We start from the raw sequence: 57,671 nt of genomic DNA, 5'->3' as shown, positions 1-57,671 counted from the left end.
GTTTCACTTGATGGCTATCTAGATCACAAATTTTAACAATCATGTTTTTGAGTGACTTTTCATCTGAAGTCTTATAAATGACGAATTTTTACATAAATTTCAGAGCTTTTATTGCACCTTAAAGGTGGTCGATGTATAGCTTTTGGTTATAATTGTGTTTATTGTCATTAGTGTTGAGCATGTGTTGTGTAAGGGCTCAGGAAAACGAATGACAAGTTAAATATGTTGTTTGTAAAAGCACATAAGGATTGTGAATCAGTTGTTGGTTCGGGAAATGTATTTGTTTATGTAGATGGATATAAACATTACTTATGACTATATAAATAATGTTTTTTTGTATCTGAATGACACTATTGTTACTTTTACGCTGATTTTTAATAAGAATAATTAATAGAACAACGCAACATCGGGGTAGTTTTCACCATGAAAAACGTCAACAGATCTATCGACGTAAAATATTTAAGAACATTTTCACACGTTGCTAAGCACAAAAGTTTTACAGCTGCCGCTGAGTCTCTATTTATGACACAGCCCGCGGTATCTCAACATATTAAAAAGATCGAGAGTACAATAGGGGCAAGTATTTTTGATCGAAAAGAAGGGTTTTTACTGACTAAACATGGAAAAGTATTACTGGATTATGCTGACCAAACCATGTCCATGTATGAGAGGTTATTTGAAGATCTAGAGAAAGTGGAGCTAAGAGATCAATTTAACATAGCGATCGACGAGTCATTTTGTTTCGATTTGGTCAATCGAGTCATTAATGAATTTCGAATGTTAAACAATATCGACTTATCCATAAACAGTTTTACTAAGTCTTCTTCATTGGAGTTGTCGCGTTATGACTTAATATTTACTATGGATAGAATTTCACAGGGGAACGGAAAGTCCTATCAATTAAAAACGGTAAACTATGTGATCGCGTATTCTTGTTCCCTTGACCCTTATGAGTGCTATCCACAGAGAGTTGTTTTTTGCAGTTCTTTGTCTAAGTCATATGTTCAAGAGCTATTAAACGACTACAATGTTGAAACATCTCACGTAACAAGTTGGGTTAAAACAAGCTCATGCCAATTGTTAAAAAATGAACTCGATACTAACGGGACGGTTTTGATCTTTCCTGAGTGGTCGGTATGTGATGAAAAGTGTAAGACAATCCCGTTACGTCAGAAAGTAAATATGTATGTCTGGTGTAGTGATGAAATTTCACAAGAACTCGAAACTTTAGGAATAAAAGATAAAATACAGCAACTTTTTCAGATTAGTGATATTTCAGAATCAGGAATAAAGCATAATATTATGTGACTAATTTGATAATGTTGAAATTGTACTGAAAATGAAACAACTTAAAGCAATAGGTATCCCATAAGGGATACCTTTTTTGTAGATATTGAAACGCTTAACCTTACCTACCACATACATCAATATAACTAAAATACCTCCCATAAAACCTATAGAAATCAAGGCTGCGATGACTAGATTCGGTTGAACCCCAACGATCAATGCCGCCAGTAACTTAACATCGCCAGCACCAAGTACTTTTAGGTACCAAAGTAAAACTCCAACAGCGAAGCACACAATAGAGATCGGCAGGGATGAAGCCAAATAACCGTTTGATAAGGCTACAAACAGGTTAACTACCAATGCAACTTTATTTAAGTTGTTTGGTATTTTTCTATGTTTCCAATCAAAAATACATACAAAAAAAAGTATTGAGAGATTTAAGGATATTAAAAATGAGTAATTTATTATTTCTATGTTCATAAGTAAAGGGTATCTATGATTGGTTCTAATATCAATAAAATTGTAATTAATAATTATTATGAAGACATAAAAATAGTTTATCTATCTATTAAATAAGATTCTGTTATGCGATCATAATAACTATTAATTGGATGTATATTTCTTAATCCGGTAACTTTCATTTCGCAATTTCAATAAGACCAATGGTCGATATACTTTTTAGAGGATTACTATGTACTACCAAACTTTAGCAAAACTAGCTGAACTAAAAATGAAGTTCGAAGATGATATTCGCGGTGTTACTGCGGTGGAATATGCAATTATCGCTGTTGTAATGTCAGCTTTAGTACTTGCTGCATTTCAAACAGATGCGCTTAAAAATGCAATTACAGGTGCGTTGAATGCGGTTACAGCCAACTTGACTACTGCAACTACAGGCAATTAAACGGCCACAAATAATATTATATTAAGGGGCTTGGGCCCCTATTTTAGGCTTAATATGAACAGAATTATTATTCTCCTTCTTATCGCTTTCTCTATTTTTTCGACATTGATATATATCAACAGTAATTATATTTCATCGGACAAAGAGCCACAACAAGTCCAGAAAAAAGAAGAACTCAAAGTGAGTATTTTAGTCGCTCAACAAGAGATCAAGCGCTCTCAACCCTTGACTCCCAATTTTTACGAGAAGAAGTTTGTCCATATATCGGATTTAGACGGCTATTACTATACCTTAGAAAAAGACATTGTTGTTCAACCTGGGGCTCTTTTTAAAGAAGACATCAAAGAAGGTACTTATTTAACACAAGAGATGATTTCAAACCCAGGAGACCGAGATTATATGTATCTGTCGCTTAATGATGGCGAATTGCCTTATTTTTATGAAGTAACAGGCATCGGGGTTGTACAAACATCGACCCTTACTCCTGGCGATAAAGTGAGCTTTGTTTCTACTACATCTTCAAAATCAAACCTAGTAGAGAGTGGATATGGAGACATCGGTGACTTGGTCAGCCGAGTCATTATTAGTGGAGCGCGAGTATTACAGGTGATTAAAGGTAGCGAAGATACCGACTCACAAGATGCTGAAGATAAAAAATACAGCTTAGTTATTGCTCTAAATATGCGCAGTGTATTGAAACTCGAAATGGCTCAAAAAATTGGGGATGTAAATATTATTCCTTCAGAAATTGAAAACCGCTATTTATCTATTCGCAGTAGTGACTTATTAGAAACACAGTTTGGTGTCAGAGAACTACGTGGTAAGGACTAACATGAATTTAAACAAACAACATATAGCCTTGCTATTGTCTGCAATTCTCTCTTGCCCATTGCTCGCATCTGAATTAATGAACTTAGATCAAGGTGCGGCGAAGACCATTAATTTAAAGAGACAAATATCGACAGTATTTGTAGCGAACCAAGAGATCGCTGACTACAAAATTATTGATGGAAACAAGGTTGTCGTTTATGGCGTTAGCCAAGGCACTACTTCAGTGATTGTTTATGATCGTGGCGGAAACGAAATTTACAATGCTGAATTGGTGGTTAATCAAAGTCTAAGGCTACTAAAGCAGACGCTAATCGCACGATTCCCTGATGAAAACGTAGTGGTTTCCAATATCGGTGATCAAGTGGTACTCGATGGTATTGTTGGCAGTGAAGAGATTAAACAGAAGATCAACCGCCTTGTCGGTGAAATGCTTAATAAAGAACGTCGTCGTGCCGCTTACGAACTCAAAGATGCAGACGGTGAAGCGCTCGACGAAATAGAGTACACCGCACAATACAACTACGACCAAGTGATTAATAACTTAAAAGTGCTTACCACCGAGCAGATCAACGTAAAACTAACGGTTGCGGAAGTCTCGAGTTCATTTTTAACCGAGTTGGGTGTGACTTATAGTGACAGCGGTGAGCCAGGTACTTTTGTTAATAAGCTGCTCGACTTTACCGCTCAGGATATTGTTGCTGTTATTTCTGCGAGCGGTGATGACAAGATTGGACGCGTGCTGGCAGAGCCCAATCTATCCGTTATTTCTGGCGAACAGGCTAGCTTCCTAGCGGGTGGTGAAATCCCAATCGCGGTGCGAGACGAAGATGGCATTACCATTTCCTATAAAGAGTATGGTGTTAAATTGGCGATGGTGGCAAAGGTCACGGATACAGAGAACATCCGCTTAACCTTGATACCAGAAGTGAGCTCAATTGATGAATCAAATAAGACCACGACCGGGCTTATTTCCGTGCCTTCGTTACGTACTAGAAGAGCCCAAACTACGGTCCATTTGAAAGATGGCCAAAGCTTTGTGCTCGCAGGACTGCTGACTTCAGAAGAGCGTGAATCGTTAACCAAGATTCCAATTTTGGGTGACATCCCAATCTTGGGCGCACTGTTCAGTCACACCTCTACTAACCGCTCTAAAACTGAACTCATTATCGTCGCTACGGTTAATTTAGTCGATCCAGTTGAGCAAGAGCAGGTCAAACTGCCGAGCTTTAGGCGTACCAGCGACCTTGAACGACTCCTGAGAATCGACCTTTCTGAACTTGATGAGCCAGAGCTAGAAAACACAATCAACCAAGGAGGGTTCAACTGATGAAATGGATCGCTATTACTCTACTAGTACTGCTTGCCTCTGCTTGTACGCATGTTGATAGCACGAACACCAGTGTTATTGAGCAACTAGAAGAACGCTTCGAGTTTGATACAACGATCAGCGAAGATTCAATGTCACGCTCTGTGGCTTTTATTCGAGAGCTGAATGCAAGAGAGCCTAAGTCAACGTTCTACGTCAAATACAAGCCAGATGCGAGTGAGTTCGTAGCTAAGTTTCGAGATAGGTTTAAATCGGAGTCGATTGCCAAAGACAGATATAAAGTCGAGCTTGCTGCTGATGACCAGCAGAAAAACATCCTGATCATAGGGCGATACGTTCGCATTAAAAGCAGTGATTGCGGCGTGATGGTGTTTTCGAAACGTGAGGACTACCAATTTGGCTGTAGTGTTGAGCACAACCGTAACATTAGCTTGGTTAACCCAATCAAAAAGGCGAAGTAGCGATGGACTTAGATATTTTATTTCGTAACTCGTCGTCGAAAATGAAATCGTCGGTTCAAGCGACAGACTTGGTTGTTTCTGACGACAGCACGCTAACTGCATCGATCCAAGATCTTTACGCAATCGAAGGCTTTCCCAAACCTATTGAGGTGACCGATATTGATTTAGACGGTGCTTGGAATCAGTCAAACATCAAGCTGAACCATGTTGTATTGGACCTTCGCAGTGCACCAAACGTAATAGAGCAAGTCTCTGAGATTTCGGTTCGACTGGATGTGAACATCTCTTTACTCGTTCTATGTGATGTTGACTCGATAAAGCTGCGTAACCAAGTGCACGCTTTAGGTGCGACGTATGTGCTGTGGGATTCTGAGCTTGATGCGTTACTTGCGGCAATTAAGTCTACGCAAGAGGGTGAAAGCACCGTTAAAAAAACGCGTGTTGCTAAGCGTATTTTAGTACTCGGAACCAAGGGTGGGATTGGCATTTCATATGTGAGTTCAGTCTTGGCTCACTCTTTGGCTGAACAAGCGAATTTAAAAACGCTTTTAGTCGATCATGACTCAGGGGCTTTGAATAGCGACATCTATATCGGTGTGAAAGGCTTAAAAGCTAAACACAACAGTATCGATTTGAATCAAATTGATATCGACAGTGCCATCGCCAAGACCTACGTACACCCGGTGAAAGACAAGCTTGATTATTTGGTGTTAGAGAAGAACGTCGCTTGTCTCTCTGATCACGCGTCGACGCTCTACAACCTTTCTAATCAACTGATTGATCAATATAACTTTATTATCGATTCAGCGCCGTTGTCTTGTTACGAAGAAATGCACGATCAGGAATTGTCAGATAAGTACCATCGCATCTTTATTGTTTGTGAACCGTCGGTGTCTTCATTGCGCTCTTATAACTCTTTGAAGAAAAAGATAGGTAAATCCGAACACCAAATCATTTTCAATTTAAATAGGCCGGCAAAGGACTTTATGGTGACACTCGCTAGCGCTAAAGAGCGGATCAAAGCCAAGGACAGCATTGACTTCATGTATGAGCCGTCGCTCGAGAAGATGGTGGTCCAGCAAGGCATCAATGAGTTGCTTAAATCCAAGTCCTCGTCTGCTGTGCTGAGTATAGTCGCGACATTGACGGGTAAGAAAATTAAACCTAAATCACGCTTTAGTTTGTTTAGAAAATGAATCAATTAAAAGAAATCTACATTCAACTTCGCGATGAGATTTTCGATGCGTTGGATGCGGCGTCACTCGTCGAAATTAGTAATCAAGAGCTTGAAGAGCAGCTTAAAGACTCCGTAAATATCTTGATCGACAAGAAGCAGTTGCAAGTCAGCTCCTTGAAACGGGTCGATTTGGTTAAGGCACTGCTAGATGAGCTTAAAGGCTTGGGACCACTGCAAGCCTTGATCGATAACGATGATATCTCGGATATTATGATCAATGGACCTTCGGATATCTTCATTGAAATCAATGGCAAGGTAGAACAGTCGCCAATTCAATTTGTTAACGAGAAGCAGTTAAACACTATAGCTAAGCGGATCGCCTCTAACGTAGGGCGCCGTATTGATGAATCTAAGCCACTTTGTGACGCACGCTTAATGGATGGTAGCCGTGTCAACATCGTAATACCTCCGCTGGCGATTGATGGTACTTCTATTTCTATTCGTAAGTTCAAAGAGCAGAAAATTAAGCTCGAGAACCTTGCAGAGTTTGGTGCTATGTCTGTTGAGATGGCCAAGCTTTTGTCGATTGCTAGCCACTGTAAATGCAACATATTGATCTCTGGTGGTACAGGTTCAGGTAAAACAACGCTACTCAATGCGTTATCTGGTTTCATCGGTGAAGGCGAACGTATCGTTACCATAGAGGATGCTGCCGAATTGCAGCTTCAAAAGCCGCATATCGTTAGGCTTGAAACTCGACAAGCCAGCGTTGAAGGAACGGGTGAAATTACCGCGCGCGATCTCGTGATCAACGCTCTTCGTATGCGCCCAGACAGAATCATTGTTGGTGAGTGTCGTGGCGGAGAAGCGTTCGAGATGCTTCAAGCGATGAATACCGGTCATGATGGGTCTATGTCGACATTGCACGCCAATACACCACGCGACGCGATTGCTCGTACTGAGAGCATGGTGATGATGGCAACCGCTAGCCTGCCGATATCTGCAATACGCAGAACCATCGTTAGTGCAGTAGACCTGATTGTTCAGGTAAAGCGTCTTCATGATGGCAGCCGTAAGGTGATGTACATTTCGGAAATCATAGGAATGGAAGGGGATAGCGTTGTGATGGAAGATATTTTTCGTTACGAGGCGAGCTCTGATTTTAAAGATGGGAAAATGGTCGGTGAGTTCAGGACCCCCGGTTTATCAACCCGCTCTGTCATTTATGAACGTGCTAAGTTTTTCGGGCTAGAGCAAGCGGTCAGGGAGATCTTCTCATGACATTCATTCTGATTGCGTCATGGAGCGCGTTGCTGATCTACTTCCTTATTCATCGCTCTCGTCAAAACAAAAAGTTGAGTAGCTTGATCGAGATGGAGGCTGAATTCGAAGGGGTAAAAGGCGTTCGAGCTGTTATTGATTCTCAGCAGTTTGAAGAGAGCTACAAAGCCAGGTTCCGGAAAAGCTATAAGAAGATGGTCAAGGTATTTCAGCCTAATATGTCGCTGAAGCTTATTTTGTTTGTCTGTGTTTCTGCGTCAGCGGTGTATGCCATCAATGAGTTCTTCTTAAGACAGGATTACCCTGTTTGCCTGATGATCGCTGAGCCCGTTTTGTTCTTCGTTTTCTATAACAAGCTCAAACAGAGACAGATGGACCGGTTTAAAACTAATTTTCCAGATGCCTTAAATATTCTGAGCGGGGCGATATCTTCTGGGCAAAGTATTATCCATGCATTCGAATATGTTGGTAAGCAGCTTGATAACGAGGTAGGTAAAGAGTTCAAATTTATGGCTGAGCGCCTACTGATAGGTGAGGCCCCTGACGACGTACTTGAACGAAGCAGCAATACATTCCCTTATTTAGAATATTTTTTCTTCGCTTCAACAATCCGAATCAACCTAGCACGAGGTGGTCAGCTGAAAGATGTCATCAACAAAATTAACCGACTCATGTTTGATTCGAGAGCGGTAGAGAAGAAAAAGAATGCGCTGACCTCTGAAGCGCGCGCATCAGCAAAAATTATTGCTTGCTTACCAGTAATATTCCTGATCATTTTAAAGTTCACCAGCCCAGAGAACTACAGCTTCGTGATGTTCGAAGAGGCTGGTCAGCCGATTTTTTATTACGTTCTAGTAAGTGAGCTGCTCGGGTTCTTTTGCATTTGGCTGATATTGCGGGGTGTTAACTAATGGACATGAAAACCCTGGGTATTTGGGGCGTGATATTTGTAGTTTCAATGGTGCTTGCCACGTACTGCTTGCGATTTTGGGACAACACCAGAGCAAATATTGAAACCCGAAGAATTATTGGTTCGACACGCGAAGAAAAGAAGCGAACCGACTTATTTAAATCGATATTATTTCGAATCAGTTTTAATAAAGATGAAACTAAACGCAAGTTAGTAGCGGCGGGTTTTTATAGTGACTTTCTCGCCGATGCTTATTACCTCCTTAAAATCGTTCCTTTTAGTATCTGCTTGATTCTTATTGGCTTTGATTTTTATAGCGGAGAAACCGAAGTACTGTTTTCTTTGTTGTATTTATTGGGCGCGTTATTAGCGTTTGTTATTGCCCCTGATGCTTATGTGTCTACTCGGGGGAAAGCCAATATTAAACACATTAGTTCGAGGCTACCTTTTTTACTCGACTTGATGAATGTGTGTGTTCATACCGGGATGACTATCGAATCGAGCCTGGAATACTTAGCTAAGGAACTTCATTCTATTGATAGCAATCTTGCTCATGTTGTCCGAGTTACGGTGGAACGTTCACGCCTTGTTGGTTTGGAAAAGGCGCTAGAGGAGTTTTACGACCTTGTACCAACCAGTGAATCGCAAAGCTTTGTGATGACCATGGTGCAGAGCTTGCAGTTTGGTTCATCTGTAGGCCCTGTGCTGGCAACGCTAGCGACTGATATCAGAGAATTGAACATGATGGATCTGGAAGAAAGAATTGGGAAGATGGGGGCAAAAATGTCCATCCCTCTGATTGCTTTTATCATGGTTCCTATTGTTGTTCTCATTGCTGCCCCAGGTATTTTAAGGATGTTGATGTGATTAAAAAGTATTTATTTATCACTGTGCTCTTCGCTTTACTTTCTGGTTGTACAACCGTGAATAATCAACTTGAGACCAAAGAACAACTACTCATAGGGGCCGGCGATTCGCAGAAACTTATCGAGTTCTACAAAGCAAACATACAATCTGACCCTATATATAAAGTAAAACTCGTTAACCTGTATTTAGACCTAAAGGATATCAAGTCGGCGGAGCTATATCGCAATACCTATAGCGAGAGCAACCTTGATAACCCGGAATACATACTAACTAATGCTCGAATTTACTATCAGAAAAAGAACTTTGAACGCGCGCTAGAAGAGCTAAATAAATACCGCGACGAAGGAGGTACCGAATATGAGTATCAACTTTTAACCGGAAAAATTTTGGCTCAGCAGAAGCAGTTTGTCAAAGCCATCGAACACTTTGAAGAGAGTCGTAAACAAGGTGCATCTGATAGAGAGGCCGGTAATAACATTGCCGTGGTGAAAATAATGCAGGCTAATTATTTAGGTGCGACGGACATTTTATATGACCTATACCTTTCGAATCCTAATGATCAAAGAGTGAGCTCTAACTTGATTCTTTCTTCAGTTAAATCTCAAAGGCCAGATATCGCGCTCGAGGTTTTGAAACATTCAAATAGTGATGAACAAGCGCGTAAGCAACTTAAAGCGTTAATGATGTCAATATCTAAAAGCGGAGGGAAGAATATCGTGACACAGTCAACAATAGAGATGGAACAACAGCTTATTGGCTCTCAAGTGAATTCAGGTGGCTTTGTTGCCCCAACATCACGTGTGAGCAAGCTTGATGCTACCAAAGACTTTCAAGCGTCTAAACACAATGTCGGTGGTTCTGTACTTGATCCTAGAAAGCTTAAACCAAACGCAAAGCCTATTTATCGCGTACAAGTTTTGGCAACGTACACTGCAATTCCTTCAGACTTTTTGAATTATTTGAAAACAAACTATGGCGCTGTGTATTCCTATACACATGGGCTGTGGAAGCGCTACTGCATAGGTGATTTCAATGACCTAGATGAAGCCAAGGCGTTTCTGAATAGCATTGATATTAAAGGAGCATTTGTTGTTGATTACACCAAGAAAAGGTATGTCCGTTTATGAGATCGTTTAAACGTAAGCAAAAGGGAGCATTAACGGTTGAAGTCGCTATGGGTATTCCAATTTTCCTCGCGATTGTCTTCGGGTGGGTTGAGATCTGTATTTTGACGTTTTCAATGAGTATGACTGACCACGCATTAACAACGGCAGTGATGAGAACCAAAAAAGCGGGTGACTCGAGTAGTAGTCAATCGATTAACTACGGGCAAATGATCAAAGATGAGTTGGACAAAGCCGGTGGAGCGCTATGGAGCAACGTCGTTAAAGAGGGTAGCGTCATCATTCATGTGAACTATTTCCGAGACTACGAAGGTTTTCTGAAATGCACGGACAACTATGCTACTGCAGATAAGTGTCCGGATAAGAAAGATGAACCAGAAGACATGGCACTTGCAGTTTACGCTTTGGAATACACTTACGATCCCATTGTGTCTATTTGGTTCCCAGATATGCCGATAAAGCGCGAAGTTATTACGATCCAAGAGTATGAAAGATGCTCTTTCAAAATTGGTCAGGGGGCAGGTTGTGCAAGTTAAACAAAAAGGATCGTTTGCGGTTGAACTGGCGATGGTGCTTGTCTTTGCTTCTGGCATTTTCTTAGTTGTAGTGAACCACATGCTAGCGATTAACAAGAAAGGCCAATTGGACAGAGCTACATATTCAATGACCACGATTTTCGCAGAGCGGAAGCAGTTATTTAACGCCAAGATGGATATTTGCGCAGGTGATTGCAGGAAAACAGAACATAACGCCTTTGCAATTGCTTCGGCTTCGATGAAGCGGATGATTCCGAACTTTGACAAAACCAAATTCGGAATGCGAATTGATGAGATAAGGCTCGAAGAGGCTGCCGTTTCTGGAGGTAAATTGAACTACCGAAGGGTTCAAAAGACGCTAACCAAAGGAAACATACAAGGTTGTGACTTTCCTGACATGAGCGATATCACCAAAGAAAAAGCGATTGAAATGCTTCCCGTCACTTCCAGAGGGCGCAGATTACCCATGTATCAGGTTTCATTGTGCTACGAAATCCCAACAAACCTGATTGGTATCGCGAACGGTGAGGTTTTCCGTCTTGTGAGTTCTTCTTATTCATTTGCGAGGGTTTAAGGTGCGTTCAATAAAAAGAAATAAGGGAGTCGCGGGTATTTTGTTCGTCGGCCTGTTACCGATGATGGTTATTTTTATGGCGTTTTCGATGCAGATGTCGCAACAGATGCTTGCACATACAAGGTTACTGGAAGCGGCAGAGGTAGCTAGCCTAGCGCTTATCGCAAGCCCTAGAGAGGATGAAGAGAACAACGTTAAGTATGCACGCTACTTAGTGGATCGTTATGTTGTCGATAATACAGATGATGTCGATGTAGCGGTGTATACCAGTATATGTGAGTACAAGGATGGTTGTGTACAAGCAAGTGGTGAGCTCGCACCGTTCAGCGACTTTGTGGTGAGGGCGACGGCCAAATACACGTCTTGGATTGCATACGAAGACGTGAATTTAAAGCCTGAGTTTTCAGTCAGTGGCCGAGCTGTGACGCGCAAATATCTTCCTCAGCCAGTAGACGTTTACTTTATTGGTGACTTCAGTGGTTCTATGGGTAACCCATGGAAGAACGGAAAAATGAAGTTAGATGTCGTGAAAGAAACCATTAAGCGAGTCGTCGATGACATTGAGGAGTTTAATTCGGAGGAAAAAAGCCGAGTTGCTTTGCTCGGGTACAACCCGCTCCATGTTAAACAGTCTGACGAGATAGTAAGACTTAACGCTTATGGCTATCGTGCTTTATGGCGAAAGAAACATGCTTATGACTACGCTCGGAACTCTCCTGCGACAACGGTTAGACGAATGTTTGATGAACCAACCTTGTATAACGAGATTATAGAGCCATCGCATGGAATGAGTCGATACGAAGTAGAGCGACTTTATAAGCGAAACAATGATTTTGATGATTACTTCAAGTTTTACGATATTCCACTGACTGAGGATTATGACAATTTTCGAGCTCAGTTAATGAGTGCTCAGTTGAAAGCTGGTGGAGGTACCTCTTCTTGGAACGGAATCATTGCTGCAGCACAAGAAGCCAATAAGGCGACTAACCTTAACCCTGAACAGGTGTTTATTGTGTTATCCGATGGTAGCGATAGCGACGAAACCTACTTACAGAAATTGGTGGATCGGGGGTTATGTAAAAAGCTGCGCTCAACCATTTCAGCTAAAAGAAATCGTTTCCAGAGTAATGCACCAACTGAAGCTGAGAAAACAAAAGTGACAATGGGTGTTATTGGTATCAACTATCGCGTCCAAGCAAGTGATGGCTTTGGAGACTGCTTCGGCAAGAAAAACATTTATCACGCCAAAGATGGTGAAGATGTGTACAAGTATATTTTGAATTTGATTAATGAAGAAACAGGAAAACTTAAGGATTAACATGAGATACCTAGTGATTATTTCTATGATGCTGCTCTCTCCAGTTGGCTATGCGAATTGCTTGGGCAATGTCGATGAATATATAACATCGACCAAGTTGGTCTCTTCTCATGTTGTGACGACTCAAGTAACGGGTAGATTGTTAGAGCGTGATGAAATACCGCAGAATGAGCTACTCAATAAAGAGAGTGAGGTGATCCAAATCGCGGCTCAAGACGATGTGTGTTTCTATGACAAAGCGACACAATCTCTAGTACTTAATTATCCAATCAACGTGTATAAGTTGGATGAAAGTCATAAACAAGTACTGGAACAATACCTAAGCTTAGTCGACGATAAATCAAAGATTTTTATTGAAGGCCATGCTGACAGTCTTGGTAGTGAAAGCTACAACAAAGCGCTTTCATCACGTCGTGCGGGGCAAGTGACTAGCTATTTAAAGGAAGATCTTCGCCAAGGAACTCGCATCGTTGAATATGCGTATGGCGAAAGCGCACCCATTTGTAAGGTTGCGGACAACAAGGCAACAGGTTGCAATCGACGAGTTGTCATCACCGTTAAGTCATAATGGGCTTTGTTTTCATTGTCTGTGTTTTTATTCTGTGGGCTGCAGCCTTGAGTGGTGTATAACGAAACTCAAATAAAACAAAAGGGAGCCAATGTTGGCTCCCTTTTTAGTCTTATTATATCTGTGAATCACTACACCGCTAAGCAACTAAACCATAGGTTCTGGTTGATCTTGAATTGACTCTGAGGGAGTAAGATATTCGCACAGCTCTTCGTATGGGATAGGGCGTGAGAAGTAGTAGCCTTGCATCAAATCACAGCCGCAAGCTTTGAGGATAGCAAAGTGTTCGCTTGATTCCACACCTTCCGCTAACACCACCATTCCGAAGTTCTTACCGATAGCAATGATGTTTTGCACCATGGTTAGCGACTGCTGGTCTACTGCAATATTCTCAATGAAGCTTTTATCGATTTTAAGCTCGTCGATAGGCAGTGCTTTCAACATACTCAATGATGAATAGCCAGTACCGAAATCATCTAAAGAGATCTTAATGTGGTTCTGTTTGAGGCCTTCGAAAATTGGTTTCACTAACGTGACATCTTCAATGAACAAGCTTTCAGTGATTTCTAGTGTCAAACAGCTTGGTGAGAACTGGTATTTCTCAAGCGTGGCTAACAGGTGTTCAGAGAACGATTTATGAGAGAACTGGCGCACCGAGATGTTGATCGATAACCCGATCTCTTGCTCGGTCGTTCTATGCAAATGAGCGATTTGCATGATACTTGACTCGATTATAAACGTGCCGAGTTTATGCATTAAGCCAGTGCTCTCCGCGACGGGGATAAACACATCGGGTGGAACAAAACCTAACTCGTCATCAACCCAGCGCACAAGAGCCTCAACACCGTCAATACTCTCATCTGTCCGTACTAAAGGTTGGAAAGCCATGAATAGTGTTTGCTTCTCGATAGCAATACGCAGCCTTTGTTCGACTTTCATCTTGTAGAGGTGAGCGTCTTGCATTGCTGTAGTGAAAATGCTGTATGAGTTTTGCTGCTGTTTGGCTTTGTACATTGAGATGTCCGCAGAGCGAAGCAGGCTATCAAGGTCTTTACCATGCTCAGGGAAACGTGCAATTCCGATGCTACAGCCTAATAGGAATTGAGAGTTTTGCACTTCATAGGGTTGAGATAGCACCTCAATGATACGCTCTGCGAGTCGTTTAATTTCAGACTCACTGGTTATTGGAGTTAAAAACAGAAACTCGTCGCTCGATTCACGCACCAAGAGGCTCAATCGAGAGCGGAATCGCATTAAACGCAGCGCTATTTGTTTAAGAACCTTGTCACCAAAATCATGCCCGTGCGTATCGTTGACGCATTTAAAGTTATCGATATCGATGAACAGCAGTGAGAATTGCTCTGACTCACTTGCCACCCATTTATCGATGTTCTTACGCATGTATAAACGGTTTGGCAGTGTAGTGAGAGGGTCGTGGTTCGCTTGGTAGATAAGTTGACTACGAGTGCGCTGCTCATTCTTGGCAATAGACTTAACCAAAATGTAGAAACCACACTGGATCAAAATAAAAATAATGAAAAGAATGCCAAACTCTTCGATAAACACGGTATCGACGTGTGCAAGGTCGGTGCGACCAACGACCCAAAGTTTGTAATCGGGTAGGTATTTAGCACTGAGTAGAGAGTGATACTTATCATCACTGACAAAAAATGAGTAGGTCTCTTTTCCCGTTTTCGCTTCTTGCACAGTAGCGCTGACTTGCTCTGAAAAGTTAGTGCTCACGCGCTGTAGCAGGTCACTGCCTACTGGTTTTAAGTAAGCATCAAGAGACTCGATGTCACTAGAGAAAAATTGACGGTACTTATCTTGTCTTAACAAGGTCAGTGTATTGTAACTTCCAGCATGTGCGTTGTTTTCAAATACTATAGTGCTGTCTAAGCGCAACCCTGCAGTCATTACGGCATCAATGGTTTTACCATCCACTGAAATCGATTTTCTTAACGGGATGACTAGGCTATCTAGGGACTTTTGAAAATAGGTACGCCCTAGAACCATCTTGTCACTTGAAAGCGCTTCTAGAAAGGAGTCTCGAGTTTGTGGAAGCTCAAGTAAGTTGTCTTGGTCTGCCAGTTTGAGGTTTGAGCTAACAGATAAGTAATCGCCCTGTGTGTTAAGCAAGCCAAATGCAGCAATCGCTGGATGAGTCTCAAGCAATTTATCCAATATTGGACGAATTTGAATAGCGGCAGTACGAGTGAAGTCAGACTGTTGAGCCAGTTGGTGTCCAACGACTTCTAAGAGTGCCTCTTGGCTTGTGAGTAGTGAACTGACCGAGCTCGAAAACAGCTCGACTTGAATATGCTGCTGCTCAATGAAGTCTTCTCTATTGGCTTGCCATTTTGTTACACCTAGCACAGTGAAAAGTATCAAGGTGAGCAGTACGACTAGAGCGTACAGCGACCAGATATTTTTCTTAAATAGAGCCATGGAATGCCTTTTTGGGTTACGACTTTGAACAGAGTGCACGAGACAAACTATTGAGCGCCAATATGATGTATTAAGCTTGTAAGACACATCGATAATGACTAATGATTAAATAGTGTAACGACTAGGTATCGGGATTCTTGAGTAAAAAATTAACATTTATATCAACAATAATGGTTAGTGTTTGATTAATAGAATTTTATTGTTGGCTCATTGCTGAGAGTTTAGCCGAGAGCCGTTACGATATAATAACAAAGTGCTTACCCATGTTAGGAGTAAGCTCATTATGCATGCGGAGTATATTCTAATAGTGGCAGTAAGCGAAGTTGAATTACTGCTTTGTTACGGCGATGGGCAGGCTTTCGTTCGCGCCCCATTCTGTCCATGAGCCATCGTAAATTCCCATTTCATCCGAGTATCCCGCCAATTTTGCGGCTAATAAAATGATGCAGGCAGTCACACCTGAACCACAGCTAAAGAACATTGGTTGAGTTGGCGCTAAGTCCAGCGTAGAAAAGATTTCTACAAGCTCGCTCTGTGGTTTCAACTTACCATTGTTCAGCACTTGTGCGAATGGTAGACAAACTGAGTTTGGGATATGCCCGCTGCGTAATCCAGCTCTTGGCTCAGGCACTTCTGAATCGAAACGAGCTTGAGATCGTGCATCTAGAATATTGGCACTCTTGTTCTCTGAATAGCTTAGGACTTGCTTGGCATCTACAAAGTAGTTGTCTTGAATGTTGCCTTCGAAATTGCCCAGCGTGACTTCAGCTCTGTACGATGTGTCTGTTGCGTAACCCGCATCAATCCATGCAGGTAAGCCGCCATCTAAGATGTAAACATCCTGATGTCCCATTGCCATAAACATCCACCAAGCGCGAGGCGAAGCGAAAGTACCCGAGTTATCGTAAACCACAATGGTGCTGTCTTGGTTGATACCAATTTCACGTGCACGAGTGTTGAAGTGTTTTTCGGAAGGGAACGTGTGAGGGAGTAGGGTATGTTTGTTGCTGAAGTCTTTGTCGTAGTCGAAACGAATTGCCCCAGGAATCATTTTTCCTTTGATCTTTTCAGACTCACTTGGAATTTGAAATTCGATACTGGCGTCTAAGATGATGATGTTGTCTTGCTCTAACAAACGTTGTTGAAGTTGTTCTGGTGAAATGAGTGGCTGATTCATTCTTATTGTATCCATTCTTGTTGTAGTTATAGCTGTTGTTATATGACGGCTAAGGTGCAGCTCTACAGTGGATAAACTGATAGCTGCTTTGTCCGGTGATTTGGTTACTTAATGTATCAAGCGAGACCACAGAATCAATAGGGCAGTCTGTGGTCGGCGCAATGGATACGCGAAATACACTGTTGTCTTGAGTTTGAACCGTAAGATACCGCCTGTGTCCATCTAATGACTGAGTGAGTGTATTCGAAATCACTTTGGCTTCAATGCGCTGCCCAGTTTGTGAAGTCAGTGGAAAGTAAGCAAGAGCAACTAATACGCCGACACCGCACATTAAGATAAATAGACCTATTTTTAACTGTTTCATGAGAGTAAGTCTTTGAAGGTTATCTTGAAAATATAAGTTAGATTCGAAATAAAGTGAATGAACGCCTATCAGATAATTTTCAGTGTTATTGGTTTGAAACGATCAAAAAAGTGAGCATTGCTGCTCACTTTTAGTTGCTGATATTCGAAACTAAACTTTCATTACCACACGATCTGAGAGTTGCTGCTCGATACTACTTTTTGTAGAGGTGGTTGCCCATCGTAAAACCAAATCTCAACGAGAAGTGAATCGTGGTTGACTGGGCTCGCGAAGTTAGAGGCGAACACACCATTGTTTAATGATCCTGCAATCACTTTGCTTGAGTAGTCCGGTTTCAATGTCGAGTCGTCACGAGTACTAAAACGGCTATACACGGTAACAAATGAACGGCCTGTTGAAATACTACTGATATCGATGTCGATATCAAACTGCTCTACAGAGCTGTAATCAAAACCATCGGGTACCACTAAATCACTCATAGTATAAGTTGGTTCCGCTGCTGCACTGGCTACTGGAGACGGAGATGGCGTTGCAGTTACTGGCGTTGCAGGTGTCGCCGGTGATGATGGTGAAGGAGAATCAGTGCTGCCACCACCGCCACCTCCGCCCCCACCACAACCTGCAAGTAGGAGTGGGGCTGTAGCTAAAACTACGGTCATTGTTTTCTTCATGTTCCAAGAGCTTTGTGCAGACATATTATTTTCCTTAGAGAGGTTGCTTCTCAACTCAACGTTATGATGTTCGCGATTATGTTTATCTTTGATACTCATGACGTCTCTCCTTATGGCTCGTAACATTGGTTGTCTGCTGGTGATGTGTACCAAGTTTGGTTATTGTCACCACCTGACTCTGCCCACTGCTTAAACTCTGGGTAAGCAGTTACGATATCCACGTATTCTTGTGGCCATTCCCACTCTTCTGTTGACGTGATAATCAGTGCCCAAGGGTGGTTTTCTGCTGTTTTGAAATATTTACCTGTTGCTGGGTCGCTATCGTCAACACCGATTCCAGAATCAAATAGATTCACTGTGTCAAAGGCCTCGGTTGGTGCTTGGTCTGGCAAGTGAACTTCCCAACTACGTCCTGGGTGCATCGGTAGGTTGTCGCCGTGATAGTAGCCCGGTGTTGCAAAAATGAAGGGGTCGTAAGGCATGTCTGTCCACGACGCAGTACTCACACCGTCGCCTGATAAGTTGATACCGATTTGGAATGCGAACTGTTCATCTTCTTTACAAGCGTTGCTTGTGCGGTAGAAGGCGCATGAAGTATTCGCTTTTTCAGACAAGTCTTCAGCGGCGATAAAGATAGCTTCACTACGACCGTCTTCCATACCTAAATCGGTGAATACGCCATTGTGTTTCATGTATGAGTTAACGGTATCTACCGAGCTTGGTGCAAGGTTTGGTAGGCGAATCGCAAAGCCATTTTTGTAGGTTGCCCCCACAGCCGCTAGGCGACCATCGATGGTAGACTTAACAACCTTACCGTCTTTTAAGATCTCAGTGATGCGATACATGATAACGGCATCATTCATGTCATAGTCGGCTTTATAAGGCCAATTGTCTTCATACGCTAGGGTGGCGTAGCCAGAAGCACTTGGGAAGTAACGAGCCGTTGCGCCATCATTAAGAACATCGACTTGAATATCGACCACCTCACCAGAGGTAGAACCACCAAAGTAGCTCAGGTTAGTTTGTTGGCTGAATCTGAATCGAGCCCAAGTGGTACCCGTTAAGGCATTAATATCGACATTTAAGAATAAGTCGTTCTCACCGGCCGCCAATAAATAATCGGTAAAGACTTGTTCGTTGGCGCCGTCGAAGCTGCCGTCTTGGTTCCAATCTATCCAAGCTGAAAGATAGCCCGTTGTTGAAGCTTCAATAATTACCTTCGAATCGAGGCCAGCTTCAAGTGCGGTTACGAAGCCGATACCACCATTCGTCCATTCGTCATCAATGCCGACGCTTTCATCCGATTGTGGGGAAACGTATCCATCCAGATCTGCATCTGGTGCATCTGTCCCTAACCATGTGACACCATCGAGTTCATGTCGAGGACCATTACTCGCTAGTAGAGTTAGGTAGCTGTCTGGCGCGTCACCGAAGTCGATGTTTGAATCTTCATCAACAACAGGTGCGTTGGCACAACGAGCACCATCGTTTTGACCAGAAGCTGGGCCATTCGAAACAAATTCAACGGCTGGAACAATACCTGCCGCGATATTGGCAGCGTTGTCTGGAGACAGGTTGATACGGTAAATTTTACCGTCTTGATTTCGCGATACGTAGTAGTAGCCATTGACATCAAAATAGCCAGCACCGAACGTACCTAACTCGCCGGTGTCGCCGATGTAGGTTTCGGCACCAGTTGTAGGGTTGAAGCTGTATAAGCCACCAGAGTTATTATCGATACCATATAGAGAGCCATCGCCTGGGTGGAAAGCGAAATCAGTTAATTTCACTGTTGCTGGGCTGCCTGCGATTTTGTTAACGGTAACTGTCGCATTTGGATCAGAATCTAAAGGTGATAGATCAACTGTGAAGAGCCCTTTACCAGTGCGGTACAGGTAGTAAACATGATCGTAAACGTCACCCACATAGAAGGTATGGTCTGTTGGCAGTCCACTGGTGTTGATGACTTCTGCTTGGAAATCCTTGCCTAGGCGCACCAAACGTTTGTTGGTGGTGTCATAACCGTATATGTATCTGTCTTCGAAATCAAAACCGACACCGTTAATGTTAGCGTTCATCCCCGTGTCGTCTTCGAGAAGGGTCGTTGAACCAGTCACTAGGTTAACGCCCCAAACTTGCACAGGGGTGGATTGAAAAAGGTATGCCTTACTCGGGCAAGTATCGAATGGCGCTGCGTTGGCGACTAGGGGTGCACTTAATAGCAAACTTAACGTTGTAATTCTCATATCTGCATCCTTGTGATGGAAGGTCTAGATACTTGATCAAGTAATGTGCCATTTTTAAGCTGTTGATTTTAATGATTTCTATTTTTGATAATTCAAGTTTTTGTTGTTTTCTCAAAATGAGAATTCAAATGAAACTAATCTCTTAATAACTATTTCAATTTGATAACCTTGAGTAGAAGCTAAACTTCAGACATAAAAAAGCCCTGACTTATCGTCAAGGCTTAGGTTCTCGATAGGGGGATATGGTTTAGTCTATCCACACACTGAACAATTAGGCATCTTCATTAAATTCATTTCACGCCAGCTGTGAGACATGGCATCGAGAATCAAAAGTTTGCCTTGTTTTGGTTGTCCAAACTTAGCGATAACTTTGATCGCTTCCAAAGCCTGAGCCGCGCCCACCATGCCAACAACAGGCGCCATCACACCAGCTTCAACACAGCTTAGTGCTGCGTTGCCGAACAGAGCGCTCAAACACTGGTAACAAGGTGCATTTTCTTCTTGATAAGTGAATACGCTAATCTGACCTTCCATGCGAATCGCAGCACCAGAAACTAAAGGCGTTTTAGATGCGTAACATAAGCGGTTCAATTGATTGCGCGTTTCAACGTTGTCGCTGGCATCAAGTACTAACGAATGCGCTTCAATGAGCTTTGCTAGTGCCTCGTCATCAAGTCTGTGGTCGACCGTTTCAACTCTAAGGTGTGGGTTTAACACCTGTAATGATTCAGCGGCTGAAACGACTTTCTTCCTACCAATATCAGCATCGGTGTGAAGCACTTGTCGTTGCAAGTTTGAAAGCTCAACAATATCATCGTCGATCAATGTCAGCTTACCAATGCCTGCAGTCGCAAGGTATTGAGCAGAGGCGCAGCCTAAGCCACCTGCACCTAACACCAAAATCGAGCTCTGTTTCAGCGCTTCTTGACCCTCAAAATCAAACTGCTTGAGAATGATCTGGCGGTTATAGCGAAGCATTTCCGCATCAGACAAAATTTCCATCAGCAAGCCTCGTTAGTAAAGCGTCGAGTTAAACAGTTGAATCTGAACCGTTTCACCGACTTCAACACGACCACGTTCACGCTCTAGTACCACAAAGCAGTTTGCTAAGCTCATTGAGCGGAAAGCGCCAGAGCTTTGGTTACCTGTTGTTTCTACGACAAATTGACCGTTTTCAATCGAGTAGATTCCACGTTGGTAATCAGTACGGCCAGGGCCTTTTTTGAATGCAGACTTAGTTGTTGCAGGAATAGATTCTGGCGCTGTCCACGCAGTATGACCGGCAAGTTTCGCCAGCATAGGTTGAACCAACACGTACATCGTCATCATTGCAGACACTGGGTTACCCGGAAGGCCACAGAACCAAGTGTTGTCTAACTCACCGAATGCGAATGGTTTACCCGGTTTGATTGCTAGTTTCCAAAAGCCGATTTCGCCAAGCTCTTCGAGAATGTCTTTGGTGTAATCCGCTTCGCCGACACTTACGCCACCGGAAGTGACAACTACGTCTGCCAATTCTTGCGCTTTTACAAAGGTTTCTTTAAGCGTTGCAGGGCAATCAGGGATAATACCTAGGTCAATGGCTTCGCAACCAAACGCTTCAATCAGTGGTTTGATACCGTAGCGGTTGCTGTCGTAGATCTGACCATCTTCAAGAGGCTGACCTAGCGGTTTTAGCTCATCGCCAGTAGAGAAGAAAGCGACTTTCGGTTTGTGTGCAACAATCACATGGCTCACACCAAGTGAAGCGATCATTGGAATGTCACGAGGCGTTAAACGTTCACCTCGGCTAAGAACGATGTCACCTTGCTTAATGTCGTCACCCGTAGGGCGAATGTTATTATTCAGTTTGATGTCGTCTTGCTGAATCTCAATGCCTGCATCGGTTTCACGAGTATTTTCTTGCATGATGACTGCATCACAACCTTCCGGGATTTTAGCGCCTGTCATAATGCGAATACAGGTGTTTGCTGGCCATTCGCCTTCAAATGGCTGACCCGCAAAAGACTTACCCGCCAATGGCAGTACTTTACCATTCTCTAGGTCAGCTAAACGCAGCGCGTAACCGTCCATTGCTGAGTTATCAAAAGGAGGTACAAAAATAGGGGAGAGTATGTCTTCAGCAAGAACGTAGCCCAATGCATCTGCCAATGGCAGAGTTAGAGTCGTTTGAATAGGTTTGATTGGTGACAGCAGCTTATCTAGTGCTTCTTCAATTGGCATTAAGCCCGGAGCGTCGCAACAGCCCATAATTGAAATCCTTTGATCGTTATTGTTTTGATTTTGTGGTTGGCAATGGTGGTTCAATAATGATTAAAACACGCTTTTCGTCAACGAAATTGAAGCCACTTTAGCACAGTTTAGCCCCCGTAAATAATGACCTCCCTTAAAATATGGGTGTATTTATTCAAAATTCCGAGTATCCTTGTCTGCCATCCAGAAGGGGTAACAAAAGAGGAAGTTCAATGTCAGGTCTTAGCGAATCAGCGAAGTTGGTTAAAGATGCGCTAGCAAGCCGCGGTTTAGAGACGCCAATGAGTCCTAACCAGGTTAGCCGAGAAGAGAAAAAGGAACGAATCGAACACCATATGCGTGAGATTCTCACTCTACTCGAACTTGATCTTACGGATGATAGTCTGGAAGAAACACCACACCGCATTGCCAAAATGTATGTGGATGAGATTTTCTCTGGTTTAGATTACGCAAATTTCCCTAAAATTACCGTAATTGAAAACAAGATGGGCGTTCGTGAAATGGTACGTGTAAAAGACATTACCGTGACCAGTACTTGTGAGCACCATTTAGTGACGATTGATGGTAAGACTGCGGTCGCTTACATCCCTCGTGGTAAAATTATTGGTCTGTCTAAGATCAACCGTATCGTACGTTTCTTTGCTCAGCGTCCACAAGTTCAAGAGCGTATGACTCAACAGATCCTTGTCGCTTTGCAAACTTTACTTGAAACAGAAGATGTTGCTGTAACCATGGATGCGGTTCACTACTGCGTTAAATCGCGCGGCGTGATGGACGCAACCAGCGAAACCACCACCACAGCACTGGGCGGTATCTTCAAATCTAACCCAGCGACACGTCACGAGTTCTTACACGGTCTGCGTTAATCGCCTGTGATGTGATAAGCACGATTTAGCCTCAGTAAATCGGTAAACAAGATTCTAAGCCTCGCTCTCAGCGGGGCTTTTTTGTACCTGTAATATGAGTTTTCAGGAGCGTGGATAGGAGATCCCCGACTCAGTCGTTCCTCCTTCTCGGGGATGACGGAGAAGATCGGTTTGCTCATAAGAGAAAATACGAGGGTGGAGGTTCAGTTTGTATTCTATTGTCAGCCTTTTAGAAGCACGCGCTGCCGATCTTGCAGAGTGAGCGACTTAGTCATATTCGTCATTCCCTAAAGCGAGGGACGAGTGTAGTAGGGAATCTGATGTCCAGGAGGAATTGTGGGAAAGGTGGTTGGAAAGAGATGCGCTCTACACAGTGCAAAGCGCAAATTTGATTTTAGCTGGTGGAGTGCTTATGACAGGTTAAACAAACGCTTTAAGCTATGAATAAAACCGGACGGCTTATTCTCTGTTTGATAGATGTTCAAGCCATCGTAGAAACTCGCCATGAACTCAACACGGATTTCATCGTCTGTGCTTCTTGATAACCGAGACAGTAGCTTGGCGGTCGCTGCCGCGTGATCATTGGCTAGGCTGTAATCCATACCTAGTCGTCCTTGAATGAACAACCATAAATGCGTCACCAACTTTAACTGCTGAGAGTTAGAGTTTTGAAACTTGTCACCATGCTCACTGCCTACCGTATTGTCGAAGACACTTTGCATCGCTTCACTAGCGTCTTTATTACTCTCAAAACGATAGCTAGTATCGATATGCTCTTTGGTCAGTAGGCCAAGCAGTGTCTGACGTGCTGAATTATCAGGCTTATTCTCACAAGCGTGTTTAAACAGAGCGTGGTTTTCGTCAATAAAAGACGAGAGCTCTTTCTCAAAGCCTATTGCAATCGCAGTTACTGAATCTAAACCTGACTCTTTCAAGCAAACGTGAAGTTTGGTTTTAGCTTGTTGGTTTTCTTCAAGCTTTTGTTGGTTACTAGTTGGAAGCTCAGTCATTACTCTGTAGCTCTTCCCACGTAATTTCTGCTGATTGCGTGTCGCTATTCACGAATGCAGAGTTGCCTGTCAGCATAACTGAAAGGTCCATGGTGCGTTCTGTCATTGCAGCCAATTGCTCAATACCATCATTGTCTAGACGAACAATTTGGGCTTTAAGGTAACCGAATTTACCTTTGTTCTGCTCCCACCAAACGTTTGATTTAGTGTTGAAGCTGAACACACGAACAGACTTTGATAGGCGAGTGGCTTTCTTAACACGTTCAGCGTCAGGTTCGCCCACATCGATCCACTCAAGGATCTGGTCATCTAAAGACTTCTGCCATAAATCAGGTTCTTCGATAGTCGACAACCCTTTAGTAAATTGAAGCTCCGGTGAAGCATTGATACAAAATGCCATGATACGAGCCATCATACGCTGTTCTGTTTCAGAAGGATGCTGTGCAATCGTTAGATTAAAAGAGTCGTAATAGTCGCGGTTCATATCAGTTAAAGAGATACGAAACTTGTAGATTGTCGGTTTGAGAGCCATATGATGTCAGGGTTCCAATCGGATGAGGTGTCTATAGCTGTACCAATGAGTTTTTTGAAATCACAGACTATAGGTAAGTTGCGCATAGTATAAACGAAGTAGAGCAGTTAGCTAGCAAGATGAGGCTTTTGTTACACCATAATTATTTTAAGCACTTATGGTGAACTAACAAGGAAGAACACGGGTTCAATTTAGGTGGTTATGACGTAAGCGTTTAACGATTATGTGGCTGAGAAGTGAGCGCTCCTGAGTCATACAAAAGAATTGATGAAGTGTAAGTAAACACGAAGTGCCAACAATTAAGGTAGTGGCACTTCTTGGTAAGTCTAGATTATTGTTAACTAATATTAATTACGTGTCGCTGTAAATGGCACGAATTCATTTTGCTCTAAACCATTGGGACCTGAGCATCTCACTTTTCCTGCTATGTAATCATCAGAAATATATGTTATTTCATAGGCTGCATCATAGAATGAACTGTCTTTAGCGACGATTTTATTATTTTTTAAAGACATTCTAGCCTCGCAAAAGTAGCCTGAATTGAAGGATATACCAAGTATACCATTTCTTAATACGCCGAGTTTCGGATTTGAGCTTGTACCTCCTTTCAGCGAGACATTCATGGTATACGAGCCACGGCGGTCTCTAAAGCGCTGATAAGCACTAGAATCAACCAAACCCTGTCCAAGGCCTGTCAGCGGCGAATATTTTAGTTGACCACTTTCAGTAACGAAAACCAGTTCCTCAATGTTGTCACCGTTAAGATCTACCATTGAAAAACTCTTGATATCTTCATTCGGCAAAAGTTCTCTAGGTTCACCTAACATAGAACCTGAAGCAACAGCGGCTACTGAAAATAAAGTGGCAATAGAAAGGGTAAATATTGTTCTTTTCATACTAATGTACTCATTTTATTGATGTTTTTTATTAGATTATTCATTTGGTAGCATATCAAGATTGGCGTGTGGATTGAAGATGAATTTATAAAATGAATGCTTAATGCTTGATCTTTAACACACATGTATAACGTTCGTTGTATATTCGTATTCTCAGTACAATTTTCTAGGTTTTCTAGGAATAACAAGCAGGGGTTAAAGTGAGTGCAAGTAAAAACAAAAATACTGACCATATGAGGATTTCTTACTTTTGAGTCAGTTGTGAGGGTGTCGAATATTTTTACTGTGCTGGCGACCAAATGTAATGAACTAGGCTTAGTTTTACGTGGTGGTTAAGTGATGAATATTGAGGTGAACTTTAGATGTTAGATAAAGGAGCTTCGACCTAGTAGCGGCTTTGACCAGAGGTTTTCGTTTGGTTTTTTGTTCTCCGGGCTATGGTTTGGTCTCAGCGCATAATGCCTTGTCTTAATTGTCACTCAAACGATTGGCCGGGTAAAAAAATAGCCAGCAGAGGCTGGCTATTTTTAGAAAGCTTTAAAATACTAAATTAAAGTACTTTGATGCTGTCAGCTTGTGGGCCTTTTTGACCTTGAGATACTACGAACTCAACTTTTTGGCCTTCAGCAAGAGTTTTGAAACCTTCGCCAGTGATTGCAGAGAAATGTGCAAATACGTCTGGACCGTTTTCTTGTTGAATGAAACCGAAGCCTTTAGTTTCGTTGAACCATTTTACTGTACCAGTAACTGTGTTAGACATGATGTTATCCCTAAAATTAATTTTTATAGTGAGCCAATTGTGGCACTGATAGCGTGGAAAAGTTTATTGCTATTGCGTACAACACAACGGGGTTACTAGTAATCCAACGAAATGTTTATATACAAAGAACTTTCTTTCTAGCCGGAATCGAGTCTAAATCAAATCAGGGGATAGTCAATCGAATACATAGGGAAAGGTTGCAGAAACTTGGAGGTAGTCAAACTTTGCATTCCTTAAATATCATGTAGTTACAGTTGTATGGTGATTTCTTGTCGTTTTTGTGAAAAACATAGGTAAGTTTGATGACAAAATTAGAGTGGTTGCACGGTTTTGGTTCGTTCTGCTTTGAGACAATAAAGCCGTTAAACTGCTTTGAACCCCAGTATTTAACGGCTTTATTTATAAAATCATCGTCTTCTTATTTAGGTGCCATTCTTACTTTTTCAATCGATAAAGATTGCCGTTGTCAGTGCTAAAATAAATGTCGCCGTTTGGTGAAGTTTCTATGTCTCTTATTCGTTCACCTAACTCTTCTAGTAGGCGCTCTTCTTTTGTTGCCTCACCTTGTTCATTGACCGTTACCACATTGATATGAGTAAGCTTAAGTGCCCCCGCTAACAGTTTCCCTTTTAGTTCAGGAAACTTATTCCCTTGATAAACCACTAAGCTGCCAGGTGCAATTGAGGGGATGTAGACCTTTTTAGGCGCTTCGATGCCTTCTTTGGTTTCCGAATCACCAACGCTGATAGGGCCCCAATACTCTTTACCATGTGATGTGACAGGCCACCCGTAGTTGGCTCCCGCTTTTATTAGGTTAATCTCATCACCGCCACGAGGGCCGTGCTCAATAGACCAAAGCTTCTGACTTGGGAAGTCGTAGAACAGTCCTTGCGGGTTGCGGTGACCGAAACTCCAAATCTCGTCGAGAACCTTGTCGTTATTTACGAATGGGTTATCGCTTGGTGTGCTCCCGTCAGCATTTAGCCGCAATATCGAACCAGCATGGGTTAGGGTGTTTTGACCGTTGTCTCGGTCACCACGGTCGCCAATGGAAAAGTAGATGTGGTTATCATCGAAGGTAATGCGGCTTCCAAAGTGACGACCTGTGTCGGTTCTCGATTCTGAAACGAATACATCCTGCCAATTAGACACTTCACCATTTTGGTAATCAGCAGAAGCGAGAGTGGTTACTCCTTCATCATCGATGTTTTTGCTATAAGTGATATAGAGTCTGTTTTCTTCAAAGGGCGAAAAGGTGATATCCAACGCTCCGCCTTGACCCTTTGCCCACACATTGGGAAGCCTGAACAGTGTGCTCTGGTCACCGGTTTTCAGATCAACATGTTTGATCACACCTTCTTTTTCTGTGACTAGCATGGATCCTTCGTCTACATAGGCAAGTCCCCATGGAATCACAAGTCCATCGGTTATCTTCTCAGCTTGCCAAGCAAAGGCTATTGTTGAGGCAAGGGGACCAGACACAACAAGTATCAAAGCTGAGGTGAGGATACGGTGATAAGTGTTCATTGAAGTCCCTTCATTGTTGCGATCTAGTGTTAGTCTAGCGTGTGTCAGCGATAGGCGGAAAGTTAAGGTGTGTGAAAAGTGACTATTCACATATTTAGTCCAGCCAGTGTTGTATGGTGATACGAGCTAACGTATGTTTACTCTGCGACAGTCCAATCGATCCTTTCTGAGCACCATGAATATCATACCTGCAACATTCTCTCTATCTTCTATATCTCTATGTTGTGAGGTTGATAAACCAAACCTTTTAACTACGTGTACAGCCTCATGAGCCGTCGATTTGATTTTAAGTCGATCTTACTGGCGTGTTTGGTCATCAGTATCGGTCAACTCAGTATGGGGTTGGTGTTTCCTTCTTTACCCTGGATTGCAAAGGATTTTGATGTATCGCTAGAACAAGCCCAGCTGTTAGTGAGTGTCTACCTGCTAGGTTTCGGACCTTCGCAGTTTGTTTATGGCCCAATTTCAGATGCTTTAGGGCGTAAAAAGGTACTATTGAGTGGCTTACTACTCGCCATGCTTGGTTTGCTGATGATCATCTTCTTCAGCCACTCTTTTACCAGTATGGTGATGGGACGATTCCTGCAGGGATTAGGCACGGGCTGTTGTGCTGTACTGGCTCGCGCTTCCACACGAGACAGATTCAACGGTGCTGACTTACCATTAGCGATGTCTTACATTGCGATGGTTGCGTCGATTACACCTCTTATTGCCCCCGTCATTGGTGGCTTTATCAACTTCCACTTTGGCTGGAGTATGGTGTTCATCTCGCTGCTTGGCTATGTCTCATTAGCTTGGGTCGTATTGGCGTTTAAATTCAAAGAAACCGTTGTACAGATGTCGCCGATTCCCTCACCGAAGAAAATGGCATCGCAATACAAAGAGCTACTCACTTCTCGCTACTTTATGAGCTTTGCGAGCATTGGCTGGCTTAACTTTAGTCTCATGATCACCACAGTATCGGTGATGCCATTCATCATGCAGAACCAAATAGGAATGACATCCGATGAATACGCGATGTGGGCGGTTATTCCTGCGTTGGGTATGCTTGGCGGGACAAGTTTGTGTAACCGTATCCGTCCAATGTTAGGTAATAAGAAAACACTGTTATGCACGCCTGTGTTACACATCTCTGCTGCGTTGTGGCTTTTCTTCTGTCCACTTGAACCTTTGTATCTAATGATTGGTCAGTTTTTAATGATACTCGGTAATGGTATTGCGCTTCCTTGTGCTCAAGCTTTGGTGATGCTGCCTTACAAGAAGAATGCAGGCGCGGCGGCTGCGATGTCGGGCGGTGGTCAAATGGTTGTGTCTTCGATTGTCAGTATGGGGCTGGTTAAGCTTGGCCTAGGAGAGGCATGGCATTTATCACTGGTCATTGCGTTATTCACTGTGATTACGTTGTTTAATATCCTTCGAGGTTTTAGTAGCCAAGAAGCCAGAGACGCACAGCTTAGCTAGTCAAATTAGCTAGCGAACTCAAATTAAAAAGGCCATTGAAGTGATGAATTTCAATGGCCTTTTTAATGTTCAGCGTTTTGGTTTAACTTGCCAGAATATTGGCTATTCGCAGACCACGGCGACTTTCTCGCTTGCGGCTGTTTTGGCTGGAACCGGGTGGTCGATCAGTCGGATCGGGGACTCATACAGTGCAGACAGTGCTTGTTCATCAAGTAACTTATCGGCGCTGCCTTCAAACGCAATCTGACCTTTCTTCAGAGCAACGATGTGTGTTGCGTAGCGCAGTGCAAGGTTCAAGTCGTGAAGAATCACGATAACACCAACGTCTTCCTTTTTGTTCAGCTCAGACAGTAAACCCATCAGTTGGAATTGGTGATGAACATCCAGTGCTGATGTTGGCTCATCGAGGATCAATACCGGAGACTGTTGAGCAAGCAACATAGAAACCCACGCACGTTGGCGTTCACCTCCGGACAAATCGTCCGCTAGCGCCTGTGAAAACTGAGCAACGCCCGTTCTCTCCATTGCTTGTTGGATGATGGATTTGTCTTCTGAGTTCCAACGACCTAACGCACCTCGCCAAGGAAAGCGCCCTAAACGAACCAGTTCTTCCACTGTTAAGCCTGCAGAAGCTGGGAGCTTTTGCGGCAAATACGCAATCCTCTTTGCTAAGTCTCTGCTTTTTAATGAAGAAAGAGATGCATTGTTTAATTCAATAGTGCCGTAGTCTGGTGACATCTGTCCTGAAAGCAAGTTAACCAATGTCGATTTACCAGAGCCATTGTGACCAAGAACTACCGTAAGCTCATTGGTCGGGATGGAAAGCTCGTCAATTGAGAGAATGGTTCGATCATCACGAACGATTTTGATGTTTGAAAGCTGAAACATGTCAGTCCTGTCTCTAGACCAATAAAGCTACTCAATAATAGCAGCCTTATTAGTCTCTAAAAGCAGCTTTACTGGTCTCTAAAAATAGATGGTGAAATTAAACGGTTATCTTGTTGTCTGGGTGTCTAGGACAATCGTCACAATATTTACCGGAGTCGCATTTGTAGACTAGGCAGCAGCTGACTCTAATCAGTTTAAGCATTCCAGAATCGGAATCGACCTTTAGGCTGTCTAAGTGACTCTCAGGTAATTGGCATGCTTCTAACCAAAGCTTAGCTTGTGTAGTGATGTATTCGTTGGTCAGGCTGGGCTCATGTCGCTGTAATTTGATCAGACTGCCTAACAGTAGATCTGCCAACAAATGGTTGGTAAATCCCGGGCGAATGCGTGTCCATTCACTTATTTGGTTGCGGAAAAACTCAGTGAGTTCCAATATGGCTTCACCCGCATGTGGGATTAACTCTTCAGGTGTACCGTGTTGGTGATCACCATTGAAGAAGCGGTACCCTGTGACGAACTCTTTATACCTGAATTGACCGATATTCTTGATATCTGGCAATGAATGAAGGCCATAGATAGAAACGAAGGTGACGTAGATTGGCTGCCAGCATACTAAATCCCAGGTTCGGGTTAACCAATAGGCTTTACCTGCCTCAGAATGATTTTCCGCCAAGCCATCGTAAACGCGCTTTATCTCGATATGGCTTTGATCATTTGTTATGGCAATACTTTTGCTGCTCAGAGAACCATAACTGCCGCTTAAATAAGGGGTAATCTGTTTTGAATAAGCGAAGATTTTCTGGTGTAGAGAAGGGGCTCTACGACGAGTGGCCATGTTGTGCCGCTGGGAAAGCATGTTAAACCAGTAAATGATAATCAGTTGCGTTATCATATCGAACCTTATCGATGATAACCATACAAAATGGAGCATCTCCTCGGAGAACTCTAATTGTTGAATTTATAAATTGAGTGCGTCTTAGTCATTTTTAAGTGATAAAAGCCTCTTTAAATGATAAAAAGTAATTCTGAATCGACTTAATTGCTGCCATTAGCGAGATTATAAAAGCGTGACTATGAACACACCTGCATTTGACCGTATCAGCCGTGTCTTGGCTTATATACATGCGAACCTCAACTCGACATTATCTTTAGAGGATATTGCGAAACAGAGCTGTTGGTCTCGTTGGCAGCTGCAAAGAGTGTTTCAAGCCGAAACTGGGCTTACTGTGGCGAACTACGTCAGAGAGCTTAAGTTAAGCCAAGCTGCTGAAGAACTGTTAGATACCAAAGAGCGAGTTATCGATATCGCACTTGAACTAGGATTCAATTCAGAAATTAGCTTTAGCCGTTCGTTTAAGCAGATGTTTGGCTCCAGTCCGAGTCAGTATAGAAAAGTGGGCAAAAGAGCAGGGCTTAGAAAACCGATACAAGTATCTGAAACGGTAAGCGCTGCTGATAACGGTTCACTCAGTTTTGTTGAGGTACGCATTGATGAAAGAGAGTCATTCCTTGTTAAAGGTATTACTTCAGAAATAAGTGGCTTGTTTTCACTGACACAAGATTTTGCAGAGAAAGTCCCTCAATTGTGGTCGCGCTTAGAAGGGGAAGTGACGCTTCCTGACGACAATGCTTATCAGTTCACTGGTGTGGTTGATCTCACTCAGGCTTGCTTTGATGGTACCAATATTCATTATTGGGCGGGAGTTGAACTGAATGATGAGATTTCAATTCCTCAATTGCCGAGCATTATCTCTGACAAGCTAGAGATCTTAAACATTCCAAAGCAAACCTATGCCGTGGTCAAACATTGTGGTCCGATTGAGAACCTTAGACACACTCTGAGTTGGTTTGTACTTAACTGGCTACCGAGTTCTGGCTATCGAGGTGTCGATGGTTATGAGCTCGAAGTATACCCATTAGCCTATCAAGCTCATGCCACAGATGCAGTTATGGAATACTGGGTTCCCATTATTAAATCGTAGTCATATCTGTGTTTTACGTATTCTTTGTAAAGCCTCTTACTCAATAAGGTCAATTGTGTTTTTAATCATCAATTGACCTTTTTTCGTTATAAATCGGCCAAGTTCTTCGTGAACTTGCACCAAATTGTTAATTATCCCTTTTATAGATACATACAATGCAAATGAGATTTATTACTATTTACAATAAGCATTGGTACCGAGGGAATCATGACCACTCACACTCGTTTTAAGTATTCATCACTTGCAGTTGCATTGCTCACTGCATTTTCAGCGCAAGCGTTGGCGGAAGAAACCGTTACAGCGGCAGATTCGAATGTAGAAACTGTCACAGTTATGGGCAAAGCGTATCGTAATACCGCGACTAAGTCGGCACTTGAGCCAGAAGAAACGCCTCAAGGTATTACCGTTATTGATGAAGAACAGTTAGAGCAACGTGGTGTTCAATCTCTGAATCAAGCCCTTCGTTATGCACCGGGTGTTGTAACTGAAAACCGTGGTAGCTCGGTAGCAATGTTTGACTCTTATTCCATTCGTGGTTTTAGCACGAATAACGTTAACTACTACGATGGTCTTTCGCTTCAATTCTTAAATGGTTGGAACCTACAACCACAGATAGATCCGATTGCAATGCAGCAAGTCGAGATCTTCAAAGGGCCTACTTCTGTACTTTATGGCGCGATGCCACCGGGTGGTATGGTGAATATGATCGCTAAAGCGCCACAAACGGAACCGTCGACTAAAGTTGGCGTTGCGACAGGCTCACGTAATTTACAAGAAGCTTCGATCGATACTACTGGTCAGTTTGGTGATAGTGATTTTTCTTACCGTTTGATCGCACTTGCTCGTAAGCAGGACAGTCAAGTTGATAATGCAGAAGAAGAGCGTTACCTAATTGCTCCTTCTGTGGACTGGCAAGCAACAGACAGTACGTTGATTAACTTCAACCTGTACTACCAAAATGATCCTTCAATGGGTATCAACTCGTCAATGCCACTAGACGTGTTGAAAGCAAGCGATCCATCGGTTTCTATGGGTGATAAGAACTGGAGCAAGTTTGAGCGTGAAGTTCTTATGGTCGGCTATAAAATCAACCATGAGTTTAATAGCAATTGGACATTCCTACAGAATGCTCGCTATACCGATGCTTCTTTATACCAAGAGAACACTTATCATGTGAGTTACGACCCAAGCACACCCAATCAGCTGGATCGTTACTTGTACTCTACCGATGAGAGCTTTAAAGGGTTTGTTATTGATAACCAATTGAGCGGTATTGTGGATGTTGGTTCAGTAGAGCATAACCTTTTACTTGGTATCGATTACCAAGACCTAGACGGTAATGTTAACTACTCATCGTATAGTGCGAATGGCAGCGGGTTTAATAGCTTTGATCCGTTGAATCCGAACAATGATCTACTAGACCGCAGTGATGTGACTGAGACGGGTGAATATCTAGATGACACGACGTCAAGCCAGCTTGGGTTCTACGTTCAAGACCAAGTTCGTCTGGATGCATTAGTACTGATTGCCGGTGCGCGATTTGATCACTACCAATCTGAGAGTGATTACTACGCCCATGAATCTGATCACAAGCAGTTCACTTACCGTTTAGGTGGTTTGTACCAGTTTGATAATGGTTTAGCACCGTTTGCAAGCTATGCGACGAGCTTTGAACCAGCTCCGGGTGTTGATAAAGCAGGCAATGAGTTTGATCCAGAGAACGCACAACAAGCAGAGATTGGTGTGAAATACCTGTCTGACGATATGTCGAAAGAAGCAACGGTTTCTTTATTCCATATCGTTAAGCAAGACATGTTGATGACAGACCCGACTAACGTTTATGGCCCAAGAATCCAAGTGGGTGAAGTGGTATCGCAAGGTGCGGAACTATCAGGACGTTGGTTCGCGACAGAAAGCTTCGATATTGCGGCTGCATACACGTATGTTGACATGGAAATCACTGAAGACTCTAGTAACGGTTTAGAGGGTACGACACCGATCTATGTACCGGAATATACGGCTAATGTGTGGGCTAACTACAACGTATTTAACGGCATGCTAGCGGGTTCTCGATTCAGTGCAGGCGCTCGTTACGTAGGCGAAATGCAAATGGATGCAAGCAACACGCAAGGCAAAGTACCGTCTTACACGGTTGTTGATTTGTCGGTGGGTTATGATTTAGGCGCAGCCAGCGACACACTATCTGGTGCAACGGCTAACCTAGCGGTGAACAATATTTTCAACGAAGAATATTACGCGTGTTACGACCAATCGAACTGTTGGTTCGGTGCTGAGCTGTCTGTAGAGCTAAGCGTGAACTATGAATTCTAACTAAGTTAGCGTTCCTAATTTTAAAGCAGCCTTTCCTGGGCTGCTTTTGTCGTTTGTAGCAAATATCGAATTTAGATTAAGTAGGCAAATATATGAGCTTAAAACCAATAGCTTCTCATTTTTCTAAAGCAAAAAACTTGAATACAAGGCTCGTTCTAACGATGTTAGCGAGTGCTTTATCGTTTAATGCAATGGCTAATTACCAAGTTGAAGACAGCGAGGGGGATAAAACCCTTGAAGCTCAACCCGTTAGAGTGGCCGCATTGAACTGGGACATTGCTGAACAAGTGATTGAACTCGGTGTAACACCCGTCGCAGTACCTGATATTGCAGGGTATAGCGATTGGGTTGTGCAACCTGCGATACCAGAAGGCGTGGCGGATATTGGTACTCGAACTGAACCTAACTTTTCTGCACTTAAGAAGCTCAACCCAGATGTGATTCTTATCGCGTCACCCCAGAAAGATCTTCAGGAACGACTTTCTGAAATCGCCCCCGTGCTTTACTACCAAACATACAGTGAACAGCACAGTAATGCTGAAGCTGCTATTGAGAACTTCAAGAAGATAGGCCAATTGCTTGGTAAAGAAGAACAAGCGAACAAGAAACTCGCTGCGATGGATGCGCGTCTTGATGTTCTTAAGGCTGAACTAGATAAAGCGTATCCGGGAGACAAACCGAAAGTGACCTCTTTCCGTTTTGCGAGTACCACTTCGGTATACATTTACGGTGATAACTCGATTCCTCAATATGCGCTTGAGCAGCTAGGCTTCGAAAATGCGATGAATCTTCCTGTGAGTCAGTGGGGCATCAGTCAAAAGCGTATGACTGAGCTTAAGAACGTTAAGGGTGGCATTGCGCTATACTTTGAACCTTTCCCATATCAAGACAAGTTAGATCGCTCTCCGGTTTGGAAGAGCATGCCCTTTGTTCGCGATGGTCAATTTAGCCCTGTAGCAGCAAGTTGGAGCTACGGCGGTGCTATGTCTATTTTGTATAACGCAGAAGCTATGGCGCAATCGTTGTTGACGCTAGCGGAGCAGTAATGAAATCCAGTGGTTTGATGATGGGAGCGCCGTTATTTATCGCCGCCCTTATTCATTTATGGTTAGGTCAGTCTGAATTTGGCCCTATTGGTGAGTTGCTCCAGCAAGCCTCACAGATCAGTGACATCGTTACATTCAATAAAATGGTCGATGATTCATTCGAGTTGATGGCATTAATCTATGTCAACTTACCTCGTTTAGTGATGGCGATTCTGGTTGGTGGAACACTCGGCACCATAGGTAGTTTGTTCCAACAGTTAACGCAAAACCGCATGATGTCTCCCCTTACACTCGGTACATCATCAGGGGCATGGCTTGGTCTGGTCATTCTGAATGTGGTCGCGCCGATGTTGGTTGCTCAATATTCGGTTTGGTTTGCGCTGATAGGCGCGCTGCTTGCAATGGGTCTGATTGTTTCGATTGTTGGCATCAAAAACATGAGCGGTTTACCGATTGTTTTGGCGGGCATGGCGGTTAACTTACTGTTAGGCGCATTCGCGACTGCGATTATTTTGCTTAACGACCAGTACGCGCAGAACCTGTTTGTATGGGGAGCGGGTGATCTCGGGCAGAATGGCTGGGAGCAAGTGCTTTGGCTGATGCCTAAGTTACTGCCAATCTTTGCTATTTTCCTGTTGGCTCCAAGAGTTTTGACTCTGCTTTCAATTGGTACAGAAGGGGCTGCTGCGCGTGGTCTTAACATAGGTACGACCTTCTTTGTGTTAATGGCAATCGGCGTTTGGCTGGTTTCCGTGTCGATTACCTCGGTGGGTGTGATCAGTTTTATTGGATTGATTGCGCCAAACATCGCGAGACATTTGGGCTTTTTAAAGGCGAAATCTGAACTCATCGCAAGCTGCGTGTTAGGTGCACTGTTGCTTTGTGTGACCGACAGCTTGGCGATTTTCTTGGCGCAATGGTCTTTGGATATGATTCCAACAGGAACGGCAACCGCGGTGGTTGGTGCTCCAGCTTTGATCATTATTGCTCGCAAACAAATGTCTGCCCAAGATCAAATGTTTTTCTCGATGCCTAAAGGGCCGAGGTCTATTTCACCTTTGGCTTATTTCTTGTTGGGCTCGATGATCTTTGGTTTGTTGGTGTTAAGCACGCTGACACAGCCATCTTCTGATATGGGCTATTTTGTTATCCCAGACGCATTTGAATGGTCGATTCGCTGGCCGAGAATATTAACCGCAATATTCGCTGGTGGCGGCCTAGCAGTGGCGGGTGTGATTTTACAAAGATTGGTCTACAACCCGCTCGCAAGCCCGGACATTCTGGGTGTGTCGGCAGGTGCGGTTCTGGCGTTGATTTTCAGTAGCTTATTCATGGGTTATTCGATTCACTCATTGAGTCCTTGGATTGCTTTCTTAGGCAGCGCGATTGCACTCTGTATATTGCTATTCCTTGGTAAGAAACATCAGTTTGCGCCATCGATCTTGATCCTCACTGGTATTTCGTTGACCGCAGTTTTGGAAGCTTTGGTGCAATTCTCTTTAACGCGAGTGGGTGAGGGGAAATACACATTATTGGCTTGGTTAGCAGGTTCTACGTATCGTGTTGAACCTGAAGCTGCAATGATACTGGCTATCGTGATCACCGTTTGTATTGGCGTAGCTTTACTGTTGAGTCGTTGGGTGACATTAATTGCGACTGGCCGTCAGTTTGCAAGTGCAAGAGGGCTGAACATCAACATCGCCTATGTGGCTCTATTGTGTATTGTCGCGATTTTATGTTCGATGGTCACAACCACCATGGGGCCGGTCGCTTTTGTTGGTCTACTGGCTCCACATATTGCGGCGATGGTGGGGGCTCGCTTGGTTCGTGAACAGATCATCTTATCGTTTTTGATTGGTGCGGCATTGATGTTATTTGCTGATTGGTTAGGGCAAGTGGTGGTGTTCCCAGCGCAACTTGCGGCAGGGACGTTGGTTTCCATTATTGGTGGCAGTTATTTCATTTTTTTGTTACTGAAATCTCGAACAACATAGCTTTTGCTCATGACCTAAAGCCACTGGTATTCAAAGCTACTGGCAATCAAAGCTATGAATAAAAAAGCAGTGAGTGGGGCGATCCATCACTGCTTTTTTGTTTGTGTCGTTTGTGTAAAGGGGGGGAGGAGTTAAGCAACACAGGTCTCGCTTCTTAATGTGCAAGTTTGGCATATGTTAATAAAATGTATAACCTAAAGGTCTGACCACTCATAAGGTAGCCACCATGCCAAACCTCGATCGTATTACTTGTTCTATCGATGAAAACCAAATTGCGACGGTTGTGTTGAATCGACCCGATAAGCTGAATGCTATTGATATGGCAATGTTCCAAGGTGTGAATAACATGGTCAATAAGTTGAAAAAGAACACCGAGATTAGAGCTGTAATAGTGAAGGGCGAGGGACCTGATTTTTGTTCAGGGCTTGATGTGAAGTCTTTGCTGACCAGTAAATCTGGCGCGATGAAGCTATTGTTCAAATGGTTACCAACATTACCAAACTCCGCACAACGCTTTTCATTGGGTTGGCGAGACATTCCATGCCCTGTCATTTTTGCGATTCATGGTCGGTGTTGGGGAGGCGGTCTGCAATTGGTCAGTGGCGGTGACTTTAGAATTGCTAGCCCTGATGCGAACTTCTCGATACTGGAAGCAAAGTGGGGGCTAATTCCAGACATGGGAGGCGCTATCGCATTTAGAGAGCTGATGCGTAAAGATCACACCTTAGAAATGGCGATGACGGCCAAAGTGATCGACTGTGAAACCGCGAAAGGATATGGGTTGGTGACCAAGATTGCTGAAGACCCCTACGCTGAAGCCTATGCCTTGGCACTTGAGTGCGCGAATTGGTCACCAGATGTTGTCGCTGCTAATAAGAAACTCTACAACAAGACTTGGTGGTCAAGCCCGGGTGTGGCGTTATTCTACGAGACTTGGCACCAAATCAAATTCGCTTTAGGCAAGAACAGAGCGATAGCAGCACAGCGTGAAATTCATCCTGATAAACCACGCCCCTACTTAGCGAGAAAGTTCAAATAGCGTTTGTACAGGAATAATCGATATTCCCTTTGTTTATAGGGCATTGCGGCAACCTTAGAGCAATTTTATGTCTAAGGCTAAATGAGCATCCTGATGAACAAAACTTTTACCTACTCTCTAGCTGCCACCGCTATCCTAACTAGCTTAAATGCGTTTGCAAGTGGCCTATTTTTGCAAGAAGCTGTCGTTGCCAACGCTGGTACTACTGGTGCTGGCGACGGTGTTTACACTCGATCTGCAGCGGCGATGTGGACAAACCCTGCCACGATGTCTCACATGGGCGAAAGTAAGACGACCATCAACACCATGGCTTTCGATCTTGAGATGAAATATCAAGATAACGGTGACAAGCAAGATGGTAAAGCTCACTCAGTGATGCCTTCATTTGGCGCATTCCACGCTCATCAAGTCACTGACAAGTTACACCTTGGTATTGCACTTGGCGCAGTAGGGGGCTCTAGCGTTGATTACGGTAACGAATGGGCAGGTCGTCTTTTACTTCAAGAGATTACGCTTACTGCGATGCAAGTTAATCCATCACTGAGTTACCAACTGAATGACCAGTGGTCGGTTGGGGCAGGTGTACAACTAAGTTGGGCTGCATTACAGCAATCATCTTCTCTTTTTACTGCTAAGCAAGACACTGATTGGGCTTATGGCTATAACCTCGGTGTAATGTACACACCAACAGACAAGCTTAAGTTGGGAGCAAGTTACCGCTCTAAACTGGAGCATGAATTTAACAATGATGTAAACGTTTTTACCGGTGGCCAGCGTTCATTAAATACTGGTATTGATGTACCTGAAATTGTTGATGCGAGTTTGAGCTATGCGTTTAACTCTCAGCTTGATCTATTAGCTAGCGTGCAATTTCACCGATGGAGCCAATGGGACAGTACTGTTTTAGATCTAGGTACAAACCAAAATGGTGGTATCCCAATTAATCAAACCCTAGTCCGCGATTGGGACGATGTATGGAAGTTTGCAGTTGGTGCAGATTACCAGCTTAACTCAGACTGGCGCTTAAAAGCAGGCTTCTCTTACGAAACTTCACCACAAGATGACCCAACATTGCAGTATGTTGACTTACCTGTTGGTGAACAGTATCGCTACTCGGTAGGTGCTTCAATCTATTGGGATGATATCTTGATCGACGTGTTCTATGAGTACGCAGATTTGGGTTCAGTTGATATGAACCGAAGTGGACCAAAAGGTAATACTTTGCTAAACGGCTCATTCGATGGCCGTATCCACTTTGTTGGCGTTAGTGCGACCTTCTAATGACATTACGTAATCTATTACTTGTTGCTGCGGCAATGCTTGGTTCGATGGGTGCTTTGGCTGAAGAGAAGCACCCAGATGACTCGACTAAGATCGTAACCAAAGCTGGCGTTGCTTATAACGAAGATCTGCAGTTCTCTGGGTCTATTGGGTTAGATGAAGCACGAATGATCAATGCTCGTATTAACGCTGATGGCGAAGAGTGGCGAGTAGGCGGTTCATGGTTGTTGCCTATGGGGATCGTCAATTTCAACTTTAGCCGCTCTGAATACGACAACGATGCTTATAAGAACAACTACAGTATTGGTACGTTTATACCACTGAGTTATTTCGACATTGAGCCGTTCGGTTGGCAAATCTTCCCTATGGCGGGCTACAGTTATAATGATGGCGAAGTAGCGGTTTTCGATGATGATAACGTTGGCTCTGACTATGTATTGATGCCGAGTGCAACACACGGTGGTTACATTGGCGCGTTTGGCTTAAAAACGATTACGGATGAGTGGTCTATCATGGGTTTCGGTGGTGGTTCAATGGGCTCTGATGATTATTCAGGGTATTGGGCTGGTGTCGGCGCGAGCTACAAGTTGAGTGATGCTCAATCATTCAACTTCTTCACTATCTTTGCTGAGGATGACTTCGGTGAAAATAACAGTGTTGGCGCTTCTTACACCTATGAATTCAAATAGTTATTCTCACATATCATCTTAGATAAAAGAACTGAGTGTAGGGGCTTTGTTGCGTAATTCGATGGAACTAAATCAGGAAGTTACGATCTGATCGGCTACACCCATCAATCGTCGTAGCCTTATGCCGAAACCTCGTTACAAAACAACTAACTGGAAGCTGTACAACAAAGCCTTAATAAACCGTGGTTCCCTGATCTTTTGGATTGATGAGGAAGCGATAGCCGAGTGGAATCAAAACAAACAAGGTAAGCGTGGTAGACCTCGCCAATTCAGCGACTTAGCCATTACTACTGCACTGATGGTGAAACGCGTTTTCTCTATGCCGTTGAGAGCGCTGCAAGGATTTCTAGACTCCGTATTTAAGCTGGCTAACATCCCACTTGTTTGCCCACACTACACCTGTATAAGCCGCCGAGCTAAGGAAGTTGAGGTTTCATTTAAACCCAAAACCAGAGGAGCAATACAACATCTGGCAATTGATGCCACTGGCCTCAAGGTTTATGGCGAAGGTGAATGGAAGGTCAAGAAGCATGGTACTGATGGGAAGCGCAGAGTCCGGCGTAAGCTGCATATCGCAGTAGATACAAGCACCCACGAAATAGTCGCAGCAGAGCTGAGCTTATCTAACGTAACCGATGCCGAAGTGCTCCCCAACTTACTCAAGCAGACACGTCGTAAAATCATTGAAATATCAGGTGATGGCGCTTATGACACAAGGAACTGCCATGATGCCATACGGATAAAGCGAGCGGTTCCGCTTATCCCGCCACGAGAAGGGGCAGCCTTCTGGGAGCAAGGACATCCTCGCAATTTAGCATTAGGTTGTCAGAAGCTCTACGGCTCCAACAAGAAGTGGAAAAAGCGTTATGGCTATCATAAGCGCTCGCTATCAGAGACAGCAATGTATCGAGTGAAACAGTTGTTAGGTGGGAAATTAAGCCTGAGGAACTACAACGCTCAAGTGGGTGAGACTTACGCCATGATTAAAGCGCTGAACAAGCTTACAGGGCTTGGTATGCCTGAAACTCAGTATGTTGTTTAATAATCACTCAATTTCGGGCGGTTTGGTTTTCTGTCCGAATTACGCAACAAAGCCGTGAAAAGTGTAACGCTTTAGACGTTAATCATTAGCTCTTTGTTTAATTAGAAATTCAATCAAGGCTAAGAAATCAAAGATAAGTCTTAACTCATACTCATTCGTTAGCTAAGACTTATCTTTCTTGCTCATCACTGTAAAAGAATCGATGTTTCCAGTAGGTGTTGCGCCTCGCCACTTAGATGAGGGAGCTCTGACATGATTCTTTTCAGCTTGTCGTCGATAGACTCCACTTCACTCAAAGAACGAAACGCAAGAATAGCTTGCTCAGGCTCACTGCTCACATAACCTTTCAACGTATTAAGTTGAATTTTGTTCGCGTTTTCGACTTTGGACAGGGCGATATTGATTGTCTCAATATTGATAGTTAACTCATTGCTTTTAAACATTTTTATTATTTTATGGTTGTTTCCAGTTGAGCGCACATTAACACAACGAAGGATTCGAACATTGACCGAGATTATAAAACTAGAACAATTCTGAGAGACAGTAAGAGTAGTAAAGGGGAAATTAAAGATAATTTAAGTAGTTAGCGTACTACTTCAAAGTGTGAAAATGATCTTTGAAGATTGAGTTCGATCTGAGGGGATAAACGATGAACTTGAGTTGGAGCGTGCAGCGGGAATCGAACCCGCATCATCAGCTTGGAAGGCTGAGGTAATAGCCATTATACGATGCACGCACATCGTCTTAACGAGTTTGATAATGCCACATCTAACTGAAAACGAAACCTTTTTCTTCCATTTTTATTCTAAGTGCTCGCATAACCACCACTCCGCTAGTTTTTCAATCACGTCTGGTGTTTTGTGGTTGCATAAAGTGTGACTAAACTCTCGTTAAGCGCTCTGTGCTTAAATGTTATGACTACCGCTAGCTTTGGATGAATTTTAACCTTGCTATATAAACCGCCGCATTGTTTGGTCTTTGTTCTGTATTTGACCTGAATTTTATGAATAACCTCGTTAACACACGCGGGGCTTTTGAGCAGACTTAACGGTCTGTTTATAACAATATGGATGCATAGATTTAAATTTTGAACAATTCTTATTATTCATAGGCTTAATTCTAAATAAGTAGAGTCATTCGTACTTTTCAGTGTTCGGAGAAAAAAGTAACGAATCTCGTTGATAAATTGCGCAAAAAACTCGTCATTCCATCTATCGTCTGGTACATTTGCCGCACATTTTGTTTCCCTAAAATACCCATGCCTTCTCAGTACCGAATTAACAAAATAGTTGAAATTGGCGATACACTTCACCGCAGTGGCTGTGCCCCTTATAAGCTTGAAAAATATACACAGTATTATGCAAAAAAGCATGGTGTAGAGGTAATGATTCAAGCAACACCGACCGCGATTAATTATCAATTTCCAGACGATAACAATGCCGTTATTCTCAAACGTCTAAAGCCAGCCTCAATCAACCTGAGTTTGTTGGCAAATACCATCATTCGTATTAATCAACCAAGCAGTGAACCAGTCCCAGAGCCAGTGGGTTACTCTAAATGGGTTATTGCACTGGCTAATATGGGGATTCCACCTGCGTATCTAATGCTGGTCGGCAGTACTTTGGAAGCTGTAGGCTTCTCTGCGCTACTTGGCTTGATGGTTTGGGTATGTCAGCAAATTCTTCATTCACGCCGCGCGATTGCGGTTGAATTCATCTCTGCACTATTAACCGGTATTGCTGTAGCATTCTTGGCAAGTACAGGGCTACCAATTCCGGTATGGGCGTTGTGTATTGCCTCGATCGTTTTGTTTGTCCCCGGATTATCTATAGCCAATGCATTAGAGTGTTTGGCTTTTAACGATTTAGTCTCTGGTACTAGTTTACTAGGTCAGAGTGCCTTAACACTGATAAAACTGTTTGTCGGCATCATCATGGGGCTCAATATTGGTGAGGCTGTGTGGGGGCAAGCGGTATCCATTGATTACACCAATGCTGTGCCGACTTGGATGCATATTTCTGGATTAGTGCTCATCTCTGCATCATTGGGTGTAATGTTCAATGCAAGACCTATGGATATTTTGTTAGGGTTGCCAGTTGCAGTATTGGGGATGTGGGGACCATTTTATCTAGGTTTTGATAGTGGCTGGGTAGTGGGTACTTGGGTAACGACAGTATTGATCACTTTATACGGTACTTGGATTGCGAAGAAAATGGATTTAACTGGCGCTATCTATATTGTACAAGGAATCATTATCTTAGTTCCGGGTAGCCGTGTTCTAGTGAGTGCCAGTCAATCAGTATTTGAGCAATCTATTTTGCCGATTCCGAGCATCGGTTTATCTGCGCTGTTTATGTTCTCGGCGATCGTCGCTGGTCAAATCACGGCGTATTCCATTTACTCGCCTAAAGTTGAACGTTAAGCCGCCTTATCCCTCGGACCCTTTAAACAAACACAGCTTTTGCTGTGTTTTTTCGTTTTGGAGCCGCTCTTTCTTATCACCACTCATCTTGATGCAATTGATCCGATTTATGCTCGCTAACCATGGCAAGAGTCATTAAGATGAACACAAATTAAATTTAAATGAAGTAGTAACGTATGTCTTTACCTCCTTGTCCGCAATGTCAGTCTGAATATGTTTACCCAGACCAAAACAATTTAATCTGCCCTGAGTGCGCTTATGAGTGGAATCCAGAAGAAGAACGTTTGGAAAGAGAAGCTGCGCGAGTGAAAGATGTTAATGGCGTTGTGTTAGAGACTGGCGACAAAGTCACCTTCATCAAAGATTTAAAAGTAAAAGGCAGTTCTAGCGTGCTAAAAATCGGTACTAAAGCTGTGATTCGACGAATCAACGAAGGTAAAGACCACCAGCTAGATTGCAAACTGGATGCTGGCGGTGAAATGTTAGTAACCGCGAAGTACGTGAAAAAACAGTAATCTATGTTTTGCGCGATTGTCGCAAATGTTCAATGCTTCACTTAGCTTTCTCGGCATACTTTCTAGAAGATTAATGACATTAGGTAAAAAGTTAATGATTAGAGAATACAGAACAGCCTACACTGATGCCGTTCTAGATATTTGGCTTGAGGCTTCCATCAAGGCACATGATTTTATAGCGCCTGAGTTTTGGAAGTCACAAGTGGGCAATATGCGTGATATTTACCTTCCTGCGTCACAAACCTATGTCTATCTGAACGGTGGCCAAGTTTGTGGTTTTTATTCGCTCCATGAGGGCGTGTTAGCTGCGATCTTTGTGAGCCCAATAGATCAGGGATGTGGTATCGGCAAACAACTCATGACACATGCCAAGCTGCAGTGCCCGAATTTGTCTTTGAGTGTGTACCGAGAGAATCAAGCAAGTATTGGGTTTTACCTTTCCCAAGGTTTTGAAATTGTTCGCGAACAAGTTGATGAACATACAGGCAATCAAGAATACTTCATGCGTTTAGCTTAGGCTCAGCGCACAGTCAGACAAGCATTAAGTAGGAGTGAAAACGACATGGATATAGTCAAAGCCGATTTATCGCATTCAACAGCCTTTCATCATTATGTGAATGCTTGTGCTGAAGATGGGCTTGATATCTACACTGGTATTTCTGATAGTAGCGATGCCTATTTAAAAAGACGTGTTGCTTATTCTAAAGGTGAAGGTTTGCCAGAAGGTTGGACTCCAGCTTCTACTTATTTTTGTATCGATTGTGGCGAGATTCTTGGTGTGATTCGAGTTCGCCATGGAACAACTGATTACATCCATGACGTCATCGGACACATAGGCTATGAAACTTTGCCCCAAGCGAGAGGGCGGGGTGTTGCTAGCTATATGTTGTCTTGGATACAACATCACGCGTTAACAGAAAGCGTTATCATTACTTGTGAAAGTGGCAATATCGCTTCGAAGAGAGTGATTGAGAAGTGCGGTGGTCGGTTCTTGAGTACATTTTATTCAGAGCAAGACAAACACGAAGTATTGCGATATCAACTAGACCCTAAATAAACCTTATTGAAGCAAGACGCCCTAGTGACTTTTGGAGATATTTTGAAGTATTCAACAAGGCCTGCTCAGCTATCAGATTATGAATTTCTGTTCGAGCTTAAAAAGGCCGCTGAGTTCGAACCGATCAAAGCCGTATTTGGTTGGGATGAACAAGTCCAGCGAGAAATACACGCCGAAGAGTGGGAAGAAGAAAGGCCCGAGATTATTGAACTTAAAGGCAAAGCCATTGGTAGTGTGTTGCTGCAAGATAAAGGGGATCACTTCTATTTTTGCCGATTTTTCTTGCTGCCTGAATATCATGGCAAGGGGATTGGAAGCCAAGTTTTGACTGATTGCTTAACTAACGCTTCAAAGCTTAATAAGCCAGTAGAGCTGTGTTATTTGCAAGGTAATCGAGTTGGGGAGTTGTATCTCCGATTTGGTTTTGAAATCACCTCGCAAAACGATCAGTTTGTGTATATGTGGCGCAAATAACACCCATCTAGCGTAAAATCTTGTAAGACTCGCTATGCTTGATGATTAAGTGATTACACTTAGAACAGATCGAGCGTAATGGAGTATGCAATGTATGGTTATTTGGCTTCAGAACCCGTGTATAAGTAAAGGTTGTGCTTTTAACCTAGATTAGGAATAGCTCAAAAGTGTATTTGGACATTTCTATCAATGCTTAATTTAACTTAGGAGTGAACTTAATTTCGTTTAACCGTGTAATAATCTGCTCTTCGGTTTCCTTGAGCCAATCATAGCGTTTTGTGTACAAGCGGCGTTTGGTCTTTTTCAATGTGTCAGTGTCTTTACGAAGAGGCTTAGTGGGCAAAGAAAACCAGTGTTTATCGACCAAAGTGGCGCCATTTTCAGTCCATAGTGTGTTGTAATCAAACGTTATTGCCCCTCGTTTTGAGCCGATATAGCGCATCGCTTGGTAGATATGACCTTTATTCGAAACAGCTAGAATCTCATCAACTTTCATGTAATTCGCAAACATAATTGCGAGCTCAACCATCAGTGACTTTGGCCTTAACCCGTGTAAGGAACGGGTTAGTTCTTTGATCTTATCCTGGCTGCTAGTGATGCGCTTGTTCGTGCCTTGTAGGCAGCCGATGTGCATGGTGCGCTGCCCATTGTTATCAGAGATATTGAAGGTGACCGAATAAATAGTCAGCCCAGTATTGGCTTCGACGAGTCTGATCCCCAAGGAGCCTTCACGAGACTCCCCCGAGAAAGTCTCAATCCTAAACTCATCTCCATTTCGATCTGAAAAGGTAAGAAGCTCAAAGTTAGAAAGGTGCAGATGCACTGTATTTGGACCAAATGTTTGTTCTAAAAGTTCGAAGTGAGAATACAGTAACGAAGCACGTGTTTTAGGTTTGATGCCAATACAGATGAATGGTTTGAGTGGCTTTTCAAAGATTTTAGGATTCTGCTCAAGAAGGTTTGAGAGATTGTTTTTCTCTTTAATCTGATGCACTTTGCGAATGATCTTTGGGTTCATAACGCCCCATAGTGTAAAGCGCAGGTTTTTCTTAATTCGGGTTAAACCTTTGGTGTTTGGGTGTACAGCATTGGAAAGCTCAACGATTTGATGAAAATTTTGCACGTTTACCTCAACTTAGAAAACAAAAAAGCATCGTTGAAAATAAAAAACGATGCTCCATAAAATGATAAGTAGGGGTTAGTGAAAAAATCGTGAAACTTGAGCTTATGACTTTATTGCTAACAATGCTCCGAATGTTAAAAGGCCAAGTCCGCAGGCTTGATTGAGCCTTTTCTTGGCTTTCAACAAGTGTTTTTGCAAAGTCTTCGAAGTAAATAACATTGCGACAATTCCAAACCACACGCCGTGAAGGACAATCATGTAAAGCCCGTAACCGAGTGCGATATGTTGGTTTTCAGCGTCAGGTGAAATGACCTGGCTGAAGATACTCAAGAAGAACAACATGGTTTTAGGGTTGAGTACGTTACACAAAAAGCCTTGGGCTAAATAACGCCAAACACTGATGTTCTGCGTCGTTCCTTCCATAGGGGCAAGTTTGTTGTCTGCGCTTATAATTCCTTTAATCCCTAAGTAAACAAGGTAAGCGGCACCTGCGTATCGAATGATGTCAAAAAGTTGCTCATTCTGTGAAATTAAGTAACTGATACCTAGCATTGAATAACGAATATGAACACAAATCGCTAGGCTTACCCCTAACGCTGTCCAAATACCGGCTTGCCTACCTTGATTGACGCTATTCTTCAGAACTAAAACGAAATCAGCACCGGGGCTTATAACAATTAATAGCCCCAACACCGCTAAGCTTAACCACTCCATAAATACTCCAACTCTCTTATTTGATGAGCCGTCATTGTATGGTTTTTATTTGCTACCTATAATCGAAATGAAATCCACGAAACTGTGAGAAAAAATCACATATGAGGCATCTTAAAGCATTTCATGTTTTTCATGTCGCCGCACATTCGATGAGTTATAGCGAAGCGGCAGAAAAGCTGAACATTACCCATGGTGCGGTGAGCAAACAGATCAAGGTGTTAGAAAGCCACTTGTCACAAACTCTGTTTTATAAGCAGGGTCGCAATGTGTGTTTGACCAAAGAGGGTGAGTTGCTTAAAGGCTACACAGAGCAAGCGTTTCAGGCGTTGGATACAGGCGTAACAAAGCTTAACCAACTGAACAACCACGCGCTCGAAGTGTCGTGCGAACCAACATTGACCATGCGCTGGTTGATGCCTCGTTTAGGCGATTTTTACGCCGAGTCGGGTATTGATGTTCGTTTGTCGACTGCTGGTGGGGCTGTGAATCTAGATGCGACAGGGCTCGATATGGCAATTCGACGGGATGATTTTAAGCTAACCGAAAGCTATAAACAGACACGATTAGTAGAAGAGTGGGTTGGTCCCGTTTGTTCTCCTGAATACTGGCAACAGATAAAGGACAACTTGGGAGATATAAAGCTATTACACAGCAGTACTCGACTGAATGCTTGGGCGCATTGGATGTCTATCACAAAAGACGCAGTAGACAGTGAGGTGTTATCGCAAGTAGCAATGAACCAAACATTCGCACACTTCTACTTTTGCTTTCAGGCGGCTGTTGATGGGTTAGGGATTGCACTTGGGTCTTACCCACTTGTCGCCGATGATATTGAAAGAGGCAACTTGATCGCTCCGTTTGGCTTTGTACCTTCTGGTCATCAGTACATATTGCTCACACAAGACAGCGATCAAGATGATTCAGGCCACTTGTTCGTAACTTGGCTGAAGAGTGAGCTGTCGCAGTGTGTTCCAGCTATTGAACCAACGCCTCCTAAAGGCAAAAGCTAATTGACTCTTGATGCCGAGTGTTTAGCAAGCTCATGGGGTGGCACACCGAACGCTTTCTTAAACGCATTGGTGAAGTTTGAAGGATGTTGATAGCCCGCTTCATAGGCCGCTTCGGTGATTGAAACTAAGCCTCGCTCTAAATGCAAACGTGCGATATCTAGGCGTCGGTGGCTAATATAGCCGTTGATGGTTAGGTTGTAAGACTGCTTAAAGCGGCGCTGTAAATTGGAGACACTCATTGAGAACCGACGCGCGATACTTTCAAGGCTGAGCGGCTGATCCAGGTTGATTTCAATGTAGCTGATGATGTCTTCTATCTTATTATCGAACCCTTTTTCGGCCTTAACTTGGCTATCGTTTTCAGCAAAACCACTGTTTTTATTCGTGCTATTTTGGCTAACGTTTATATTTTCAGTGGAGCACTCTTGGCAACATTGGAGCGGCATTTGAGACAAGGTTTGCGCCAGTAACTGTTGAATCAGTGTCTCGACCATAAGCTTGTCCTGAAAGTTGGTTGGTGTCGCTTGGCTTGTAAGCGTGCTAGCGAGTTGAATGATGTCGGGGTTGACCTGAATATCGTAACAAGCCTTATGCGTATCTAAGAATGACTTACTTGAACAGTGATCACTCAAACGAGTTTTAATCCATTGTGGCTTAACCAAGATATTGATCTTATTCATTTTGTTACCTTGAATTAAAGAACGTCTGAAGTTGGCTGGTTTGGCTAAGTTCACGACCACGCCTTGTGGTCCATTGCTGGCATCGAGGTCGAACTCTAAATCGTCGTAGCCAAAGATCAGCTTTCCTTCGAGAAGAATCGTAATCAAAATAGCGGAGTGGGCTGTAGATACGATATTACTGTCGACCAATTCAATACAGCGGCCACCATGCACAAAAATCTGATCATTGTATTGGTAAGAAAGAAATTTCCCCTCAGCGAGTGAAGTCTGCTTAGTTTGACCTTGTGTCACGATGATCTGTTTTTCAGTCTGTTCTAGCTTTTTGGTGAGAGCAACCTTCTTGGTAAATGTAGACTTTTTGGCTATCACATTCGCTTTCGCCACAGCCGTTTCGGCAAGTTTAGTTTGCTCTGACGTTACTTCACCCATTTGACCTTTCCTCATAACAGCTATGCGTTTTCGCATAAGCAAATCATCTGTGCATTTATAAATTACAACCCTATCATATTTGCGAATTATTATCATTTACATCTAGGATTGAATTTATGGAAAGCCCAGTCAGCTCAACAATCAAGCTTTCAGCCCTCTGTATTGCCATAGCCAGTGCGGTTAGCAGCCCTGTTATAGCAGAAGAGAACACATCGCACTTTGACGAAGTGGTGGTGTGGGGAACGAAGGTATCTAGTAACACCGAATCGATCATTGCCGACGATATGTCACTTAAGCAAGCTGACCATATGTCTGATCTACTACGTGAGATTCCGGGTGTTGATGTCGGCGGCACGCACTCGGTGAACCAAAGGATTACGATTCGTGGCTTGAGCGAAACGGACCTCGATATTCGACTTGATGGCGCATCTCAGCACGCCAACATGTTCCACCATATTGGCAACCTCACGCTTAACCCAGACATTTTGAAATCGGCCGATATCCAAGTAGGTAACAACTCAGTCACGCAAAATGGACTCGGTGGCTCTGTGTTGTTTGAAACTAAAGATGCAAAAGACCTGCTTCGTTACGACGAAAGATTCGGAGCTCGTGTCTATGGCGGTTATGCCACTAACGCAAGTCAGCAAGGCTCTTTAACTGTGTATGGCTTATTATCGGATAACGTTGATGCCATGCTCTATAGCCACTACATGAGCCGTGATAACTTTGAAGATGGTGACGGCAATGAGACCTTTGGTTCAGAAGGGGATGTATATAACATTCTTGGTAAAATTGGCTTTGAACCGAGCGACTTGCACCGATTTGAACTCGCTTATGATCTCTACCGCGATAGCGGTGATTATAGTCCACGCCCGGATATGTCGGGTGGCGCGAATGAAGGTCTTTCTAACGATATTCTAATCCCGACCGATTACGATCGTGACACCGTCACTGCAAGCTATGAGCTACGTGGCGATATTCATCAAGGTGACGTGACGCTTTACAACACTCAAACTGAAATTAAGCGTGATGAAACTGTTATGGCACCACGCTGGCCATCGAAGCGTTTGTCTAAAAACACGGCAAAGAATCAGAACTTTGGCGTGAATGCTAAGTTCCAATCGGACTATCGTTTGATGTCGTTTGATAATGTTGCGACTTACGGTTTTGATTACATGGACAAGTCATCAAGCAGTTATTACGGCAGCAGTAAGTTTATGGATGAGTCGGCCATTTCTACCGCGCTTTTTGTTGAAGACCAGTTCTACTTTACTCAAGCCTTTTCGATCACAGCGGGTATTCGCTTTGATGATTATCAGCGTAAAGCAGAGACAGGAAATGACGATTTCGATGATGTAACTTGGTCTCTAGCGACGCAATGGGATATGACACAAGATTGGACGCTGTTTGCGAGCACACGTTCGTTATTTAAAGGCCCTGAGTTGATGGAGACCTTTATTGCGTATCAAGATGCCGCATACTTAGCGGATGATATCAAAGCTGAAACAGGGCAGAACACACAAGGTGGCGTGCGTTTCGACAAGCGTATTGATGATCACTTTGTTGGTGCGAACCTAACTGTATTCCAAACCAATATTGATGATTACATTGCAGAAGAGTACCAGCGTGCGAGCCAAAGTTACTTGATCTACAACTTAGGCGACGTGAAGATCAAAGGCTTTGAAGCAAGCTTGTCTTACGGCTACGAGATGTTTAACAGTAAACTTTCTTATGCACGTTCAGATACTAAAAACAAAGACACAGGCGGCGCTGTCGCGGGTGGAAATGGTCGCAGTATTGATATGGGCGATAGCATCACGTTGACTCTGGATTATCAGTCTGAAGCGCTTGAAACGATCTTTGGGTGGAACTCGATGTTTGTTAAAGACGAAGATAACGTATTTGATGGTCAGCCAATTAAAGAAGGGTACGATGTTCATAACCTTTATGCGCAATGGGTGCCATCAACGGTCGATGGCCTGTCTGTTACTTTTGGTATCGACAACGTGTTTGACGAGCAATACACCTCGCACGCATCTCGTTCAGGTACGGCGAGAGGTTTTACGCTAGATGACTATGAACCTGGCCGTAACTACAAGCTTTCTGCCGCGTATCAGTTCTAGGCACGAGGAACGAAATAGGTTCAGTTAGAGTGATAAACTAGCGGTCGTAGGAATCCGCGAAGTTTATTGCCCGAAACTGAAGCTATCCGTTTAAGCCACTCGTTGAAGTGAATAGTGGAAAGAAAAGCGCCTGTCGAGCAAGGAATCGACAGGCACTTTAGTTTTTATTACTAGAAAGGTTACATGGGCTTAATACAAATTACTCAATGGGCAGAGACAATACACCACCATTGAGCTCGACTTGTTTCAGCCACTCTTTTGGAATCGAACCGTCTTCTTCGTAGAAACAAGCTGCTAATACCGCGCCAATCACAATCGCACGCCCACAACTATCACCGCCACATAAAATGTTATCTCGAATACCTTGTTTAAAGCTTTGAGCACCTGCAATGATGCGAATCAGCAGTGGGAACGCGGCGCCTAATTCACAATGCAATCCAAATTTCTTTGCAGCCTCAGTGATTGAAAGTTCAGGCTCTGCCAATGCTTCATCGATTTGATCGTGTATAAACTTGCTGCAGGTCTGTCTTACCATCTCTACCGATTGTGATGGCGAATTACCTTGTATCGAGGCTTGAATCAGCAGGGTAATAGCCTGCGCCCACTCCACGGCTTTGTCGTTGTTATTAGTCACTCGAACCGCGCTTTCGACCATCGCTGGTAAGGTGTGAGAAGTATAAGTACAAGCCACTAATGGGATGATTTTTGAAATAGCAGGTAATTGCGTGTCATCAGCGCCACAGGCTGTGATGGGGGCATTGGCCAGTTCCAGTTGGTGTATGTTCAGCAAGCTCATGCGCGTTGCTTTATCTATGTAACCTTGCCAACTGCCGCCGAAATCAAACCAGAAGCGGAAATGCTTGATGTAACTTGCTTCATCGTAGTGTTGATTGTCGACTAGGCTATCGACCATCGCTAATAGTTGAGCGCCGTATTGTGATTGGTCGCCTGCGGATTTTCCTTGGTGAGCAAAATAGCCTTTATCTTGATAATCGGACTCGTTTGGTGAGCGAAACTCAGGCTCAAACCCCGCTACCTGTATGATCCTCTCTTGATCATATAACCAATGCAGCCCCATAGAGGCAGCGTCCCCCACTAATGCGCCTACAACGGCATAAAACGCTCTTTCTTTATGATTATCCATGTTGGTTTGACCTTTGAGAGAATCCGATGGGGTTTGGTATTCAAAGTATAGTGTTTAAATGAAGGGTTTGCTGTGTTTTAGGCGAGAGTTTTGAAACGATTAATCCTGATTGGTCAATGAGTTAAACCAATCAGGATAAGCTGATGAAAATTATAGGCTAGGGTAAGAAAGGTCACTGAAATGCTGCAGAAACAATAGGGTGACTAGGTGCAAATTAGCGGTTGAGATAAGCACTTGAGCGTTGCTCTATTTTTCTGAAAATACGCGAGAGAGTAAAACATAATGCGAAGTAAACCGCGCCAACAATCAGCCAGATTTCAAAGATCAAACCGGATGAGTTGGCCATCTCGGTGCCAACGAAGGTCATTTCTTGAATCGAAATCAGAGACACAATCGAGGTGTCTTTTACCAACGAAATTGCTTGGCCAGCCAAAGGTGGTGTAATCGCGGTTAATACCTGTGGGCCTATCACATATCGATATTTTGAGAAGACGGATAAACCAAGTGAGTCCGCCGCTTCCCATTGGCCTTTAGGAATGCTTTCCAAGCCAGCGCGAATCACTTCAGCGATATACGCCGAAGAGAGTAGACCAATACAGATAACCCCAGAAGCTAAGTTTTCCCAAAGGTTGGCTGGGCCAAATAGAAAGGCTTGCAGCTGGTTAATATCGCCATTGTGTTCACGTAGAAGGGTTTCTAAACCAAGCAAAGGAATCAGCTGGTTAGAGACAAAAAAGTAAAAGATAAACACAAAAACCAGTGGTGGAATATTTCGAACCAATTGGATGAAAAGCAGAGCTGGAGTCTTAAATAGAGCGATCTTAGAGTGTCTTGCGACCCCTAGCAGGGTACCGAAAGATAAGGCCAACACCATACTCCACAAACTTAAACGTAGTGTTGCGACTAGGCCTTGGAAGAAGTAAGGGATGCTACCTTGAGAAGGTGGAATGAAGATCAGCGTGAACGCGTCCTCCCATCGCCACTGATAGTTAATGCCGACAGCAGAGCGATAATAAAGCCAACCTGCAAACGCACAAATGATGGCAAATAACACACCATCCAAGAGATTGAGGCGTTGATACCAAGGCTTCATGTGAAGGTTGGGCTTGGGCGTTGATAATGCGCTAGTACTACTCACGTCATTCCTGTTTAAACAATGATTATTAATGTGTTGTGAGACTGGGCTATGAATTTATAGCTATCTCGGGTACTTCTTAAAAGGCAGTACCAGCAAGGTACTGCCTTGATTGGTTATTTAGCGTCTAATTAACCGTCGATTACTGACCTTGAGCAATCTGATCTTGCCAATCTAGAGTAGAGAACCAGTACTCGTAACGTTCTTTCAACCAACCGTCTTCAGTACGAGCTTTGATCCACTCGTTGAAGAACTCCGCTTTGTCCGTTTCACCTAGGCGAACAGCAAATGCTTCGTTACCTTTTGATAGACGCTCATCAAATGGAATGAATAGCGTGTCAGCGTTCTTGATTGCTTCGTGTTCTGGCTTAGGGCTAGAAGCGATAACCGCGTGTGCATTGCCGTTTAGTACTTCTTGGAACGCTTGAGCGTCGTCATCGAACTGAAGTACTTTCGCTTTCGGGAAGGTTTCACGAGCAACTTGAACTGTGAAGGCGCCACGACGAGCTGCAATTTTCACTCGACGAGAGTCGAAATCAGAAATCTTGCTGAAGCCTTCTGCTAGCTCTTTGTTAGCCGCCAGTTGAACACCAGAGTGAGAATATGGTTCAGTAAAAAGAACACTCTTAGCGCGCGCTTCAGTAATCGACATACCGCCAATGATTACGTCAAACTTATTCGATAATAGTGAAGGGATAATGCCATCCCATGCTGTCGGTACAAATTCAACTTTCCAGCCTGAATCCTCAGCAAGGCGTTTTGCAACATCGATTTCAAAGCCGACAAGATCGCCTTGTTTGTTACGCATTGCCCAAGGAACAAAAGTCGACATGCCAACACGTAGAGAGCCACGCTCGTTGATTTTGTCTAAGTTAGGCGTTTCAGACGCAAGTGCAGGCAAACTTACGGCAAGCGCAAGTAAAGCAGTGATAGCGGTTTTAAATAGCTTCATGCTGATAAATCCTTATTGTGTTCGCCAGTTAGCTCCGAGCTTATGCTCAAGCCAAGCTGCAACGGCAGAAAGTGAAAGTGTAAGTGCAAGATAAATGATTGCCACAGAGAACCAGATCTCAAATGGCATCGCAGTTTCAGAAACAATGTTTCTGGCCTCGGTTGTTAGGTCGAAAATAGCCATGACACTCACAATCGAAGAGTTTTTGATAAGGGAGATCACTTCGTTGGTCAGAGGTGGCAACGTGCGTTGTACCACTTGAGGAAGAATCACATCCCAATAAGTATAGGTCTTTGATAAACCCAAAGATTGAGCGGCTTCAAACTGTCCTTTAGAAATACTATTTAACCCGGCACGAAATATCTCAGCGGTGTATGCCCCTTGGAAAAGTGCCAAAGCTAAAACAGCCGTGCTAAAGCGATCCAGCCCGATTACAGGGCCGAATACAAAATAGAGCAGGTAAATTTGTACCAACAATGGTGTATTACGAATCAATTCCACATAGCTGGTGGCGAGGGTGCGACCGACAATTGAATTGGAATTACGTAATAGGGCAGTGGTTAAGCCAATCACCAGCGTTGCAACTAAAGAAATCAGAGAGATATTGATGGTAACGAGTAGTCCTTCCATCAATTCTGCAGGCCACCATTCACCATCTTCATAGAAAGCGATGTAGTCAGGTACTCGATCCCATTGCCAGCTGTATCCCATCGCCTGAGCACCAGAATCGAGGATCCAAACAACGGCTGCCGCAAGCACTACAATTTGTACCAAGGCAGAGAGGGCGGGTTTCACTATTTTCAGTAGCATCAGTAAGTCAGAATCTGATTTAGGAACGCTTGAGTACGCTCGTGTTGAGGATTTTCGAACAGACTCTGTGGTGTATTTGATTCTACGATCTGTCCTCCGTCCATAAAGATGACTCGGTCGGCAACGCGTTTTGCAAAGCCCATTTCGTGTGTCACGCACACCATGGTAATGCCTTCACTTGCCAGTTCGACCATTACATCAAGCACTTCATTGATCATTTCCGGATCAAGTGCTGATGTCGGTTCATCGAATAGCAGTAGTTCGGGCTTCATGCAAAGAGAGCGCGCAATTGCCACACGTTGTTGTTGGCCGCCTGAAAGTTGAGCCGGGTACTTATTCGCTTGCTCTGCGATGTGTACACACTCGAGATAATGCATGGCGGTTTTCTCTGCTTCTTCTTTGCTTTTTTTGAGCGTACGAATAGGAGACAGAGTCAAGTTTTCGAGCACAGTAAGATGGGGGAATAAATGGAAGTGCTGAAACACCATTCCAACTTGGCCTGGTGTGTTGAACTTGCAGGGAAGCGACTGTTCTAACACGGAAAGTTCGCCACTTTCGAACGGTTCTAGCTGATTGATACAGCGGATAAGAGTGGATTTACCAGAACCAGATGGTCCGCAAATCACCACAATCTCTCCCTGTTCAATATTTAGATCGATATCTTTTAGGGCATGAAAATCACCATACCACTTGTTAAGTGACTTAAACTTAACCATTTCCTTAAGATTGTTCAAATCGTTGTTCATACCTAGTAAAGAGACAGGTTTACCTTAACAATATAGAAATATGATTGCACATAAAATTAGGCACTTATGAGAATTTAATAGCATCTTGTAGGGCAAATAAAAAGCAGCGTCGGATGAGGACGCTGCTTGTGGGTATACGCAAGGTCAAAGAATTTGGTTCAGTTTCGCTGCATAAATTTTTAAATTATCGCGATTTTATTTAGAAACCTGATTTCTTTGCTTTAATTTTAACCGTTAATGGATCGCAGACTCTAGAATCTCGCGAGTTTTCTCTAGTGTAATCGCTTGGTTCTCGCCAAGTTGTAAATAGCCATGTGATTCTAGTTGTGCAACCACGTTGTCGATAGCTTTTGCTTTATCCGCCTCGTAGCCATCAAACATAGTCGCTACATCTAGGCTGTGGTAGAAGGCTTCGATAGCATCGATAGTGCGCTCTGCTAAATCTGCGCCAGTTTCTAGGCCAAATACGTTACGACCCATCTGTTCTAGCTTATTGCGCTTCGCTTCAATCTGGTTACGAAGTAGTGAAGGTTGAACGATAGCTAGAGAACGTGCGTGGTCGACATGCCATAATGCAGTGAATTCATGACCAATCATGTGCGTTGCCCAATCTTGAGGAACACCAGTACCAATAAGACCGTTTAGCGCTTGGTTAGCTGTCCACATTAG

56 protein-coding genes and 1 tRNA gene (1 of these 57 only partly in view) are annotated in these 57,671 nt (G+C 43.4%); 31 read left to right on the top strand and 26 right to left on the bottom strand.

Going from position 1 to position 57,671, the window contains the following annotated elements; all coding sequences use genetic code 11:
• Nucleotides 1-423: 423 nt before the first annotated feature.
• Nucleotides 424-1,308, top strand: coding sequence for a LysR family transcriptional regulator (locus tag JC606_RS02740; RefSeq protein ID WP_008216276.1), 885 nt, complete (start codon nucleotides 424-426; stop codon nucleotides 1,306-1,308).
• Here JC606_RS02740 and JC606_RS02735 read toward each other — a convergent pair whose 3' ends face one another.
• Entirely contained in the window at nucleotides 1,309-1,767 is a 459-nt protein-coding gene (locus JC606_RS02735; RefSeq protein WP_198777853.1) for an A24 family peptidase, read from the bottom strand.
• 211 nt (nucleotides 1,768-1,978) lie between these two features.
• Between JC606_RS02735 and JC606_RS02730 the strand changes: the two genes are divergently transcribed.
• From JC606_RS02730 to JC606_RS02670, 13 genes are read left to right on the top strand one after another with little or no spacing between them, the layout of a single operon-like run.
• A complete protein-coding gene (locus tag JC606_RS02730; RefSeq protein ID WP_004737212.1) occupies nucleotides 1,979-2,191 on the top strand; it encodes a Flp family type IVb pilin in 213 nt (70 codons plus the stop codon).
• A gap of 54 nt (nucleotides 2,192-2,245) precedes the next feature.
• The gene (locus JC606_RS02725) at nucleotides 2,246-3,022 is read left to right on the top strand and encodes a pilus assembly protein CpaB (RefSeq protein WP_198777851.1); all 777 of its coding nucleotides are present in this window, start codon (nucleotides 2,246-2,248) and stop codon (nucleotides 3,020-3,022) included.
• A gap of 1 nt (nucleotide 3,023) precedes the next feature.
• Nucleotides 3,024-4,349 (top strand): type II and III secretion system protein family protein, encoded by a 1,326-nt coding sequence (locus tag JC606_RS02720; RefSeq protein ID WP_198777849.1) that lies wholly within the window; start codon nucleotides 3,024-3,026, stop codon nucleotides 4,347-4,349.
• Nucleotides 4,349-4,810: a hypothetical protein gene (locus JC606_RS02715; protein ID WP_004737215.1), complete on the top strand. Its 462-nt coding sequence runs from the start codon at nucleotides 4,349-4,351 to the stop codon at nucleotides 4,808-4,810. The genes JC606_RS02720 and JC606_RS02715 overlap by 1 nt, the downstream gene beginning before the upstream one ends.
• A gap of 2 nt (nucleotides 4,811-4,812) precedes the next feature.
• Nucleotides 4,813-6,006, top strand: coding sequence for an AAA family ATPase (locus JC606_RS02710; protein ID WP_004737216.1), 1,194 nt, complete (start codon nucleotides 4,813-4,815; stop codon nucleotides 6,004-6,006).
• Complete coding sequence (locus JC606_RS02705) at nucleotides 6,003-7,268, top strand: CpaF family protein (RefSeq protein ID WP_198777847.1); 1,266 nt, start codon at nucleotides 6,003-6,005, stop codon at nucleotides 7,266-7,268. Before JC606_RS02710 ends, JC606_RS02705 begins: the two co-directional genes overlap by 4 nt.
• On the top strand, nucleotides 7,265-8,179 hold the full coding sequence (locus tag JC606_RS02700; RefSeq protein WP_137408758.1) for a type II secretion system F family protein: 915 nt from the start codon (nucleotides 7,265-7,267) through the stop codon (nucleotides 8,177-8,179). The genes JC606_RS02705 and JC606_RS02700 overlap by 4 nt, the downstream gene beginning before the upstream one ends.
• Nucleotides 8,179-9,045, top strand: a complete 867-nt coding sequence (locus JC606_RS02695) for a type II secretion system F family protein (RefSeq protein WP_198777845.1) — start codon at nucleotides 8,179-8,181, stop codon at nucleotides 9,043-9,045. Before JC606_RS02700 ends, JC606_RS02695 begins: the two co-directional genes overlap by 1 nt.
• A complete protein-coding gene (locus JC606_RS02690) occupies nucleotides 9,042-10,172 on the top strand; it encodes a tetratricopeptide repeat protein (RefSeq protein ID WP_198777843.1) in 1,131 nt (376 codons plus the stop codon). The genes JC606_RS02695 and JC606_RS02690 overlap by 4 nt, the downstream gene beginning before the upstream one ends.
• The gene (locus JC606_RS02685; protein ID WP_198777841.1) at nucleotides 10,169-10,705 is read left to right on the top strand and encodes a TadE/TadG family type IV pilus assembly protein; all 537 of its coding nucleotides are present in this window, start codon (nucleotides 10,169-10,171) and stop codon (nucleotides 10,703-10,705) included. The genes JC606_RS02690 and JC606_RS02685 overlap by 4 nt, the downstream gene beginning before the upstream one ends.
• Nucleotides 10,695-11,279: a tight adherence pilus pseudopilin TadF gene (gene tadF, locus JC606_RS02680; protein WP_102424796.1), complete on the top strand. Its 585-nt coding sequence runs from the start codon at nucleotides 10,695-10,697 to the stop codon at nucleotides 11,277-11,279. The genes JC606_RS02685 and tadF overlap by 11 nt, the downstream gene beginning before the upstream one ends.
• Nucleotide 11,280: 1 nt before the next feature.
• Nucleotides 11,281-12,597 carry a TadE/TadG family type IV pilus assembly protein gene (locus JC606_RS02675; RefSeq protein ID WP_198777839.1) on the top strand — a complete coding sequence of 439 codons (1,317 nt, stop codon included), beginning with the start codon at nucleotides 11,281-11,283 and terminating at the stop codon, nucleotides 12,595-12,597.
• 1 nt (nucleotide 12,598) lies between these two features.
• Nucleotides 12,599-13,165 (top strand): OmpA family protein, encoded by a 567-nt coding sequence (locus tag JC606_RS02670; protein ID WP_004737224.1) that lies wholly within the window; start codon nucleotides 12,599-12,601, stop codon nucleotides 13,163-13,165.
• A gap of 147 nt (nucleotides 13,166-13,312) precedes the next feature.
• Here JC606_RS02670 and JC606_RS02665 read toward each other — a convergent pair whose 3' ends face one another.
• The 7 genes from JC606_RS02665 to moeA form a co-directional block, all read right to left on the bottom strand.
• The gene (locus JC606_RS02665) at nucleotides 13,313-15,613 is read right to left on the bottom strand and encodes a putative bifunctional diguanylate cyclase/phosphodiesterase (RefSeq protein ID WP_004737225.1); all 2,301 of its coding nucleotides are present in this window, start codon (nucleotides 15,611-15,613) and stop codon (nucleotides 13,313-13,315) included.
• A 328-nt stretch (nucleotides 15,614-15,941) separates the two neighbouring features.
• Complete coding sequence (locus tag JC606_RS02660; RefSeq protein ID WP_198777837.1) at nucleotides 15,942-16,790, bottom strand: sulfurtransferase; 849 nt, start codon at nucleotides 16,788-16,790, stop codon at nucleotides 15,942-15,944.
• A 49-nt stretch (nucleotides 16,791-16,839) separates the two neighbouring features.
• Nucleotides 16,840-17,154: a hypothetical protein gene (locus JC606_RS02655; protein WP_198777835.1), complete on the bottom strand. Its 315-nt coding sequence runs from the start codon at nucleotides 17,152-17,154 to the stop codon at nucleotides 16,840-16,842.
• A 161-nt stretch (nucleotides 17,155-17,315) separates the two neighbouring features.
• Entirely contained in the window at nucleotides 17,316-17,924 is a 609-nt protein-coding gene (locus JC606_RS02650) for a hypothetical protein (protein ID WP_198777833.1), read from the bottom strand.
• A gap of 11 nt (nucleotides 17,925-17,935) precedes the next feature.
• Entirely contained in the window at nucleotides 17,936-20,071 is a 2,136-nt protein-coding gene (locus JC606_RS02645) for an LruC domain-containing protein (RefSeq protein WP_198777831.1), read from the bottom strand.
• A gap of 252 nt (nucleotides 20,072-20,323) precedes the next feature.
• A complete protein-coding gene (moeB, locus tag JC606_RS02640; protein WP_198777829.1) occupies nucleotides 20,324-21,073 on the bottom strand; it encodes a molybdopterin-synthase adenylyltransferase MoeB in 750 nt (249 codons plus the stop codon).
• A 12-nt stretch (nucleotides 21,074-21,085) separates the two neighbouring features.
• Nucleotides 21,086-22,321 (bottom strand): molybdopterin molybdotransferase MoeA, encoded by a 1,236-nt coding sequence (moeA, locus tag JC606_RS02635; protein WP_198777827.1) that lies wholly within the window; start codon nucleotides 22,319-22,321, stop codon nucleotides 21,086-21,088.
• A 215-nt stretch (nucleotides 22,322-22,536) separates the two neighbouring features.
• Here moeA and folE point away from each other — a divergent pair, with 215 nt between their 5' ends.
• Entirely contained in the window at nucleotides 22,537-23,190 is a 654-nt protein-coding gene (gene folE / locus JC606_RS02630) for a GTP cyclohydrolase I FolE (protein WP_004737232.1), read from the top strand.
• Between the two features lie 410 nt (nucleotides 23,191-23,600).
• Here the strand turns inward: folE and JC606_RS02625 are convergent, their stop codons facing one another.
• The 5 genes from JC606_RS02625 to JC606_RS02605 form a co-directional block, all read right to left on the bottom strand.
• The gene (locus JC606_RS02625) at nucleotides 23,601-24,200 is read right to left on the bottom strand and encodes a hypothetical protein (RefSeq protein ID WP_198777825.1); all 600 of its coding nucleotides are present in this window, start codon (nucleotides 24,198-24,200) and stop codon (nucleotides 23,601-23,603) included.
• A complete protein-coding gene (locus JC606_RS02620) occupies nucleotides 24,193-24,732 on the bottom strand; it encodes a YaeQ family protein (RefSeq protein ID WP_008216241.1) in 540 nt (179 codons plus the stop codon). Before JC606_RS02620 ends, JC606_RS02625 begins: the two co-directional genes overlap by 8 nt.
• A gap of 347 nt (nucleotides 24,733-25,079) precedes the next feature.
• Entirely contained in the window at nucleotides 25,080-25,628 is a 549-nt protein-coding gene (locus JC606_RS02615; RefSeq protein ID WP_102425219.1) for a hypothetical protein, read from the bottom strand.
• Nucleotides 25,629-26,178: 550 nt separating this feature from the next.
• Nucleotides 26,179-26,388 (bottom strand): cold-shock protein, encoded by a 210-nt coding sequence (locus tag JC606_RS02610; RefSeq protein WP_004737278.1) that lies wholly within the window; start codon nucleotides 26,386-26,388, stop codon nucleotides 26,179-26,181.
• A gap of 435 nt (nucleotides 26,389-26,823) precedes the next feature.
• On the bottom strand, nucleotides 26,824-27,915 hold the full coding sequence (locus JC606_RS02605) for a PQQ-dependent sugar dehydrogenase (RefSeq protein ID WP_198777823.1): 1,092 nt from the start codon (nucleotides 27,913-27,915) through the stop codon (nucleotides 26,824-26,826).
• A 267-nt stretch (nucleotides 27,916-28,182) separates the two neighbouring features.
• Here JC606_RS02605 and JC606_RS02600 point away from each other — a divergent pair, with 267 nt between their 5' ends.
• A complete protein-coding gene (locus JC606_RS02600; protein ID WP_198777821.1) occupies nucleotides 28,183-29,376 on the top strand; it encodes a multidrug effflux MFS transporter in 1,194 nt (397 codons plus the stop codon).
• A 102-nt stretch (nucleotides 29,377-29,478) separates the two neighbouring features.
• Here the strand turns inward: JC606_RS02600 and JC606_RS02595 are convergent, their stop codons facing one another.
• Both JC606_RS02595 and JC606_RS02590 read right to left on the bottom strand, forming a co-directional pair.
• Nucleotides 29,479-30,264 carry an ABC transporter ATP-binding protein gene (locus JC606_RS02595; RefSeq protein ID WP_198777819.1) on the bottom strand — a complete coding sequence of 262 codons (786 nt, stop codon included), beginning with the start codon at nucleotides 30,262-30,264 and terminating at the stop codon, nucleotides 29,479-29,481.
• A gap of 97 nt (nucleotides 30,265-30,361) precedes the next feature.
• Entirely contained in the window at nucleotides 30,362-31,120 is a 759-nt protein-coding gene (locus JC606_RS02590) for a siderophore ferric iron reductase (RefSeq protein ID WP_198777885.1), read from the bottom strand.
• A gap of 217 nt (nucleotides 31,121-31,337) precedes the next feature.
• Between JC606_RS02590 and JC606_RS02585 the strand changes: the two genes are divergently transcribed.
• The 8 genes from JC606_RS02585 to JC606_RS02550 all read left to right on the top strand — a co-directional run bounded on the left by JC606_RS02585 (nucleotide 31,338) and on the right by JC606_RS02550 (nucleotide 41,668).
• Nucleotides 31,338-32,246, top strand: coding sequence for an AraC family transcriptional regulator (locus tag JC606_RS02585; RefSeq protein ID WP_198777817.1), 909 nt, complete (start codon nucleotides 31,338-31,340; stop codon nucleotides 32,244-32,246).
• 207 nt (nucleotides 32,247-32,453) lie between these two features.
• The gene (locus JC606_RS02580) at nucleotides 32,454-34,577 is read left to right on the top strand and encodes a TonB-dependent siderophore receptor (protein ID WP_198777815.1); all 2,124 of its coding nucleotides are present in this window, start codon (nucleotides 32,454-32,456) and stop codon (nucleotides 34,575-34,577) included.
• A gap of 92 nt (nucleotides 34,578-34,669) precedes the next feature.
• Nucleotides 34,670-35,623, top strand: a complete 954-nt coding sequence (locus JC606_RS02575) for an iron-siderophore ABC transporter substrate-binding protein (RefSeq protein WP_198777813.1) — start codon at nucleotides 34,670-34,672, stop codon at nucleotides 35,621-35,623.
• Nucleotides 35,623-37,617: a Fe(3+)-hydroxamate ABC transporter permease FhuB gene (gene fhuB, locus JC606_RS02570; protein WP_198777812.1), complete on the top strand. Its 1,995-nt coding sequence runs from the start codon at nucleotides 35,623-35,625 to the stop codon at nucleotides 37,615-37,617. The genes JC606_RS02575 and fhuB overlap by 1 nt, the downstream gene beginning before the upstream one ends.
• A gap of 226 nt (nucleotides 37,618-37,843) precedes the next feature.
• Nucleotides 37,844-38,656 carry a crotonase/enoyl-CoA hydratase family protein gene (locus tag JC606_RS02565; protein ID WP_198777810.1) on the top strand — a complete coding sequence of 271 codons (813 nt, stop codon included), beginning with the start codon at nucleotides 37,844-37,846 and terminating at the stop codon, nucleotides 38,654-38,656.
• 93 nt (nucleotides 38,657-38,749) lie between these two features.
• Entirely contained in the window at nucleotides 38,750-39,937 is a 1,188-nt protein-coding gene (locus tag JC606_RS02560) for an OmpP1/FadL family transporter (protein WP_198777808.1), read from the top strand.
• Nucleotides 39,937-40,626 (top strand): hypothetical protein, encoded by a 690-nt coding sequence (locus JC606_RS02555; RefSeq protein WP_198777806.1) that lies wholly within the window; start codon nucleotides 39,937-39,939, stop codon nucleotides 40,624-40,626. Before JC606_RS02560 ends, JC606_RS02555 begins: the two co-directional genes overlap by 1 nt.
• A 121-nt stretch (nucleotides 40,627-40,747) precedes the next feature.
• A complete protein-coding gene (locus tag JC606_RS02550; protein ID WP_198777804.1) occupies nucleotides 40,748-41,668 on the top strand; it encodes an IS5 family transposase in 921 nt (306 codons plus the stop codon).
• Nucleotides 41,669-41,853: 185 nt separating this feature from the next.
• On the opposite strand, the gene JC606_RS02545 is transcribed toward JC606_RS02550, so the two are convergent.
• Nucleotides 41,854-42,111: a hypothetical protein gene (locus tag JC606_RS02545; RefSeq protein WP_102422966.1), complete on the bottom strand. Its 258-nt coding sequence runs from the start codon at nucleotides 42,109-42,111 to the stop codon at nucleotides 41,854-41,856.
• A gap of 218 nt (nucleotides 42,112-42,329) precedes the next feature.
• Nucleotides 42,330-42,404: transfer RNA gene (locus tag JC606_RS02540), tRNA-Gly, on the bottom strand.
• Nucleotides 42,405-42,926: 522 nt separating this feature from the next.
• Between JC606_RS02540 and JC606_RS02535 the strand changes: the two genes are divergently transcribed.
• The 5 genes from JC606_RS02535 to JC606_RS02515 all read left to right on the top strand — a co-directional run bounded on the left by JC606_RS02535 (nucleotide 42,927) and on the right by JC606_RS02515 (nucleotide 46,136).
• Nucleotides 42,927-44,090 (top strand): threonine/serine exporter family protein, encoded by a 1,164-nt coding sequence (locus JC606_RS02535; RefSeq protein WP_137408694.1) that lies wholly within the window; start codon nucleotides 42,927-42,929, stop codon nucleotides 44,088-44,090.
• Between the two features lie 176 nt (nucleotides 44,091-44,266).
• Nucleotides 44,267-44,605: a zinc ribbon domain-containing protein YjdM gene (locus JC606_RS02530; RefSeq protein WP_137408693.1), complete on the top strand. Its 339-nt coding sequence runs from the start codon at nucleotides 44,267-44,269 to the stop codon at nucleotides 44,603-44,605.
• Nucleotides 44,606-44,699: 94 nt separating this feature from the next.
• Entirely contained in the window at nucleotides 44,700-45,122 is a 423-nt protein-coding gene (locus JC606_RS02525; protein ID WP_198777883.1) for an N-acetyltransferase, read from the top strand.
• Between the two features lie 45 nt (nucleotides 45,123-45,167).
• Nucleotides 45,168-45,662, top strand: a complete 495-nt coding sequence (locus JC606_RS02520) for a GNAT family N-acetyltransferase (RefSeq protein WP_198777803.1) — start codon at nucleotides 45,168-45,170, stop codon at nucleotides 45,660-45,662.
• A 42-nt stretch (nucleotides 45,663-45,704) separates the two neighbouring features.
• The gene (locus JC606_RS02515; protein WP_137408691.1) at nucleotides 45,705-46,136 is read left to right on the top strand and encodes a GNAT family N-acetyltransferase; all 432 of its coding nucleotides are present in this window, start codon (nucleotides 45,705-45,707) and stop codon (nucleotides 46,134-46,136) included.
• A 193-nt stretch (nucleotides 46,137-46,329) separates the two neighbouring features.
• Here the strand turns inward: JC606_RS02515 and JC606_RS02510 are convergent, their stop codons facing one another.
• Both JC606_RS02510 and JC606_RS02505 read right to left on the bottom strand, forming a co-directional pair.
• Nucleotides 46,330-47,259 (bottom strand): VirK/YbjX family protein, encoded by a 930-nt coding sequence (locus tag JC606_RS02510; protein WP_198777801.1) that lies wholly within the window; start codon nucleotides 47,257-47,259, stop codon nucleotides 46,330-46,332.
• 102 nt (nucleotides 47,260-47,361) lie between these two features.
• Nucleotides 47,362-47,973 carry a LysE family translocator gene (locus tag JC606_RS02505; RefSeq protein WP_198777799.1) on the bottom strand — a complete coding sequence of 204 codons (612 nt, stop codon included), beginning with the start codon at nucleotides 47,971-47,973 and terminating at the stop codon, nucleotides 47,362-47,364.
• Nucleotides 47,974-48,074: 101 nt separating this feature from the next.
• Here JC606_RS02505 and JC606_RS02500 point away from each other — a divergent pair, with 101 nt between their 5' ends.
• Nucleotides 48,075-48,983, top strand: coding sequence for a LysR family transcriptional regulator (locus JC606_RS02500; protein WP_137408688.1), 909 nt, complete (start codon nucleotides 48,075-48,077; stop codon nucleotides 48,981-48,983).
• Here the strand turns inward: JC606_RS02500 and JC606_RS02495 are convergent.
• The gene (locus JC606_RS02495) at nucleotides 48,980-50,188 is read right to left on the bottom strand and encodes a helix-turn-helix domain-containing protein (RefSeq protein WP_198777797.1); all 1,209 of its coding nucleotides are present in this window, start codon (nucleotides 50,186-50,188) and stop codon (nucleotides 48,980-48,982) included. The two genes, JC606_RS02500 and JC606_RS02495, sit on opposite strands and share 4 nt — an antisense overlap.
• A 20-nt stretch (nucleotides 50,189-50,208) precedes the next feature.
• Between JC606_RS02495 and JC606_RS02490 the strand changes: the two genes are divergently transcribed.
• The gene (locus tag JC606_RS02490) at nucleotides 50,209-52,215 is read left to right on the top strand and encodes a TonB-dependent siderophore receptor (RefSeq protein ID WP_198777796.1); all 2,007 of its coding nucleotides are present in this window, start codon (nucleotides 50,209-50,211) and stop codon (nucleotides 52,213-52,215) included.
• A gap of 199 nt (nucleotides 52,216-52,414) precedes the next feature.
• Here the strand turns inward: JC606_RS02490 and JC606_RS02485 are convergent, their stop codons facing one another.
• From JC606_RS02485 to JC606_RS02460, 6 genes are all read right to left on the bottom strand, one after another.
• Nucleotides 52,415-53,359, bottom strand: a complete 945-nt coding sequence (locus JC606_RS02485; protein WP_198777794.1) for an ADP-ribosylglycohydrolase family protein — start codon at nucleotides 53,357-53,359, stop codon at nucleotides 52,415-52,417.
• A gap of 214 nt (nucleotides 53,360-53,573) precedes the next feature.
• The gene (locus JC606_RS02480; RefSeq protein WP_004737313.1) at nucleotides 53,574-54,497 is read right to left on the bottom strand and encodes an amino acid ABC transporter permease; all 924 of its coding nucleotides are present in this window, start codon (nucleotides 54,495-54,497) and stop codon (nucleotides 53,574-53,576) included.
• Nucleotides 54,498-54,636: 139 nt separating this feature from the next.
• Nucleotides 54,637-55,446, bottom strand: coding sequence for a transporter substrate-binding domain-containing protein (locus tag JC606_RS02475; protein ID WP_102424765.1), 810 nt, complete (start codon nucleotides 55,444-55,446; stop codon nucleotides 54,637-54,639).
• Nucleotides 55,447-55,458: 12 nt separating this feature from the next.
• Nucleotides 55,459-56,256, bottom strand: coding sequence for an amino acid ABC transporter permease (locus JC606_RS02470; RefSeq protein WP_102424764.1), 798 nt, complete (start codon nucleotides 56,254-56,256; stop codon nucleotides 55,459-55,461).
• The gene (locus JC606_RS02465; protein ID WP_269819883.1) at nucleotides 56,256-57,002 is read right to left on the bottom strand and encodes an amino acid ABC transporter ATP-binding protein; all 747 of its coding nucleotides are present in this window, start codon (nucleotides 57,000-57,002) and stop codon (nucleotides 56,256-56,258) included. The genes JC606_RS02470 and JC606_RS02465 overlap by 1 nt, the downstream gene beginning before the upstream one ends.
• Before the next feature lie 234 nt (nucleotides 57,003-57,236).
• Nucleotides 57,237-57,671, bottom strand: partial view of an iron-containing alcohol dehydrogenase gene (locus JC606_RS02460; protein WP_198777792.1) — the 3' portion only. Its footprint extends 714 nt past the window's final position; the window shows 435 of its 1,149 coding nt (coding positions 715-1,149); its start codon lies off the right edge, out of view; the stop codon is at nucleotides 57,237-57,239.

Origin of the sequence: Vibrio sp. IB15 (genome assembly GCF_016406055.1) — a bacterium.
GTDB classification, from domain to species: Bacteria; Pseudomonadota; Gammaproteobacteria; order Enterobacterales; family Vibrionaceae; genus Vibrio; species Vibrio chagasii.
Note: the sequence above shows the minus strand (reverse complement) of the source record. Positions and strands in the feature narration are given on the sequence as shown.

Bases quoted from the DNA above. Each gene is read 5' to 3' on its own strand.
- JC606_RS02740 (WP_008216276.1), top strand. From the start codon at position 424: ATGAAAAACGTCAACAGATCTATCGACGTAAAATATTTAAGAACATTT.
- JC606_RS02735 (WP_198777853.1), bottom strand. From the start codon at position 1,767: ATGAACATAGAAATAATAAATTACTCATTTTTAATATCCTTAAATCTC.
- JC606_RS02730 (WP_004737212.1), top strand. From the start codon at position 1,979: ATGTACTACCAAACTTTAGCAAAACTAGCTGAACTAAAAATGAAGTTC.
- JC606_RS02725 (WP_198777851.1), top strand. From the start codon at position 2,246: ATGAACAGAATTATTATTCTCCTTCTTATCGCTTTCTCTATTTTTTCG.
- JC606_RS02720 (WP_198777849.1), top strand. From the start codon at position 3,024: ATGAATTTAAACAAACAACATATAGCCTTGCTATTGTCTGCAATTCTC.
- JC606_RS02715 (WP_004737215.1), top strand. From the start codon at position 4,349: ATGAAATGGATCGCTATTACTCTACTAGTACTGCTTGCCTCTGCTTGT.
- JC606_RS02710 (WP_004737216.1), top strand. From the start codon at position 4,813: ATGGACTTAGATATTTTATTTCGTAACTCGTCGTCGAAAATGAAATCG.
- JC606_RS02705 (WP_198777847.1), top strand. From the start codon at position 6,003: ATGAATCAATTAAAAGAAATCTACATTCAACTTCGCGATGAGATTTTC.
- JC606_RS02700 (WP_137408758.1), top strand. From the start codon at position 7,265: ATGACATTCATTCTGATTGCGTCATGGAGCGCGTTGCTGATCTACTTC.
- JC606_RS02695 (WP_198777845.1), top strand. From the start codon at position 8,179: ATGGACATGAAAACCCTGGGTATTTGGGGCGTGATATTTGTAGTTTCA.
- JC606_RS02685 (WP_198777841.1), top strand. From the start codon at position 10,169: ATGAGATCGTTTAAACGTAAGCAAAAGGGAGCATTAACGGTTGAAGTC.
- JC606_RS02670 (WP_004737224.1), top strand. From the start codon at position 12,599: ATGAGATACCTAGTGATTATTTCTATGATGCTGCTCTCTCCAGTTGGC.
- JC606_RS02665 (WP_004737225.1), bottom strand. From the start codon at position 15,613: ATGGCTCTATTTAAGAAAAATATCTGGTCGCTGTACGCTCTAGTCGTA.
- JC606_RS02660 (WP_198777837.1), bottom strand. From the start codon at position 16,790: ATGAATCAGCCACTCATTTCACCAGAACAACTTCAACAACGTTTGTTA.
- JC606_RS02655 (WP_198777835.1), bottom strand. From the start codon at position 17,154: ATGAAACAGTTAAAAATAGGTCTATTTATCTTAATGTGCGGTGTCGGC.
- JC606_RS02650 (WP_198777833.1), bottom strand. From the start codon at position 17,924: ATGAGTATCAAAGATAAACATAATCGCGAACATCATAACGTTGAGTTG.
- JC606_RS02645 (WP_198777831.1), bottom strand. From the start codon at position 20,071: ATGAGAATTACAACGTTAAGTTTGCTATTAAGTGCACCCCTAGTCGCC.
- moeB (WP_198777829.1), bottom strand. From the start codon at position 21,073: ATGGAAATTTTGTCTGATGCGGAAATGCTTCGCTATAACCGCCAGATC.
- moeA (WP_198777827.1), bottom strand. From the start codon at position 22,321: ATGGGCTGTTGCGACGCTCCGGGCTTAATGCCAATTGAAGAAGCACTA.
- folE (WP_004737232.1), top strand. From the start codon at position 22,537: ATGTCAGGTCTTAGCGAATCAGCGAAGTTGGTTAAAGATGCGCTAGCA.
- JC606_RS02625 (WP_198777825.1), bottom strand. From the start codon at position 24,200: ATGACTGAGCTTCCAACTAGTAACCAACAAAAGCTTGAAGAAAACCAA.
- JC606_RS02620 (WP_008216241.1), bottom strand. From the start codon at position 24,732: ATGGCTCTCAAACCGACAATCTACAAGTTTCGTATCTCTTTAACTGAT.
- JC606_RS02615 (WP_102425219.1), bottom strand. From the start codon at position 25,628: ATGAAAAGAACAATATTTACCCTTTCTATTGCCACTTTATTTTCAGTA.
- JC606_RS02610 (WP_004737278.1), bottom strand. From the start codon at position 26,388: ATGTCTAACACAGTTACTGGTACAGTAAAATGGTTCAACGAAACTAAA.
- JC606_RS02605 (WP_198777823.1), bottom strand. From the start codon at position 27,915: ATGAACACTTATCACCGTATCCTCACCTCAGCTTTGATACTTGTTGTG.
- JC606_RS02600 (WP_198777821.1), top strand. From the start codon at position 28,183: ATGAGCCGTCGATTTGATTTTAAGTCGATCTTACTGGCGTGTTTGGTC.
- JC606_RS02595 (WP_198777819.1), bottom strand. From the start codon at position 30,264: ATGTTTCAGCTTTCAAACATCAAAATCGTTCGTGATGATCGAACCATT.
- JC606_RS02590 (WP_198777885.1), bottom strand. From the start codon at position 31,120: ATGCTTTCCCAGCGGCACAACATGGCCACTCGTCGTAGAGCCCCTTCT.
- JC606_RS02585 (WP_198777817.1), top strand. From the start codon at position 31,338: ATGAACACACCTGCATTTGACCGTATCAGCCGTGTCTTGGCTTATATA.
- JC606_RS02580 (WP_198777815.1), top strand. From the start codon at position 32,454: ATGACCACTCACACTCGTTTTAAGTATTCATCACTTGCAGTTGCATTG.
- JC606_RS02575 (WP_198777813.1), top strand. From the start codon at position 34,670: ATGAGCTTAAAACCAATAGCTTCTCATTTTTCTAAAGCAAAAAACTTG.
- fhuB (WP_198777812.1), top strand. From the start codon at position 35,623: ATGAAATCCAGTGGTTTGATGATGGGAGCGCCGTTATTTATCGCCGCC.
- JC606_RS02565 (WP_198777810.1), top strand. From the start codon at position 37,844: ATGCCAAACCTCGATCGTATTACTTGTTCTATCGATGAAAACCAAATT.
- JC606_RS02560 (WP_198777808.1), top strand. From the start codon at position 38,750: ATGAACAAAACTTTTACCTACTCTCTAGCTGCCACCGCTATCCTAACT.
- JC606_RS02555 (WP_198777806.1), top strand. From the start codon at position 39,937: ATGACATTACGTAATCTATTACTTGTTGCTGCGGCAATGCTTGGTTCG.
- JC606_RS02550 (WP_198777804.1), top strand. From the start codon at position 40,748: ATGCCGAAACCTCGTTACAAAACAACTAACTGGAAGCTGTACAACAAA.
- JC606_RS02545 (WP_102422966.1), bottom strand. From the start codon at position 42,111: ATGTTTAAAAGCAATGAGTTAACTATCAATATTGAGACAATCAATATC.
- JC606_RS02535 (WP_137408694.1), top strand. From the start codon at position 42,927: ATGCCTTCTCAGTACCGAATTAACAAAATAGTTGAAATTGGCGATACA.
- JC606_RS02530 (WP_137408693.1), top strand. From the start codon at position 44,267: ATGTCTTTACCTCCTTGTCCGCAATGTCAGTCTGAATATGTTTACCCA.
- JC606_RS02525 (WP_198777883.1), top strand. From the start codon at position 44,700: ATGATTAGAGAATACAGAACAGCCTACACTGATGCCGTTCTAGATATT.
- JC606_RS02520 (WP_198777803.1), top strand. From the start codon at position 45,168: ATGGATATAGTCAAAGCCGATTTATCGCATTCAACAGCCTTTCATCAT.
- JC606_RS02505 (WP_198777799.1), bottom strand. From the start codon at position 47,973: ATGGAGTGGTTAAGCTTAGCGGTGTTGGGGCTATTAATTGTTATAAGC.
- JC606_RS02500 (WP_137408688.1), top strand. From the start codon at position 48,075: ATGAGGCATCTTAAAGCATTTCATGTTTTTCATGTCGCCGCACATTCG.
- JC606_RS02495 (WP_198777797.1), bottom strand. From the start codon at position 50,188: ATGATAATAATTCGCAAATATGATAGGGTTGTAATTTATAAATGCACA.
- JC606_RS02490 (WP_198777796.1), top strand. From the start codon at position 50,209: ATGGAAAGCCCAGTCAGCTCAACAATCAAGCTTTCAGCCCTCTGTATT.
- JC606_RS02485 (WP_198777794.1), bottom strand. From the start codon at position 53,359: ATGGATAATCATAAAGAAAGAGCGTTTTATGCCGTTGTAGGCGCATTA.
- JC606_RS02475 (WP_102424765.1), bottom strand. From the start codon at position 55,446: ATGAAGCTATTTAAAACCGCTATCACTGCTTTACTTGCGCTTGCCGTA.
- JC606_RS02470 (WP_102424764.1), bottom strand. From the start codon at position 56,256: ATGCTACTGAAAATAGTGAAACCCGCCCTCTCTGCCTTGGTACAAATT.
- JC606_RS02465 (WP_269819883.1), bottom strand. From the start codon at position 57,002: ATGAACAACGATTTGAACAATCTTAAGGAAATGGTTAAGTTTAAGTCA.